We start from the raw sequence: 54981 nt of genomic DNA, 5'->3' as shown, positions 1-54981 counted from the left end.
GGTGTCCCCATCACCCCGTAACCCCCCCTGGGCACCGCTGGCTTGTGTGCTCATTGTGCTTGGTCTGCACACTTCGCGCACATGCTATGCCGGTACCGGTTCGCGGTATCGCCCTTTGCGGGAAAGAGCCGAAAACCGATGGGAAGTCCCGGGACGGGACGCAGTTGCCGCGGCGCCGAGGCCCGCCGTCACCCGAACGGGTTCACCTGCCCCGCGTGGTCAGCCGTGGGAGTGATGATCGTCCGATGGCCCGTGCGGCGTATGGAATCTTGGCCCCCGGCGGGGCGCCGGACGGCGTCCGCCGAGCGACCGGACCGAGGAGAACCATGTACGAGTGGCTGCGGGAAACACTGGTGGAACGCCTGAGGCTGCCGGCCGACGCCGTCCGGCCCGACGCCTCGGCCGACGAGGCGGGACTGGACTCCCTCGCGGTCACGGAACTGGTCATGATCGCGCAGGAGGAACTGGGCCTCGGCGTCGACGAGGACGAACTGGCGGGCCTCGGCACCGTCGGCGAGGTCGCCGCGTACCTGGAGTCGCGCCGGCAGCCCGCCGCCCGATGACGGCACGCACGAGCGGCGGCGTCCCCGCGGCGGTGCTGTGCGGGCTCGGCTCCTGGCTGCCCCCGGCGGTCGTGCCCAACGGCGAACTGGCCGAGCGGCTCGGGGTCACCGACGCCTGGATTCACCAGCGTTCCGGCGTGCGCAGCCGGCGCCGCGCGGACGACGGGACGGCCACCGTCGCCATGGCCGCGGAGGCGGGCGCGCGGGCCCTGAAGTCGCAGGGGCACGGGCAGGTGGACGCCGTGCTGCTGGCCACCGCCACCCCCGACCGGGTGACCCCGCCCTGCGCCCCCGAGGTGGCGGCGCGGCTGGGACTGACCGGGGCGGCGGCGGTCGACCTGTCGGCGGCCTGCTCGGGCTTCGTGTACGGCCTGTCGATCGCGGCCGGCTGCATCGCGGCCCGCACCTTCGAACGCGTCCTGGTGATCGGCGCCGAGACGATGTCCGCGGTGGTGGACCCCGAGGACGCCGTGACCGCGCCGATCTTCGGGGACGGTGCCGCCGCCGCGGTCGTCCGGGCCGGGGACCCCGGCGAACCCGGCGCACTCGGCCCGTTCGTGCTGGGCAGCGACGGGGGCGGCGCCGAACTCATCCACATTCCGCGCGGCGGCTCCCGTACCCGCTACCGGTACACGGCCGAGGAACCCCACGCCCATGTGCGCATGGACGGCCGCGAGGTGTTCCGGCGGGCCCTGGAACACCTGGACGGGGCGCTGACCCGGGCCGTGGAGAAGGCCGGGTGGACACCGGCGGAGGTGGATCGTTTCGCCGTCCACCAGGCCAACGCCCGGATCTCCCGTTCGCTGGCCGTCCGGATGAACGTGCCCGAGGAGCGGTGGCTGTCCAACATCGCGCACGTCGGCAACACCAGCGCGGCCTCGGTGCCGATACTGCTGGACCACGCGGTCCGCGACGGCGCCCTGGCCGCGGGGGAGCGGGTGGCGGTCGCGGCCTTCGGGGCCGGCCTCACCTGGGGCGCGACCACCCTGGTCTGGCCCGAGCTGAGCGTCGACGCGTGACGGAAGGGACGGCGGTTCCCGTGACGGACGCCGAGACGCCGTATCCGGCGGTCGACCAGGTCATCGGCGAGATGGAGGGCGGCGCCCACTACCTGCACATCGGCGCGGCCCTGGAGATGGACGGCGCGGCCCCGGCCCGGCAGGAGGTGCGCGAGCACCTGCGCGCACGGCTGCCCCTGCTGCCGCCCCTGTCCGGCTGCGAGGACCATCTAGACGACCATGTACGGGAGTTGACGGTGCCGACCGGGACGGCGTCCAACTGGTCGGCGGCGTACGACGCCCTGGTCAACCAACCCGCCCCGTGCGCCCGACGCCCCTGGGGCGTATGGCTGGTGACCGGCGCCGGAACCGACGGCTACCTGCTGTGCTACCGGGGGCATCACGCCCTGCACGACGGCACCGGCGTGCTGCGGCTGGTCCGCCTGCTGTTCTCCCGGCCCGAACCCGTCGCCGCGGCGATGCCCGCCCGCGCCCCGGCCCGTCCGCCCGCCGCGGCGCGCGCCGGCGGGTACGCGCGCAACCTGGGCGCCTCGGCCCGGCTGCTGCTGCCCGCGCCCCGGCGGCCCCTGCTCCCCGCGGCGCCGGCCGGGCGGCGCGTGGTCTCCCGGGCCGTCGTGCCCGTGGCGGCGCTGCGCGCGGCGGCGCGTGCGCTGGACTGCTCGGTGCTCGACGTGTACCTGGGCGCCCTGTCCGCGGCGGCCGAGGCGGCCGATCCGACGGGGTGGACCGCCGAGCGGTGGCGGGCGCGCGGGATCGGGGTGCCCGTCTCGCTGGAGCGGGCCGGTCCGACGCCGTACCGGGGCAACCGGTTCGCCGTCGCGCTGCTGGACATCCCCTGGCGGGAGAAGGACCTCGCCGAGCGGGTCCGGATCATCTCCCGCCGGACCGCGCCGCTGCGCGACCCGGGCGTCCGCTGGGCCCTGGGCCACGCCCTCGGACGGCTGAGCGTGGCGGGCACCCGCGGCTTCTCGGCACGCCTCTTCGCGCGCTGCGGGGCGCAGACCACCCTCCTCAGCTCCGCCGCCGACCTCGGGTTCGCCGGCCGCCGGGCCCGCCGCTTCACCGGCTTGAACTGCCTGCCCGCCGACTTCCCCTACCAGCCGGTGCTGACCCTCTGGCGGGACGAGGCCGTCTGCGCCTTCACCGCGGACGCCGCGCTGCCGGCGGCCGGGGACCTCGCCGAGACCTGGCACCGGGCCCTCCTCCGGCTGGCCCCGGACGCCCGCGCCCTGGACCGAGAGGACGGCACGTGCACACCTACCGCGGCACCCGCGCGCTGATGAAGCTGGCCGGGGCCGCCTGGTGCCCGACGACCGTGGAGGGCGCCGAACACGTCCCGGCCGGCGGACCCGTGCTGCTGGTCGGCAACCATCTGGCCGCCTGCGACACCTTCTTCCTGATGGCGGCGGTGCACCGGCGGCTGGTCTTCCTGAGCAAACGGGAGTACTTCACCGGCACCGGCCCCCGGGGGCGGGCCCTCGCGGGCTTCTGCCGCCGGCTCGGCTTCCTGCCGGTCGACCGGGGCGCCGGCCCGGCCGCGGCACGCGAGGCGCTCGACCGCGGCCGGCGCGTGCTCGACGGCGGCGGGGCCCTCGCCCTCTACCCCGAGGGCACCCGGTCACCCGACGGACGGCTCTACCGGGGCCGCCCCGGCGCGGCGGCCCTCGCCCTCACCTGCGGCGTACCCCTGGTGCCGTTCGGGATCAGCGGCACCGACCGGGTGCAGCCCGTCGGCGCGTCCGGGCTGCGCCGGCACCCCGTCCGCATCCGGTTCGGCCGCCCGCTCGGCGCGCTGCCGGACGAGCGGCGCCCCGACGGGTTCCCCACCACGGCCGCGCTGCGCGAGACGACGTCGCGGACGATGCACGCCATCGCCGACCTCTCCGGCCAGCCGTACGTCGACCGGCCCGCCCCCGCCCCACGCGCCGGGCGCGGATGACGACACCGGCGGCCCCCCCGCCCGCCGGGCGCCGCCCGGCCCCCCTCCCGGCGGGAGTTCACCGCCGGGAGGGGGGCCGGTCAGCGGCCGATGGCACAGGCGTCACCGTTCAGCGTGAACCGAGGTGGCGCCGAGGCGTCGCCGGTATGGCTGGCGAGGTAGCCGAGGGTCACGCCGGCACCCGGCGCGATGGTCGCGTTGTGGGCGGCGTTGGTCGCCGTGATGGTGTTGCTGAGCTGGGTGAGGTCCGTGTTCCAGTCGGAGATCACGGTCTGCCCGAGGGCCAGCGGGAACTTCAGCGACCAGCCGTTCACCGGGGTGCTCCCGGTGTTGGTGACGGTGAGGTCGACCGTGGTGCCGGTACCCCACGACCGCACGGTGCGGTCGACGCGGCAGGTGGGCTCCTCCCGCGTGAACGACACCCGGTGCAGCCCGCCGGGCAGGTCGTTCACCACGTAGAACTCCCCCTCGGCCGTGGTGCCGATCGTCGTCACCTGGGTGGGCATCTCCCCGATCTCGGCCTGCTCGTAGCCGCCCCGGCCGTCGGGCCGCAGCGCCCAGACGGTGGACGAGCAGTAGTCGGTGGCGATGTACGTGCCGCCCACCAGGTCGGCGTACCGCGAGCCCCGGTAGACATGGCCGCCGATCACCGAACAGCCGCCCGTGTAGGGGGAGTAGGTGAAGACCGGCCGGGTGTACTGCTCACCGGGCGGGCAGTTCCCGCCCTCGAACCGCTCCTGGCCCTCGTAGCAGGACCAGCCGAGGTTCGCCCCGCCTTGGCCGGGCGCGAGGTGGTCGATCTCCTCCCAGCGGCCCTGGCCGACGTCGCCGATCCACAGCGAGCCGTCGGCGGCGTCGAAGGAGAACCGCCACGGGTTGCGCAGCCCGTACAGCCAGATCTCCGGGCGGGCGCCGGGGGTGTCGGCGAAGGGGTTGTCCTCGGGGACGCAGTACGCGAGCGGGGCGCAGGCCCGGTCGACGTCGATACGGAGGATCTTGCCGAGCAGGGTGTCCAGCCGCTGCCCGGCGCGCAGCGGGTCGGCGGAGCCGCCGCCGTCGCCGATGCTCCAGTACAGGTTGCCGTCGGGGCCGAAGGCGAGCTGGCCGCCGTTGTGATTGCTGTACTCGGCGTGCGGCTGGGCGAGCAGGGGCTCCAGCCGCTTCTCGTCGAGGCGGTAGCGGCCGAGGGTGACCGCGGCGTCGGGTTTGGCCGTGTACGCCAGGTAGAGGCTGTGGCTCTCGGCGAAGTCGGCGGGCAGGGCGATGCCGAGCAGGCCGCGCTCGTTGCCCGATTCGTCGATGGCCGAGGTGATGTCGATCAGCGGGGTCGCGGCGAGGCCGGTGTCCGGGTGGTAGACGCGGACGGTGCCGGCCTTCTCGGTGATGAACAGGCGGCCGGTGCCGTCGTCGGGGGCGGCGATCGCGGTGGGGCGCCGCAGCCCGGAGGCGACCTGGGTGGTGGTCGCCTTCAGCGACGGCAGGGGGACCGCGGACGCGGCGTCGGCCTTGTCCGGCGAGGCGGCGGCGGGGGGTGAGGTCAGCACGGTCAGCAGCAGGAGGAGGAGCAGCAGGGGACCGGTCCAGCGGCGTCGTAACATGTCGGCTCCAGGAGCGAGGACGCTTGCACGGCGGTGGCGTTCCTTGGCAACACGGCGACAACGCAGCGCGATCGGCCGCGGCTCCGACCGGCCCGTCACGGGCGGCCCTGGGGGAGGAAGGCGGTGCGGAGCCGGACGGTCCTGCCCTGCGATGCGCTGCCCGCGACGGTATCCGCTTTCCCTGCCGCCACACCAGGCCCGTACGGCGACTTCCGGCCGCCCCGGCGGGGTGGGTCTCCGGCAACCGCCGCCGGGCATCGAGATCGTCGCCGAGCTGCCGGAGACGACCGGCGGCGCCCCGCGCGGACTCGCGGCCACCGTGGGCCTGCCGCGCCCGGACACCGGCCCGGAGGCCGGGAGCACCCGGCCGATGACCCGGGCGTCACGGCCGGGGCCGGGCGGCGTCCGCGTACCGGGCGGCGTCCGCGTACCGGGCGGCGAGTTTCGCGAAGGCGGCGCGCAGCTCGGGCGGGCCGACGACCTCGATGCCGGTGTCGAAGCGGCCGAGGGCGGCGGCCAGCCCCGTCCATGACCAGGAGCCGAGGGTGAGCCGGCAGCGGCCGGGGCCCAGTTCCTCGACGATCCCGTCCGGGGCGAACGGGGCGACCTCGGCGGCCGGCAGACCGAGGTCGACCACCCCCTGGCAGGCCCAGTCCGTCGTGGTGCCGTCGCCGCCGCGCAGCCGGCCGGTGACGAAGTCGCCGACACCGCCGCCGGGCAGCGGGCGCGGCGTGAAGCGGGGGCCGGTGGGCGTACGGGGCCGGGTCCGGTCGGCGCGGAAGATCCGCCAGTCCTCGCGGTCGAGGTCCCAGGCGAGGAGGTACCAGCGGCCGTGCCGGGTGACCAGGTGGTGCGGCTGCACCCGGCGGAGCCGCTCGGCGCGGGCGCCGCGGTGGTCGAAGCGCAGCTCCTCACGGGCGCGGACGGCCCGGCTCAGCTCCATCAGCACCTCGGTGTCGACCCGCCCGGCGTCCCGGTCCCCGGGCGGGTCGACGGCGGTGACGCTCAGCAGGTCCAAACGGTGGCGCAGTCGGGGCGGGAGGACCTGGCGCAGGGTGGTCAGCGCGCGGGCGGCGTCCTCGGCGACCTGGGTGCCGGCGGCCGCCGTCCGCAGGGCGACGGCCAGGGCGACGGCCTGACCGTCGTCGAACAGCAGCGGAGGAAGCCGCGTACCCGCGTCGAGACGGTAACCCCCGGCGGGGCCCTTGACGGACGTGACCGGGTAGCCGAGGTCGCGGAGCCGGTCGATGTCGCGGCGGACCGTGCGCGAGGTGACGCCCAGCCTCTCGGCGAGGGAGTCGCCGGACCAGTCGCGGCGCGTCTGGAGCAGCGAGAGCAGGGTGAGCAGCCGCGCGGACGTCTTCTGCATGCCGCCCATTGTGCGCACCGGTACCGGACACGACCTGTCCGGTACCCCTGTGAAGGTGGTCCCCGAGCCGCCGGTGACACCGCACCGCCGCGGCGCCCATCCGCCGAACCGAGGACAGGGAACAGCCATGTCTGTCACGACCACCACCCATCTGAACTTCCGGGGCAGCGCCCGCGAGGCACTGGACTTCTACCGGGGCGTCTTCGGCGGCCGCCTCACCGCCGTCACCTACAAGGACACCGGCAGCGTGGCGGACGCGAGCGAGGCGGACTGGCTGATGTGGGGCGAGGTGGTCGCGGACAACGGCTTCCGCGTCATGGCCTACGACGTGCCCTCGACGCTGCCCCACGACCGGGGCGAGAACCCGTTCTTCGTCTCCGTGCGCGGTGACGACACCGACGAGATCCGTGCCCTGTGGGCGGCTCTCGCCGAGGGTTCGACGGTCGTCCGGGAACTGACGGCCGCGCAGTGGTCGCCGCTGTACGGCATGCTCACCGACCGCTTCGGCGTGACCTGGGTGCTGGACGTGGCCGCCCCGTACCACGGCTGACCCTCCCGCGGCCCCGCGGCCCCGCTCCGGCCGCGGTGCCGCCCGCCCGGTCATGACGGCGCCCGTGCGGGGCACCCGCACGGGCATGACGTCGAAGTGCCTGCTGCGCCTGACCGTTGCCCTGGCCGTGCTCCCGGCCGCCGTGTCGTGCGGGGGCGGAGGCGGGGGAGGCGCCGGCTCCGGCGGGGCGGTGGCGCACCCGGTCTCCATGACCTCGGGAACGGCCCTGGTCATCACCACCGACAACGGGCTGCGGCTGCGCCCCGCCGACGGCCGTGACATCACGGTGGACGACCGGGCCGACCCCCGCTGGTCCCACGACGACGGCACCTGGACCCTGGACCTGTCCTGCGCCGACCGGGACCGCGACGACGACCCGTGCCCCCGTACGCCCACGGTGGGCGTCCCCGACGGGGTGCGGGTCACCGCGACCGCCCGCGACGCCGGTATCGACGTGGCGGGGGTCGCCGCCGCACTGGACCTGACCACCGTCAACGGCGATGTGACGGTGGCCCGTTCCGGCCTGGACGACGCCGCCGTACGGCTGGTCACCCGCAACGGCTCGGTACGGACGGCCGCCCTCGACGCGGGCCGGCTGACCGCCCGGACCACCAACGGCGACGTGATCCTGGGCTGCGCCACCGCCCCGTCGGCCGTCACCGGGACGACCGCCAACGGCTCGGTCGACGTGACCGTCCCCCACGACAGCCCCGCCTACCGGGTCACCGCCCGCACCGACAACGGCCGTACCGGCGTCGGCCTTCCGGTGCGGAACACCGCCGGTCACGGTCCCGTCATGACGCTGACCACCGTCAACGGTGACGTCGGGGCACGCCGGGACTGAACCGGCGGCCGGGTCCGTCCACCACGGCACCGTCCGCCGCCTGCCGGCCTCAACTCGTCGAGGGCCAGGCCCTGAGCTTGTCGGGATTGAGCACGGCCCAGATCCGCTCGATCCGGTCGCCCGTGACATCGAAGGCCAGCACGGCGACCGTGGCGCCGTCGAGCCGGGCGACCAGGCCGGGCCCGCCGTTGACGGTGGACTCCAGGATCGTCACGCCCGGTAGCGCGAGGGCCCGTCCGGTGAGGAACCGCGCGATCTCCTCTGCGCCCCGGACCGGGCGGGGTGCCGCCCGCGCGACCCCGCCGCCGTCACCGGTCGCGACGGCGTCGGGCGCCAGCAGGCCGATCAGGGCGTCGATGTCCTTGGCCTCCCAGGCCCGTTTGAACGCCCGTACCAGCTCCGCGCGTCGGCCGACCGGGGCCGGCACGGGCCGGGCCGCGCGCAGGCGGCGGCGGGCGGAGACGGCCAGTTGGCGGCAGGCCCCGGGCGTCCGGCCGACGATCTCGGCCACCTCGGCGAAGGTGTAGCGGAAGACGTCGTGCAGGACGAACGCCACCCGCTCGGCCGGGGTCATGGACTCCAGGACGACGAGGAACGCCATGTCCACCGACTCGTCGAGGGTGACCCGGTCGGCCGGGTCGTCCGCCGTGCCGCCCCACCGCCCGCTGATCCACTCCGTGCCGTCGGGCACCGGCTCCGGAATCCACTCGCCGACGTAACGCTCGCGGCGGGCGCGGGCCGAGCCGAGCAGGTCGAGGCAGATCCGGCTGGCGACGGTCGTCAGCCAGCCGCCGGGGGAGGCGATGCCGTCCCGCTGCTCCGGGGGCATGGCGTACCAGCGGGCGTACGTCTCCTGTACGACGTCCTCGGCCTCGGCCAGCGAGCCGAGGAACCGGTAGGCGAGGTTGATCAGATGGTGCCGCTCGCCGGTGATCGCGCTCAGGCCCGGATCGGACCGGCCGTCTCCCGGCCCGGACGGGGTGGTCATGGTGTCGGACAGCTCCCTCGGTCGCGTGTGCTCTCATCCCTTCGACGGAGCGGCGCCCCGAAGTGTGAGGCCGGCCGGTCGCGCCGCGCATCCCGCCCTGCCGTTCGCCGTGACCCCTGAACCCGGAATACCAGCCTGCCGCTTCCCGCCCGGGAGCGGGCGACCATGACGACCACGGCCCAGCCCGGCGAAGTCACTTCGACGGTCACCGGCGGGCACATCGTCCACCGCGGCACCTGACCCGCCCCGCCGGCCGCCCTGTCCGCCCCCGCTCGCCGGGGAGTCGAGCAACCCGCGCGAACGGGGACATGGCCCCGGCGGCCCGACCGCCCGCCGGGCCGGCCGCGGACCACTCGCCCGCGGCCGGTGGGGACGCGGCCGGATATCCTCCCGGGATGACGCAGCACCCCCTGTCCGAGGAGCGGCGGCCCGCCAGCGGCGGTCCCCGGGCCGCCGCCCGCAACCGGGCCGCGCTGATCGCCGCCGCCCGGGAGATCTACGCGGAACACGGGCTGGACGCGCCGCTGTCCGCGATCGCCCGCCGGGCCGGCGTCGGCCAGGGCGTGCTGTACCGGCACTTCCCCGACCGGTCCGCCGTGGCGCTGGCCGTCCTGGAGGAGAACGTCCGGCGGATCGAGCAGGCGGCGGCATCGGACGGCGCCGACCTCGCCGGGGTGCTCGGCGTACTGACCTGGCACCAGACGGAGTCGGCCGCGTTCGTCAGTGTCCTGCTCGCCGACGGGGCGGCCCGGCGCGAGGGCGCCCCCGCCTACGCCGTGGCCCTGTCCCGGCGGGTGGAACGCGCCCTGCGCGGGCACCTGCCCGACGGCCACCCGCTCGCCGGGGAGCCCGAGGACCTGATGATCGCCGTCGGCATGGTCTCCGGTGCCGTCACCGGCCCCACCCGCGAGGAGCGGGAGCGCCGGGCGCGGGCGGCCTGGCGGCTGCTCGGCGTCGAGGTGGGCCCGGTGCGGCCCGGCCGCCCGCCGGTGGATCAGCCGCCGTTGGACTGACGGATGCCCTCCGCCAGCGCGTCGAAGCGGTAGAGATAGCCGCCGGCGGGCCCGCTGACCGTCAGGTAGGCCGCTGTCCCGCCGGGCGTGATCGCCACATTGGTCGCCGACTCCAGTCCGTCGGCGGCGCGGCCCGGCACCTCGACGGTGGCCAGCCGCTCGCCGTTCCGGCTGAACACGGCCATCGCGGGCCGCCCGTGCAGCCCCTGGTACAGGTTGCCGTCCGCGTCCACCGCGATCGAGTCGGTCTGCGCTATCCCGCCGTCGACCCGGATGGCGGTGTGCCGCGAGGACACGCGGCCCTCGCCGTCCAGCCGGAGGTAGGAGATGCGGTTGCGCGTCAACTCGCTGAACCACAGCCCCCGGTACCGCGCGTCGAAGGAGATGCCGTTCGGCGCCGCCAGCCCGTCCGCCAGCACGGTGGCGTCCTCGCCGTCGCGGCCGATGCGCACCACGCGGCCCGTCGGCTCGCCCTCGGACAGCCCGCGCGAGTCACTGACGTAGAGGTTCCCGTCCCGGTCGAAGGCGAGGTCGTCCGGGTTCATCGGCGCGCCGTCGACCTCCCCGGAGAAGAAGGTCCGCGGATCGCCGCCGTCCGGGGCCAGGCTCACGATCTCGCCGTGGGCGAAGTCGGTCAGGTAGATCCGTCCGTCGTACGGGCTGAACTGCGCCGAGGTGTACGCGCCCCGCCCGTCGGTGTGGACCGGGCGAGAGGTCTTCTTCCGGACATCGACGCGCAGCACCTTCGGCGCGCCCGCGGGCGCGGTGACGTCGACGACGAGCAGGCTGCCGTCCGCGTCGAACACCGGCCCCTCCAGCAGCGTCATCCCGGTCTGTTCGTGGACGGACGTCAGCCGCATGACCTGCTGCGCGCGGATGGTCCGGTCCGCTCCGGTGGCGCCCGGGGCCGCCGGGGCCCCGGCCCGCTGCGCACCGCATCCGGTGAGGACCAGCACACCGAGGGCGGCGAGCCCGGCGAGCGGCCGGGTCGAAAGTCGTCGCATGCGCATCACTCTTCCTGTGTCCGAAAGTATGCGGAAGCAATCCGCACCCCAACCGGACAACGCTGTCCGGTGCTTGTTACGGTAGTGCACGGCTGCTCAAGTCCCGTGGTGTTCCGCACAGTTCACGGACGAGGTGGCCTTCTGGCAGCGAACCGGAAGGAACGAGGTCCCCCCACATGGCACCTTCGCGGACGGTCACCCCCGAGGAACTGGCCCGGCTCAGGGAGCGCTACCGCGCCGAACGGGAGCGGCGCGTGCGCCCCGACGGCGTCCGCCAGTACCTGGGCGCCGACGCCGAATTCGGCTACTACGCGGCCGACCCGTACGCGCGGGAGACGGCCGGGCGGGAGCCGGTGCGGGACCGGGTGGACGTCGCGGTCGTCGGCGGCGGCTTCGGCGGCGTCCTCGCGGGGGCGCGGTTGCGCCGGCAGGGCATCGGACGGGTCCGGATCGTGGAGCGGGGCGGCGACTTCGGCGGCACCTGGTACTGGAACCGGTACCCCGGCATCCACTGCGACGTCGAGTCCCACGTGTATCTGCCGATGCTCGACGAGACCGGCTACGTACCGGAGTGGAAGTACGCGCCCGGGGAGGAGATCCGCCGGCACGCGGTGCGCATCGCCGAGAAGTCCGACCTCTACGCCGACGCCCTGTTCTCCACCTCGGTCACCGCGCTGACCTGGGACGAGACCGCCGAGGCGTGGATCGTCGGCACCGACCGGGGGGACCGGTTCCGGGCCACGTACGTCATCACGGCCACCGGCACCCTGTCCGAGCTGAAACTGCCCGGCATCCCCGGCATCGAGACGTTCCGCGGCCACACCTTCCACACCTCACGCTGGGACTACGGCTACACCGGCGGTACCCCGGACGGCGGGCTGACCGGCCTCGCGGACAAGCGGGTGGGCGTGGTCGGCACCGGCGCCACCGGCGTCCAGGTCGTCCCGAAGCTGGCCGAGGACGCCGGGCACCTCTACGTCTTCCAGCGCACGCCCTCCAGCGTCGACGTGCGCGCCAACCGCCGCACCACCGCCCGGGACGTCGGCGCCGACCGGCCCGGCTGGGCGAGCGGACGCCGGGACAACTTCCTGCGCCTCACCTCCGGCGAACCCGTCGCACAGGACCTCGTCGACGACCAGTGGACCCGCTCGGCCGTCCTGCTGGAGAAACTCCTGCCGAGCTTTCGCCGCCGGGGCGACCGCGCGGCCTTCGAGGCGGCCTACGAGGCGGCCGACGCCGCCAAGATGAACGAGATCCGCGCCCGCGTCGAACGGATCGTCACCGACCCGGAGACCGCCGAGAGGCTCAAGCCCTGGTACCGGTACGCGTGCAAGCGCCCGACCTTCTCCGACCAGTACCTCCAGGCGTTCAACCGGGACAACGTCACCCTGGTCGACACCGCCGACACGCACGGCATCGAGCGGATGACCGAACGCGGTGTCGTGGTCGGCGGCACCGAGTACGCCCTCGACTGCCTGATCTTCGCCACCGGCTTCTCCGTCGGCGTCTCCGGCGTCCACTCCGGCAGGCTCCCCGTGCGCGGCCGGGGCGGGGTCCTCCTCCAGGACGCCTGGCGCGAACGGGGCCCCCGCACCCTGCACGGCTTCACCAGCAACGGCTTCCCCAACCTCCTCCAGATGGGCGGCACGCAGAGCGCCGCCAGCGTCAACTACACCCACGTGCTGGACGAGCACGCCGTGCACGCCGCCGCCCTCGTCGCGGCCGCCGAGGCCCAGGGCGCCCTGATCGAGCCGTCCACCGAGGCCGAGGACGCCTGGATCGCCGTCCTGGCGCGGGACGCCCCCGAACACGCCTGGTTCCACGCCGAATGCACCCCCGGCTACTACAACGCCGAGGGCCGCGGCCGGCCCGACGCCCCGATCTCCTACCCGCACGGCGCCCCCGCCTTCCACGCCCTGCTGAAGCGCTGGCGCGAGCGGTCCATGACCGACGTCCTGCGCCCCCGTACCGCCACCCGGTCCTAGCCTGTCGTGTGGATCAGCCCGCAGACGCGGGGCCTGGCACGCACCAGGTCCCGCTCGCCGGCATGACGAGGCGCGGCAGATTCCCTGCGGCCCGATCCGAACGACAGGCCCCGGAGGGCTCAGGCCGCCGCGTGGAAGCGGGCCGCCGCCTCGCCCCGGGTCGCCACGCCGAGCTTGGCCAGGATGTTGGCCACGTGGAACTTCACCGTCGACTCGCTGATGTGCAGCTCCCGCGCGATGGTGCGGTTGCGGTGGCCGCGCGCCAGATGCGCCAGCACCTCCACCTCCCGCTCGCCCAGCGGGCCCAGCGGGTCCGGCCGCGCGACCCGCGGCGGCGCCAGCGGGATCGACGCGGTGACGGTCGTCCCCCAGCCCGGGACCGCGTCGACGTCGAGGCGGCCGCCCAGCACGTCGAGGCGCTCCCCGACCCGGCGGGCCGCCAGGGCGGCGGCCGTCAGGTCGCCGGGGCCGTCGTCGCGCACCCTCGCCCGCAGCTCGGCGGCGCTCACCTGCCAGCTCACGTGCACCCGGTGGACCGGGTCCTGCTCCAGGACCGCGAGGACGGTGGCGCGGACCACGGCACGCGCGGCGTGCGCCACCCCGGCGGCCAGCGCCCGCTCGCGCCGGGCCGGCTCCGGCGGCGCCAGTTCCAGGCGTACCGGACCGTGCCCGAGGAGCGGCCGCAAGGTGGCGGCGAGCCGCTCGAACGCCTCCCCGGCCGGTTCCTCCGCCGCCGCGCTGTCCCGGGCCGCCGCCGCACGCTGCTCGGCCAGGGCCGTCACCGCGAGGTCGATCGCCCGGCCGCGGGCCGCCGCGTCGTCCAGGTCCCGGGCCCGCAGCACCGACAGCAGCCCCGTCAGCGCGGCGGTGTGGGCGTCGCCCAACTCGGCGATCACCCGGGCCCGCTCGCCCGCCATGGCCCGCGACCGGGCCAGCGGACCCGGCGTGGCCTCGGCGGAGAGCCGCTCCCGGTGCGCGGTCACCAGGTCCCACAGCGCCTGTACGGTCCCGGCCGCCTCCTCGGGCAGCGGGGCCGCGTCGTCCCGTACCAGCACCAGGAGCGCCTTGCGCGGGGTCACGTCGCTCATCACCGCCAGCACCGGACGCCCTGCGCCGCCGACGGCGGCCGTGCCCTGCCAGGGCCGGCCGGCGGGGACGGAGGCGAACAGCGGAGCCAGCTCGGCGCTGGTGATCCGCGCGGCCAGGTCCTCCCGGCCGGCCGTCCGGAACGGCGAGAACGCGCAGTTGGTGGCCAGCTCGGCCACGGCCGGATGCGGTACGACGGCGTCCAGGACGGCGGAGAGCCGGCTCAGGATGCCGCCCAGCGGGGCCCGCAGCACCTCGCTCACGAGCAGCAGCGCGGGAACCGCACCGACGAGGGGCGAGGCGGGGGAGCGGTCTGCGACGGCCATGCCCCGAGCCTACGGCGGACGGGTAGGGGCCCGCCCCGCCGTTCGGCCGGTCCCGCCCCGCCGTTCGGCCGGGCGGAACCGGCCGAACGGACGGGCCGCCCGGCCCGGCCGCGGACCGACCCTGGACTCCGGCCCCCGCCGGCACCCGCCGGGCTCGGGGCACGGAGCACGCACCAAGAACGCGCGGAGAACGCGCGGGGAGCAGGGAGCACGATCATGTCCATGCTGGCGATCGTCTACGAGCGGTTCGGCGGCCCGGAGGTCCTCGGACTCGGTGAGGTCGCGCAGCCGCGCGCCGGGGCCGGGGAGGTCCGGGTGCGGATCGCCGCCGCCGCGGTCAACCCGATCGACTGGAGAATCCGCAGCGGCTCGATGCGGGAACGGTTCCCGACCGTCCTGCCGGCCACGCCGGGCAACGAGTTCGCGGGCGTCGTCGACCAGGTGGGGGAGGGCGTCACCGGTGTCCGGCCCGGCGACGAGGTGTTCGGCTGGACCCGGACCGGCGCCTACGCGCAGTACGCCATCGCCCGCGACTACGCCGCCAAGCCCGCGGAACTGGGCTGGGCGCAGGCGGCCGCGCTGCCCGTCGCCGGGGGAACGTCCGAGAGGGTCCTCGCCCAACTGGGCCTGCGCGCGGGGGAGACGCTGCTGCTGCACGGGGCCGCCGGGGCGGTCGGCTCCGCGGCGGTGCAGTTGGCCGTGGCCCTCGGCGCCACCGTCGTGGGCACCGCCTCCCCGGCCAACCACGACTACCTGCGCTCCCTCGGCGCGGTCCCGGTCGCCTACGGGGACGGACTGGTCGAACGGGTACGCGAGGCGGCGCCCCAGGGCATCGACGCGGTGTTCGACGCGGCGGGACGCGGCGGGCTGCCGGAGTCCATCGCCCTGCGCGGCGGTACGCCGGACCGCGTGATCACCATCGCCGACCCGGACGCGCCCCGCCGCCACGGGGTGCGGATGTCGGCCGGCGGCACCCCGTCGGACCGGGCGCGCGCCCACCTGGCCCGGCACGCCCGCCTCGCCGCGCAGGGACGCCTGCGCATGCCGGTGACGACGTACCCGCTCGCGGAGGCCGCGAAGGCGCAGGCACTCAGCGAGGAGGGCCATGTGCGGGGCAAGCTGGTGCTGCTGACGCCCTGACGGCGGCGGGAGGGGTCAGCGGGCCTCCGGTCCCAGATGGACCGGCAGCGACACATGACCGTTGCTGATCAGTGTGGGCAGGGGCCGCAACTCCTCGGCCGGCACGGCGAGCCGGATGGCGGGGAAGCGCTCGAACAGCATGCGCAGGGCGGTGGCGACCTCCAGCCGGGCCAGCGGGGCACCGAGGCAGAAGTGCACCCCGTGGCCGAAGGCGAGGTGCTCCTTGGAGACGCGGGTGAGGTCGAAGCGGTCGGCGCTCTCACCGTGCCAGTCGGGGTGCCGGTTGGCGGCGGCGTAGGACGCGAGGATCGCCTCGCCCTTGGCGATCGTCCGCCCGTCGGGCAGCGGGATGTCCGCCAGTGCGTAGCGCAGCGGCAGGTGCTTCACCGACGGTTCGTGCCGCAGGGTCTCCTCGACGACGTCGCCCCAGCCCGCGCGGCCCGCGCGCAGGTGGCCGAGCTGCTCGGGGTCGGTCAGCAGGGCGGTGACCGCCTGGTCGATGACGTTGACGGTGGTCTCGTAACCGGCGCTGATCATCAGCAGCAGGGTGTCGCGCAGTTCGCCGTCCGTGAAGCCGCCGCCGTCGCCCTCGTCGTCGCGGGCGGCGATCAGCAGGGACGTCATGTCCTCGCCGGGATCAGCGCGTCTGGCCGCGATCAGATGGTCCAGGGCCTCGTACAGGGCGGCGGTGTTCGCCGCGCTCTCCTCGGCGGTGAGGGTGGTGGAGAAGACCCGGTCGACGATGGCCCGGAAGCCCTCGCGGCGGCTCTCGGGCACGCCCATGAGCCGGCCGATCACCGCGATGGGCAGCGGATAGGCGAGGTGTTCGCGCAGGTCGACCGCCTCCCCGGACGGCCGGGCGGCGAGCCCGTCCAGCAGCTCGGTGACCATGGCCTCCACCACCGGTGCCATGGCGCCGACGCGGCGGGAGCCGAAGGCCGGCGCGACCATCCTGCGCAGCCTGCGGTGGTCGTCGCCGTACGCGGTGAACATGCTGTCCACCGCGATCCACAGGGCCAGCGGCCAGGTGGAGACGGTGGCGGCGAAGTCGGGCCAGTGGGCCCGCGCGTCCTTGGACACCCGCGGACTGGTCAGGAGCTGTTTGAGCAGCCGGGGGTCGGACACGGACCAGGCGGTGACCCCGAGGAGGTCCACCCGGGTGGCCGGCCCGCGGGCGCGCAGTGCCTGGTGTTCGGCATGGTGGTCGGAGCCGGCGGGGTCGAGGACGAGGATCGGCTGCTGCTCGGGCACGGGAACTCCTTCAGCGGTCACGGGACGTGTCCGGGTCGAGCGCGGGGGCCTGACGGGGTTCAGCTTCCCCGTTCGCCGGGGCACGGGGGAAGACGCCGACGCCCCGACGCTCCGCGAACCGGCCACCTCACCGGCCCCGCCGACGCCCGCTCACCGCCCCGCCGGCACCGGGTGGTCCGGGAACAGCCGGTGCAGTTCGGCGTGGAACCCGGGGAAGGTCTTGCTCACGCACCCGGGATCGTCCAGTTCCAGCGGGACACCGGAGCCGAGCGCCAGCACCGAGAAGGACATCGCGATCCGGTGGTCCCGCCGGCAGGCGATCCGGGCCGGGACCGGTGTGCCGGGATGCACGGTGAGCCGGTCGCCGCCCTCCTGCACCCGGATGCCGCAGGCCCGCAGGTTCGCCGCGACCGCCGCGACGCGGTCCGACTCCTTCAGCCGGGCGTGCCCGATGCCGTGCACGGTCACCGGGGCGTCGGCGAGCGGGACGATCGCGGCGAGGGTCATGAAGGTGTCGGAGACGTCCCCCATGTCCACGTCGAAGCCGCCGCGCAGCGCACCGGACCCGGTCACGGTGGTGGCCTTGGCGCCGACCGTCACCCGGGCCCCGCAGCGCTCCAGGACGCGGACGAAACCGAGGTCGCCCTGCGCACTGCCCGCCCCGAGCCCCGGCACGGTCACCGTCCGCCCGGTGACCGCTGCGGCGGCGAAGACGTACGAGGCCGTGGACGCGTCCGGTTCGACGGTCACGTCGGCCGCCCGGTAGCCGCCCGGCAGCACCCGTACGGTGCCGGTGGCCTCGTCCGTCTCGCAGCGGGCGCCGAAGTGCCGCATCAGGGTCAGCGTCATGTCCAGGTAGGGGCGGCTCACCGGCGAACGGACGTCGAGCGTCAGGCCGCGCCGGGTCAGCGGGGCCGCCATCAGCAGTCCGGAGACGTACTGGCTGCTCATCGACGCGTCCACGGTGAGGGGGCCGCCGTCCAGTCCCGCCGCCTCCAGGCGCAGCGGCAGGCGTCCCCCTTCGTGGGTCCGCACCCGGGCGCCGAGGCGGGTCAGCGCGCCGGCCAGCGGGGCCTGGGGGCGGGCCCGCAGTTGCTCCGACCCGTCGAAGACGAACGTCCCCCGGCCCGTCGCCGCGAACGGCGGCAGGAACCGGGCGGCGGTCCCGGCGTCCGCGCACCACACCCGCGCCGACCCGACCGGGCCGCGGCCCGTCCCGGTCACCTCCCAGCAGTCGTCCGCGTCGTCGGCGGCCACCCGCGCGCCCAGCTCCGTCAGGGCGGTACGGAAGGCCAGCGTGTCGTCGCTCGCCAGCGGGGACCGCAGCCTGCTGGTGCCGGGCGCGGCGGCGGCCAGCAGCAGCGCCCGGTTGGTCAGGCTCTTGGAGCCGGGGATGCGGGCGACGAGTTCCGTGCCGGGCACGGGCCGGGGCCCTGCCGTGTCCATGAATGGCGCTCCTGTCCGTCATGCCGTGCCGGATCATCGGGGGAGTGTCGTCAGACACCGTGCTGCGAACCGCCGTTGACCTGGAGGATCTGCGAGGTGATGTAGGCGCCTTCCGGCGCGCAGAGGAAGTGGGCGAGCCCGGCCACGTCGTCGGGGGTACCGGCCCGCCCCAGCGCCGTCTGCCGGACCAGCAGCGCCTCGCGGGCCGCCGTCATCCGGTCGCCGAAGAACTCGGTGTCCGCCACATAGCCGGGCGCGATGGCGTTCACCCGGACACCGCGCGGCCCGAGCCGGGCGGCCAGGTGATGGGTGTACGCGTGCAGGGCGGCCTTCGCGGCCCCGTAGGCGCCGGTGCCCGCCGAGCCTCGGTAGGCGGCGATCGAGCTGAACAGCACGACGCTCGCCCCGTCGGCCAGCAGCGGCGCCAGGGCCTCCACGGTGAGGACCGCGGTCAGCACATTGCCGGCGTACGTGTCCTGCCACTCGGCGGCGACGGTCTTCAGCCCGCCCTCACCGGCCGCCGGGGCCGCCGACCCCGCGCAGCACAGGACCGCGTCCACGGGCCGGCCGAGCGCCTCGGCCCGCTCCCGCAGGCGCAGCGGACCGGCCTCGTCGGACAGGTCCGCCTCGACGCAGCGCACCTCGGGACCGGCCGGCGCGGCCCGCAGTTCCCCGGCCGTGGCCCGCAGCTTCTCGGGCCGGCGGCCGACCAGCAGCACGGTGTCGCCGTGCTCGGCGAAACGCCTCGCGGTCGCCCTGCCGATCCCCGAGCCCGCGCCCGTGACGACGATCAGTCTTGGCATGGCATCCCCTTTCCGCGGCCACGGCCGCAGTCCTCTCGTCGGTCGGTGTCGGCGGGCAGGCCCGCCGCGCGGGTGACGGCGCCGGACCTGATGAGGCCGAGCACCCTCCCGATCGCGCCGTCCAGGCGCCGGTCGCGGTCCGTGAACGGCACCACCGCGCGGACCGCCCGGTGCACGGCGCGGGTGCGCGGCGCCGCCCCTCGCGGCCCGCGCAGGTCCAGTGCCTGGCAGGCGGCCAGCAGGTGGATCGCCGCGACCTCCTCGGCCAGCTCCACCACCGAGCGGGCCTGACGGGCGGCGACGGGCGCCAGGCTGACCTTGTCCTGGTTGTGCGCCTCGGTGGACCGGGAGTGGACGCTCGCCGGTGAACTCCCGCTCAGCGCCTCGGCGGTGAGGGCCGACGCGGCGATCTGCATGCCCTTGAAGCCGTGGTGCAGGCCCGCCTCCCACGCGTCCTCGTCGAACCGGGGGATCAGGTTCGGGGTCAGCCCGTTGTTGAACTTCTCGTCGACCAGCAGCGCCAGTTGCCGGTCCAGCAGGTCGGCGACGTTGGACACGGCGGTCTTCAGCGCGTCCATGCCCTGTGCCACGTGGCCGGCGTAGAAGTTGCCGCCGCTGTGCACCGTCGCGCCCGCCGCGTCGAACAGGGGGTTGTCCGTCGAGGCGTTGACCTCCGTCACCAGCCAGTCCTCGACCCAGTCCAGGGTGTCCCGCAGCACCCCGACGACGTGCGGCGCGCAGCGCAGGGAGTACCGGTCCTGGATGCTGCGGCGCAGCACCGCGTACCCCCGGCCGCCCAAGGAGCCCGCCGCGTCGACGATCTGGCGGTGCGGCCGGGACAGTTCCGACCCCTCCAGCAGGGCGTCCACGCGGCGGGCGCTGGTCCGCTGGCCCGGGTGCGGCCGCTGGTCGTGGAGGAACGCCGCGTAGTGCCCCCGGTTGCCCAGCAGGGCCTCCGAGGCCAGGGCGGTGCAGATGTCGGCCAGCGCGGCGAGCCGGCGGGCGTCGCGCGCCGCGAGGACGGCGTAGGCGGCGCTGAAGGAGGTGCCGTTGATGAGCGCCAGGCCGTCCTTGGCCTCCAGGTCGACGGCCGTCAGGCCCAGGCCGCGGAAGACGTCACCGGTGGGGCGCACCACTCCCCGGTGGCGGACCTCTCCCTCGCCGATGAGCGCCGCGGCGACGTAGCAGAGCGGGACCAGGTCCCCGCTGGCGCCCACCGAGCCGCGTTCCGGGACGACGGGCAGGACGTCGTGCCGCAGCAGCTCCAGCAGTCCCCCCGCGATCCGGGGCCGTACCCCGGAGTGCCCTCGGGCCAGGCAGTTGGCCCGGATCAGGAGGGTGGCCCGCACCACCTCGTCGGGGGCGGGCGGGCCCGTCCCGTTGAGGTGGTACAGGATCATGTTCCGTTGCAGGGCGGCGGCCTTGTCCGCGGAGATCTGCCGGTGGGCGCTGTCCCCGAAGCCGGTGGTGACGCCGTAGACCGGGTCGCCGGCGGCGATGAGCCGGAGCTTCAGCTCGCGGGAGGCGTTCATCGCCGCCGTCGCCTCGGCCGTGCACTCGACCTGGGCGCCGCCCGTGTCCCGGGCCACCGCGTGGATGTCGTCGAGGGTGAGCGACCTGCCGTCGATCTTCACCACGGTCACGTCGCCGGTCCCGTGCCGTCCGGGCCCAGCAGCGACAGCCCGCGTACGCCGGGCAGGGTCAGGCGGACGACGACGGCGGGACCCGGGTCGCTCAGCGAGGTGCCCAGGTGTCCGGTGACGTAAAGCTGGTCCAGGTCGGGGCCGCCGAAGACGAGGTTGGTGACGCAGGGGCAGCGGGAGTCCAGCGAGCCGAGGTCGCGTCCCCGCGCGTCGTGCACCCGTATCAGACCGGTGCCGAAGTGCGCGACGTACAGCCGGCCGTCCGCGTCGAAGGCCAGGCCGTCCGGCTGGGCCTCGCCCTCGGTCCAGGTGTTGGGCTGGGAGGGCAGCGAGGCGAAGAACCGCCGCTCGCCCAGAGTGCCGTCGCGGCGCACGGGGAACCGCATCACCCGGTTGCGGCCCCCCTCGGAGACCATCAGGAACCGCCGGTCCGGGGTGAGCGCGAGGCCGTTGGGGAACCGGAGGACCCCCTCGTCCACCACGGTCCGCAACCGACCGCCGGGATGGTCGAGGCGGTACACGCGGCCGGGCTCCGCCGTGGCGAAGCGGCCGGGGTCGGACACGTAACAGGCGCCGGTGCGCGGGTCCACCGTGACGTCGTTGGGGGCGCGCAGCGGGCGGCCCCGGTCGTCCTCGGTGAGGGTGCGCAGGACGTTGCCGTCGGCGTCGAGCCACAGGACGGCGGCGGGCGGGCCCATCTGGGCCACCAGGTGGGTGCCGTCCGGCAGCACCTTGTGCCCGTTGGGGGCCCCGGTCAGCCCCCGCGACCAGGGCTCGGCCGATCCGTCGGGGCGGATGGAGAGGATCTCGGTGCCCAGGGTGTCCGACATGAACAGCCGGCCGGAGTGGTCGAAGACGATGCCCTCGCAGCCGATCGGGCCCATGCGGGCGATCTCGGTGACCCGGGGCACGGGCAGGGCGGGCCCGCTCCCGCCGCCTCGCGGGGCCGCCGCCGCGGGTGGCGCGAGGGACACCGAACCGGCGGCGACCGCCATTCCGGCGCCGAGGAGACGGCGGCGCCCCAGCCCCCGGTCCGGTGCCCCGGCCGGCCGCTCGTGGGGCCGGCGGGTCACGCGGCACCCCCCACGGCCAGCGACGCGGCGAGCCGGACGACTTCCTCGGCCTGGGCCGGGTTGAGCCGGGGGTCGCACCCGGACTCGTACCGGGGCAGCGGCGTGCCGACGGCGAGATCCGCGGCCCGCGCCACGCATTCGGTGACGTCGTCCGGCGCCGACTCCAGGTGCAGTCCGCCCGCGTGCAGGCCGTGCGCGCGCATCACGGAGAAGAACGTCTCGACCTCCGCGAGGATCTCGGTGAGCACCCGGGACTTCTGGCCGGCCGCGGTGACCCTGGTGTTGCCGTGCATGGGGTCGGTCATCCAGATCGCCTCGGCGGCCCGGGGGCCGAGTCCGCCGAGCAGCGCGGGCAGGGCGGTGCCGATCCGCTCGGCGCCCATCCGCACGATCAGGGTGAGCCGGCCCGGCTCGTTGCCGGGGTTGAGCCGGTCCAGCAGGGCGGTCACCTCGGCCGGGGACGCGTCGGGCCCCACCTTGACGCCGACCGGGTTGCTCACGGTGGCGGCCAGGTCGACATGGGCGTGGTCCGGCTGCCGGGTCCGCTCGCCGATCCACAGGAACGGCGCGGAGGAGGCGTACCGGCCGCCCCGGGTGTCGTCGCGCAGCAGGGCGTGCTCGTACTCCAGCAGCAGCGCCTCGTGGCTGGTGTACGTGGGGGCGAGGACGGCCGTGACGCTGCCGGAGTCCGGCGGGGCGGTCCGCAGTTCGGCGAGGGCCTGCCGGGCCAGTTCGTAGGCGGTCAGCAGCCGGTGGGGGTCCGGCTGCCGGGCCGACGCGGTCGCCTCGGCCCCGTTGACCGCGTCGCCCCGGTAGACGGGGACCCGGGTGCCGTCCGGCAGCGGCTCCCAGGGCTGGGAGCGGGGCTTGGCGTACTGGCCCGCGAGGCGGCCGACCCGGACCACGGGGATCTTGGTGAGCGACTCGAAGAGGTCACCGAGGGCGTGCAGTGCCGTCGCCTTGGCCCGGACGCGCTCCGGCGTGCTGTCCGAGAAGAGTTCGGCGCAGTCTCCCGACTGGATGACGAAGGCCGTGCCGCGCGCCACGAAGGCGAGTTCCTCGCGCAGCGCGGCGGTCGTCTCCTCGCTCACGAGAGCGGGCCGCCCGGCCAGCTCGCCGAGAACGCGGTCCAGGTCGTTCCAGCGGGTCCAGTCGGGCTGCTGGGCAGCGCGCGACTGGATGAGCAGACGAGTGTGGGACATGACTCCTCAACTTGGGTCTCCGGCGGGTGTGGTCGCGGCGACGGGACCACGGGGGGAAGGTGTGCTCGCCGTGGTGCCTAGGCGGTCCTGCCGAATGCGGTGGGGCGCAGCTCGGGGACGCGTACCTTGCCGAGCGCCGAGCGGGGGATACGGTCGACCGGGTGCACGGCCCGCGGACCGGGCACGCCGGGCAGCAGCCGGGCCAGCGCCCGGCGGACAAGCGGGGGTTCGACGGCCGGGGCGCCGGGCCCGCCGGGAGCGCAGTACAGCTCGTAGTGCTCGCCCCGCACCCCGTCGGCCACCGGGACACAGGCCACGTCCAGGCCGGGAAGGGCACCGGCCAGCGCGGCCTCCACCTCGTCCAGCCAGACCCGCACGCCGTTGGCCTTCACCAGCCGGGACGCGCGGCCCAGGTGGTCGAACTCGCGCGGGCCGCGGCGGCGGACGAGGTCCGTGGTCCGCCAGGACACGGGGGGTTCGGACATGTCGTGCCGCCGCCCGATGCGCGGGCTGATGACGTGCAGGAGCCGCGGCGTGCCCGCCGCCGCCCGGGTGCCCGGCTCCGGAACCAGGGCGACGTCGGGCAGCAGCCGCCAGGGGCCGTCGTCCGTGCCGGCCGGTGCGACGGGGCGGTGCGCGACGGCCCCGGTCTCCGTGGCCCCCAGCAGGGTCTGGGCCGTGAACCCGGTGCCGTGCAGGGCGCGTACGACGTCCTTGGCCGCCTCGGGCACGGCGGCCGTGCTGTGCAGGGCGACCACGCGGGGCAGCGCGCCGAGCGCGGGCAGCAGGCGGCGCAGCAGCGGCCACGCCGAGGGCAGGCACACCAGGAGCGTGCGCGCTCCCGGCCGCAGCGGCGGAACGTCGGTCACCGGGTGCCGCCACGCCTGGTGCACGTCGATGCCGCGCGCCCGGGGCAGCACCTCGCCGAAGAGGCTGCCGAAGAGATGCCGGGTCGGCGCGAAGTTGATCACATGGTCGACCTCGCCGACCAGCAGATCGGCCACCAGGCCGGCCTCGTAGGTCAGTTGGTCCGTGCTGTGCCACCACGACACGGGGGCGCCGGTGTGACCGGAGGTGGCGAACTCGACCTCGGTGCGGGTCGCGGACCGGGGGCGGTCCGTCGGGGCTGCCTCAGGCATCGGGAAGCGCTCCCAGGGCCGCGCGGTCCTCCAGCTTCTCCCGCACGAACGCGGTGATGCGGGAGAGCGTGGCGAAGATGTGGCGTACGTCGTCGGCGACGAAGTCGACCTCGATGCCGAACCGGGTCTCCACGGTGGTGACGCACTCCATGGCGGCGAGGCTGTCGTAGCGCTCGCCCAGCGCCTCGGCGAGGTCGGCGTCGGCGTCGGCGTCCCGCACCGCCTCGCCGAGCGGCTCGGCCAGCGCGGTCCGCAGTCGGCTGAGGATCTCTGCGTTGTCCGGGATCACGGGGGACGTGGGGGGAGTGCTCATGCCGCGGGCTCCTTGATCGGTTCGGGGGCGCCGCCCAGGCGGTCGGCGCGGCACAGCTCGCCGTCGACGGCCACGTACACGTCGCCGCGGGCCGCGGGCTGCATGTCGAGGTGGAAGAAGGCGGTACCGGGTCCGACCTTCAGGGCGGCGCCGATCTCGGCGGCCAGCGCGTCGCGGAAGGCGGCGTCGCGGTCCGCGCCGATCTGGCAGACGACACCGGCGTGGTGCAGGGACCCGTCCCCGCCCGCGGACGGCAGGGCCTCCACCGGCAGGGCGCCGGTGTAGAGGCTGCCGGGCGGCTCGGTGACGAACCGGACCACCACGTGCGAGGGCACGACACCGCGGGCGGTCAGCCAGCGGGTGAGCCGGACCGCGACGGCGCGGCGGGCGGGCGCGGGCAGTTCGGGCGAGGTGATGGTGATGGTGGGCATGGGGTCACCGGCCTCAGGAGATGGTCAGGGCGGGCAGCGCGGCGTGGTCGTCGGCGACCCGGCGCCGCAGCAGGTCGCCGACGCACTCGGCGAGCAGGTCGCGGCCGTCGGCGGGGGCCAGGGGCGTCCAGGCCGTGCCGCCCTCCTGGGTCACCCGGTCGCAGAACCGGCGGACGTGCTCGCGGTCGACGCCGATGCCGTGCCGGCTCGCGGTGAGCACCGCCTCGTACGTACTGAGCAGGTCGGGGACCCGGTTGCCGGTGTTGGCGTAGCCGCCGCCCGGCACCCGGTGGCGTTCGAGGGCTGCCGCGACCGCCACCGGGTCGGCGTCGCCGAGCAGGTGCCGGGCGCGCAGTGCCTGGAGGGTGGGGCGCAGGGCGGGCTCGCCGGCCGGGACGTTGCCGGCCCGCCACCGCGCGCCGGGCGCCCGGCAGGACTCCAGGAACCGCAGGAGTGCCGCGGGCTCCAGCGGGCTGCCGTGGCGGTCGCCGAGGAGCCGGCCGATCTCGGCCGCGGCCACCGTAGAGACCACGTCGGAGCCGCGGCCCTCCCAGTACCCGAAGCCTCCGTCGGGGTTCTGCAGGCCCCGCAGCCAGGGGACGATCCGCTCGGCCAGGTGCTCGGCGCCGTGCAGCGCGCCGGCCTCCAGCGCCCAGAGGGTGCAGCGCACCTCACTGCCCCGGGCGGGCATGTACATCACACCGCCCTCGTTGGGCAGCAGGCAGGTGCGCAGCCAGCGGCGGCGGGTCTCGACGCCGGGGCCGGCCGGGTCCGCGCCGCGCGCCAGGTCGGACAGCAGGGTCGCCGAGGTGGACAGGGCGTCGGCGGCGAGGGCCGGCTCGCGGTAGGTGTAACCGCCGTCGGCGCAGGCCAGTTGCCGCATCCTGGCCACCACCGGGTCCGCGTGCGCCCCGGTCGGCGCGCGCAGCGCGCGCAGTGAGCCGATGGCGCAGAAGGACGCCCACACGTCCTCGACCGGATAGCCCTCCCACCGGACGAACGCGCCGGTGCCGCCGCGCATCCGCTCGATCCAGGCCACGCACGCCCCGGGGTCGGCCGGGCCGGTGCCGAGCGCGTCCAGGGCGACCGTCGCCCGGTAGGTCGCCCACATGCAGGGCACCTCGGCGTCGGGGGAGAACCGGAAGCCGCCCCCCGGCGTCTGCTGGGCGCGCAGCCAGCCCACCAGCCGGTCGGTGTCCCAGGGCGCCGGGTGGCCGGCGGTGCGGGTGAGCGCGCGCCAGGCCAGCACCCCGTAGAAGCAGGCGCGGGCGTCGGCCTCGCCGCGTACCGCGTGCTCCGGGCTCCAGGCGAGGCCGCCGTCGGCGGTCTGCAGGCCCGAGAGCCACTTCAGCAGCCGCTCGCCGTCGATCGCGTCACCGTCGGCGCAGGTCTCCACGGCCGTGCGGGTGGAGAAGAAGGTGGCCCAGACGTCCGGGGCCTGTCCGGGCAGCATGGCGAAGGCGTCGCCCGACCAGGTGGTGCGCAGCCACCGCGTGGTCCGCTCGACCCCGCTGGGCGCGGCCCCGTCGACACCGAAGCGCCGCAGGTCGGCCAGTCCTTGGGTGCAGTAGTACGTGGCCCAGGCGTCGGACGCCATGCCGCGGCTCCAGGCGTAGCCGCCGTCGCCGTTGCGGCGGGAGGAGAGGTACCGCGCGGTCCGCTCGGCGTGCACGAACCCGTCGGGCCGGCCGAGCCAGGCGAGGGTGCGGACGGCGGCGTACGTGCACCACAGATCGGGCTGGCCGCTCGACGTGCCGGTGGCCGAGGAATCGATGGAAAGGTCTGCCGAGACCATCACGAAGCCTTTTCCACGACACGGATGTTGGTGCGTTTCCAGCTTTTCTGTGAACCGCCGCTCTTTGTTGTGGCGGGCAGTGTGTTGACGAAGGCGACGGTGTTCCAGGAAAGCCGGAGAGAATCCTGTGAGGCGGCCCGGACGGCTTCCGCCATTTCCTGTTCCCGATTCCGGTCGGAATCGCTGTCGCGTTCCAGCAGCAGACGCAGCGGTGTGCCTTCGGGGTCGATTTCCATGAGGTAGCCGGTGGCGCCGGTCACCCCGTAGACGATCTCCTCCAGGTCCCGGACGGTGACCTTGGCGCCACCGAGGTCCAGCGCGTCGCTGCTGCGTCCGTGCACGACGAGCGACGGCGCGGGGGAGCCGCAGGCGCAGCCCTCGGTGACGGTGACCTCGTCGCCGGTGTCCAGCCTCAGCAGGGGCCGGGCGTGCAGGTGGAGCGGGGTGACGACCAGGCGGCCGCGGGCGCCGGCGCGCAGGGGGACGACACCGTCGTCGGTGGCCAGCTCGAAGCAGTGGGCGGCCGGCAGCAGGTGGTGGCGGCCGCTGCGGCAGGAGGTGGCGAGCGTCCCGGTCTCGGTGCTGCCGTAGCTGGCGTCGTACACGGCGGCGCCCCACCAGGAGCCGAGCCGGACCCGGAAGGGCTCGGTGTTGACCTCGCCGAGGAGCATGATCCGGGCGACGCTCCCGCCGAGCGTGTCGAGGTCGCCCCGGCGCTTGAGCAGCCGGGTCAACTGCTGGGCGACGCCCGGCGCGACGAACAGCGTGGTGGGGCGCAGGGTCCGCCAGATGCCGGTCAGCCGGTCCCAGTCGCAGATGCCGGTGGCGAAGGGATAGGCCCGGGTGTGGACCAGGCCGAGGTATTCGCAGACCTGCGCGATGAGGTCGCCGACCGGGACGACGTCCGAGGGCAGCAGGCTGAGCACCCGGTCGTCGGGGGAGAGCAGGGGGCGCCATGCCTCGGCGACGGAGACCGCGTTGCGGATGACGTCCGTCGCCAGGCGCGGGGTGGGGGTGGCGCGCCCGGTGGTGCCCGTCGTCTCGTAGTACTTGTCGGCGGTGCCGGGGGTGACGGCGCAGAACTCCAGCGGGCGCTTCTTCAGCTCGTCCTTGGACGTCACCTCCAGGCGGCGGAAGGCCGCCATGGAGAAGGGGCCGAGCGGGCCGTAGGCGGGCACACCCGAGGCTCTCTCCCAGACGTGCCGCAGGCTTTCTTCGTAGAACGCTTCGGAAGGTACCCTGTCGAGATGTCTCGTGGCGTCAGCCCGAGCCTCGAGAAGCTCCTGGAGCCGGTCCTGGCTGTTGATTAACAAAGCTCCTCCGGTTTCCGTGTACATCCGGCCACTCGCCAGTCACGGTAGTCCGCGGGGAGTCAACACTTCAACAGGTAAAGAGACATTAATGGCGGGCTTTTATTTCGCCATGGCGGTGTAATCTCCGAAGGTGTCCAGCGGAATTAACAATACCGTCATTGAGAACTCGTAATTCTCAGATGGTGAGATAGGAGTGCGCTGTGCGCGGGCCCGCACACAGGTGAAGCCCTCCCCGGGCGGGGAGGGCTTCACCTGTCGCGGACTTCTAGGTGTAGGCGAGCAGGCGGCCGGCGGCGATCACTCCGCACCACGCGAGGATCGAGACGGTGGCCGCGACCCGCGCGCTCACCGGCGTCGGGACGTCGGTGTCCCAGGACCGCACACCGCGGTAGGCGCCCCGGTGGAAGACCGCGATGTTGATGCCCGCCACGATCAGCAGGCCGAGCTTCCAGGGCGCCGCGCCGCTGTTGCCGACGGCGACGGCGCCGGCGACGAACATCACCACCCCGGTCGTGGCGGCGAGCGCGAAACCGAAGCGGGACAGCGGCAGCAGATGCCGGGCGGCCGCGGTGACGGGCAGCATCTGCCGGCCGACGCCGAGCAGCCGCAGGTCGAAGGCGAGGGCGGGCCCGACCAGCAGCGCGAGACCGAGGATGTGCACGCTCTCCAGCGAGGAGTACACCATCGGCGTGGTGCGGACGGCCTCGCCCAGGCCGGACCGTTCGAGCCAGGAGAAGAAGTCGTCCACGGATCAGGCCCGGTTGCCGCGACGCACCACGTAGTACCCGCCGCCGGCGAACAGGAGCAGCACGGCACCGCCGGTCACCAGCCAGACGGTGGTGTCGGAGGAGTCGTCCCCCGATCCGGACCCGGAGGCCGAGGTGCGGGCCGCGTCGTCGCCGCCGGCCTCGGTGCCGGAGCCCGGGTCGGAGCCGGAACCGGTCGCGGACCCCTCCGGCTCCGCCCGGTCGCCGTCCCCGGCCGCCTCGGGCGCCACCGGCAGCGGCACGGACCGCTGGCGCACCGTCTGCCCGTCCTCCAGGACGATCAGCTCGGGGCGCAGCTCGTCGTCGTGCTCCCGGTCCAGGTACCCGACGACCTCCAGCTTCTCGCCCTCCTCCACCTCGCCCTCCATGCCCCAGGCCGAGAGCCGCTCGATGGGGGCGAGGAACAGGGTCAGCTCGTCGCTGGACCCGGAGTACGAGCGGGTCGCCTCCATGACCTGCCGCCCGCCGATGTCCTCCAGGTCGGAGGGGATCTCCCGGTCGGCCCAGTCGTCCGGCACCTGCGTCTCCTCGACGCTCAAGGTCACCTCGGGGTGCGGGTTGCCCCACCGCACGCCCGTCACGGTGCCGGAGACGTAGTAGGCCGCGGTCGTGTCGTAGTGCTCCCAGCCGTGGTGCGCGGCTGCCGGGGCGGCGGTGGACAGGGCGAGACCGAGTGCGGCGACGGTCGTGGCCAGAGCGGAAGCGGAGGATCGAAGTCGCATACGCAGCAGTCTCGTTGGCGGATGCGGACGTTATAGTGATTGTTCATCGGATTCATCGTCTGTGATTGCATGAGAGCATGAATCTCGAACAGATGCGCTACATCGTGGTGCTGGCGGAGGAGCTTCACTTCGGCCGCACCGCCCGCCGTCTGGGACTCCAGCAGCCGACTCTCAGCCAGCAGGTCAGGAAGCTGGAGGACGAGTTAGGTGTCTCACTGTTCGACCGGACCACCCGTGAGGTCAGCATCACGGCGGCGGGCGAGAGCTTCGTCGCGGAGGCCCGCCGCGCCCTGCACCACGTCGAGCGGGCGCAACTGACCGCCCGGCAGACCGGCCGGGGCGATGTGGGCGAGCTGTCCCTGGGCTTCGTCGGCTCGGCGGTGCCCGAGCTGATCCCCCGCGTCCTGCGCCGCTTCCGGCGCGTCTACCCGGGCGTCGAACTCCAGGTACGGGAGCTGCCCAGCGCCCGGCAGGTCGACGAACTGCTGGCCGGCCGCATCGACGTCGGCATCCTGCACGCCCTGCACGAGAAGGAGATCCCCGAGGGCCTGACCACCCAGGAGATCTACCGCGACCTCCTCGTCGCGGCCCTGCCCCGCCGGCACCCCCTGGCGTCCACCTCCCCCCTGCCCACGGCCAAGCTCGCCGGTGAGCCGTTCATCATGTTCCCCCGCCGCATGGGACCGGCCCTGCACGACCGGATCACCAGCCTGACCCGGGCCGCCGGCTTCGAGGTCCGGGTCTCGCAGGAAGCGGACCACATGCAGACCATCATCGGACTGGTCGCCGCCGAGGTGGGCGTCTCCGTCGTCCCGCGCACCATGGCGGCGCTGCGCCAGCCCGGCGTCGAGTTCCGTCCGCTCTCTCCCACCCCCGAGGCGCTGCCCATCCAGCTCGTGTGGCGGCGCGGTGAGACCAGCCCCGTGGTGCGCAACTTCCGTACGGTGCTCACCACCGACGCCCCCGCGCGCCGCACCCGCCCCGACAACTGAACCACCGGCCGCGACCCGGCACCCGCGGTCTCAATCGGGGGCGTCCAGCAGCGCCCGCGCGTGGTCGAGGAACCGGTGCAGCGTGGGCAGCGTGCTGTCGCTCCGCCAGGCCAGGCCGAGCGCGAGCGTGGGGACCGGCTCGGCGAACGGCCTGACGACCACGCCGGGCACCGACAGCCGGCCCGCCCGCCCCTCCCCGAGGACGGTGATCCCGTGCCCGTGGGCCACGGCGTGCAGCATGCGCTCCTCCTCGGGCTCCCACCGGGCGACCGGAGGGCGCTCGCCCGGACCGAAGACCTGGTCCAGGATGCGGTCCCACATCCCCGGCCCGTTCTCCCGGGGCCACCACACGAACGGCTCCCCGGCCAGCTCCCCCGCCGCCACCGCGCGCCGCGCGGCCAGCTTGTGCCCCGCGGGCAGGGCGACGACCAGCGCCTCCTGCGCCACCTCCCGGCAGACCAGCTCCCCGGCGTCCTCCAGGGGCGGCCGGACGAACGCCACGTCGATCGCGCCCGCGCTCAGCTCCCGTTCATGGGCGGCGGTGTGCCCGCTGGAGAGCCGCACCTCCACCTGCGGCGAGTCGGCCATGAAGCTCTCCACCAGCACATCGGTGATGCCGCCGGCGGCGGACCGCGCGATCCCGATCCGGAGCCGCCCGACCTCCCCGGTGCCGTACGTGCGGACGACCTCCTGGAGATTGCGGCACCTGCTCAGCACGTCCCGCGCCAGGGGGAGCAGCGCACGCCCCGCCTCGGTCAGCTCCACCCCGCGCCGGTCGCGGGCGAACAGCTCGGCGCACAGCAGCCGTTCGAGCGCCTTGATCTGCTGGCTCAGGCCCGGCTGCGCGATGCCCAGGCGCTGCGCCGCCCGGCCGAAGTGCAGCTCCTCCGCGACCGCGACGAAGTACTGAAGGTGCCGTAACTCCACGGTCCCGGATTCTATGGGGTACGTCTCCTCGGGCCCGAGGCGTCGGCCGGCTCACGGCCCGCCGCCCCGTGCCCCGGGCGCTCGCTCGGGTGGCGGCCCCTGGACCGGCGCGCCGTCCGGGCCGCCGGAGAACAGCCGGTGGACCAGGAGACCCGCCAGCGCGCACACCGCGAGCACCACCAGGGTGGTCGAGGCGGCGGCCCGCGCGTGGTCGGCCAGGGAATGCGTGCCGTCGCCGGGGTCGCCGCCGAGGACCGTACCGAAGACGGTTCCGATGACGGCGACCGAGCAGGCGTGCGCGAGCTGGGTGACCGTCAGCAGCACGGCGCTGGCCGCACCGCTGTCCGCGAGCGGCGCGCTGCCCAGCACCAGGGAGATCAAGGGCCCCGCCACCAGCCCCTGCCCCAGCCCCAGCATCCCCAACGCACCCGGAAGGACGGCCAGTTGAAGGGAGACCGAGGCCCAGCACACCATCGCGGCGAAGACCACCAGACCGGCGGCCATCAGCGAAATGCCGCCCAGCGCCGTCCGGCGCTCGACATGGGCCGGGACACGCCCCCCGACCGCGCTGGCCAGCGCGAACCCGGCGGACAGCGGGGAGAACAGCAGGCTGGTCACGAGCGGACTGCGCTCCAGACCGTCCTGGACGTAATAGGCGAGCAGCGCGAGGAAACCCTGGTTGCCGGCGTAGAAGGCCAGGACCGCGGCCAGCCCCCGGCCGAAACGGCGCCGCCGCAGCAGGTCCGGGGGGACGATGGGGGACAGCGACCGCGCCTGGAGCCGGCACTCCCGCGCCCAGAACACCGCCAGCAGGGTCCCGGTCACGACCAGCGCGCCCGCCGTCCGGACCGGGGGCAGCGCGAGCGAGCCGCCCAGCACCGACAGCAGCAGGAAGAGGGCGGCGCCGAGCAGCACCGCGCCCGGCACGTCGAGCCGGGTGCGCGGACCGTGGCTCTCGGGCACCCGGCGCCGGGCAGCGGCGACGATCAGCACCCCGACCGGGATGTTGACCAGGAACAGCGCCCGCCAGCCGAGGCCGAACGGGCTCCACGCCATCAGGGCACCGCCGCACACCGGCCCGGCGACCCAGGCCAGCCCGATGGTGGCCCCGTACAGCCCCACCGCCCGGCGCCGGACCACCGGCGGCAGCGAGGCACGGATGATCGCCAGCACCTGGGGCAGCATCAGAGCGGCGGTCAGACCCTGCACCACCCGGGCCACGATGAGCAGCGCCGGCGTCGCCGCGAGCGCGCAGACGGCCGAGGCGAGCGTGAAGCCCGCGGCGCCCCACAGGAACACCCGTCTGCGGCCGAGGACGTCACCCAGCCTGCCCCCGGTCATCAGGGCGACCGCGTACGCCGTCGTGTACCCGACGACCACCATCTGGGTCTGGGCGAAGGACGCTCCGAGCGCGCTCTGCAGCGTGGGAGCCGCCAGCAGCATCATGCTGGAGTCGAAGCCGCCGATGAACGTGGCGGTCAGCAGGGCCGCGAGGGCCGTGCCGTGGCCCGTTCCCGTACCGTCCGCGGCTCCGCCGGACGCCGTTCGCCGAAGAGTTCGCATGCACTGATTGATCCACGGGTCTTCTCCTCCCGTCCAAGTCCGCTTGCTTTCCACCTGAGAAGCCGCAGTGCTCACACCGTCCCCGAGGGCCCGCCTCCTGCCAGTTCCCCGGGAGCAGCGGCCAGGTGGACGACCGGACCCGCGGCCGGGCGGTGCCGATAAGGTGGCAGCGGCAAGGGCGAACGGCTGATCGAGGGGGCGTGGCATGACGGTGGCCGACGGCGGGACGGGGCGGGCCGGGGACGTACGGCAGTGGCTGCGGGGGCTCGACGTGTTCGCGGGTCCGCTGGCCGACTTCGACCCGGGGGACGCCCCGGCCGACCCGGTCGGGCTGTTCCTGGACTGGCTGCGGGCGGCGGTCGACGCGGGCGTGCCCGACCCGCACGCGATGACGCTGTCGACCGTGGGGGAGGACGGCTGCCCCGACGCGCGGGTCCTCATCCTCAAGAACGTCGACAGCGGCGGCTGGCAGTTCGCCGCGCACGCCGGCAGCCCCAAGGGCCGCCAGCTCGCCGACCGCCCCCGCGCGGCCCTCACCTTCTACTGGCCCCTCCTGGGACGCCAGGTGCGGCTGCGCGGCGCCGTCGAGCCCGCCGCCCCCGAGGAGAGCGCCGCGGACCTGCTGGCCCGGTCGGTCCCGGCCCGCGCCGAGGTGCTGCTGGGCCGCCAGAGCCGCCGCCTCGACAGCGCCGGGGAACGCGACCGGGCCTTCCGGGAAGCGCTCGCCCGCGTCACGTCGGACCCCGGGGCCGTCAGCCCCGAGTGGACGCTCTACACCGTCGTCCCGGCGCACGTCGAGTTCTGGCAGGCCGACAAGGACCGCCTGCACAAGCGGCTGCGGTACGAACGCCCCGACCCCTCCGGCCGGTGGCAGCGCCACCTGCTGTGGCCGTAGCCGCGCGCCCTCGCCACCCGCGCGCCGGCACCCCGCCGGCCGGTGGACACGCAGCACAGGCTGGTCGTGGCGCGGCTCGCGCGGACCGTCAGGCGCGGCCCTCGCCGTAGAAGCGCACGTAGTCGACCGTCATCGTGGCGGGTGAGGGGGTGGAGGCGTCGGGCGGGCCGGGCCAGTCGCCGCCCACGGCCACGTTGAGCAGCAGGTGCATGTCCTGTTCGAAGACCCAGTCGCGGGCGGCGGGCAGCTTCGAGGGGGTCAGGGTGAAGTACGGCTTCCCGTCGACGGACCAGGAGATCCGGTGCGGCCGCTTGTCGACGGCGTAGGTGTGGAACGCCCGGGAGGCGTCGGCCGGGAGGCTCGTGGAGCCGCCGATCCCGTCCTCGTCGAAGTAGGTCGGCCCGTGCGCGGTGCCGTACACCGTGCGCGGCTCCCCGCCGACCACCTCGCAGATGTCGATCTCGCCCTGTCCGGGCCACTCCACGCCGTTGTCGCCCAGCATCCAGATCGCCGGCAGCAGCCCCGTGCCGGTGGGCAGCTTCGCGCGGACCTCCACCCGGCCGTGGGTGAGCGCGACCTTCCCCTCGGTGGTCAGACGTGCCGACGTCCAGGTGCAGAACTCCCGCGTGTAGCACGGCAGCTCGGCTCCGGCGGGGGCCGGTCGCGCCGAGATCAGCAGGTGTCCGTCGCCGTCCAGGGCGGAGTTGGCCGGGCCGTCCGTGTAGTACTGCACCTCGTTGTTGCCCCAGCCCTCCGCGTCCCGGTTCCCGGTCTCGGTGTTCCAGGACTTCGCCGACGGCCGGGTGGCCGCCGCCCCGCCGAACTCGGCCCGCCAGAACGGCTTCTTCCCGGCCGGGTCCGGGTCGGTGTCCGCGGCGGCACAGCCGCAGAGCAGTGCGCCCAGCGCCAGCACCATTGCCAGGCGGGTACGTAGGTTCATCGCGGTGCTCCTGCGGGGTCGTGCGGGCCGGGGCCGGGTGCCGCCGTACGCACTCTAAGCGGCCCCCGTCACCGGCCCCGTCACCGGCCCCGTCACCGGCCCCGTCACCGGTCCCGGCGCCGGGCCAGGTCCAGCAGGCTCAGGCCGAACATCAGCACCCCCAGCGGCAGATGCACCGACGGGACGTGCGCGATGCCCAGCACCACCTGGACCGAGGCGAGGACGAGGAACCCCGTCGCGTACAGCACCGGCCGGGGCGAGCTGCCGCCCGGCTTCCACGCCAGTACCGCCGCGAGCACGTACAGCATCGACGCGCCGTACATCACCCGGGCCCCGGCGCTGTGCAGCGTCTCCCCGTAGGACGAGGTCAGCAGCAGTCCGGCGGAGACCGCCTGGAGAAAGATGGTCAGCGTCTGCAAGGCGATCGCGACGCGCAGGAACGTGGAGCCGCGCCGCGTGTGCGCCGCCGCCGTCGTCCGCTGTGCCGCCGCCGCCGCCGTCGCCGTCGCCGTCGTCCGTGTGGACATGGGACAGTCCCCCTTTTCCGCCCGCGGGCAGTAGATCGGTAAAGTCTCGACAGCCTGACGACGCGGGCCCGCGAAAGGTAAGGCGAGGGGGGCGGCCGGAAACATGGGGACTGTCGGAACCGGGACGGACGGGACGGCCGGGACGGACGGCGAGCGGCGCCGGCTGATCAACGTGGCGTACCGGCTGCTCGGTTCGGTGACCGAGGCGGAGGACGCCGTACAGGACGCCTACGCGCGCTGGTACGGGCTGCCGCGCGGCCGGCGGGAGCAGATCCTGTCGCCGGGCGCCTGGCTGACGACGGTGACCGGCCGTATCTGCCTGGACCGCCTGGGTTCGGCGCGGGCCCGGCGGGAACGCTATGTCGGCGCGTGGCTGCCCGAGCCGCTGCCCGACCGCACCGAGTGGGGCAGCGCGGGCGGCGGCGCCGGTCCCGCCGGCTCCCCGGACCCCGCCGACCAGATCGTCCTGGACGAGTCGGTGAGCATGGCCTTCCTCGTCGTCCTGGAGTCGATGACGCCCGCCGAGCGGGTGGCGTTCGTCCTGCACGACGTCTTCGCCTACCCGTTCGCGGAGATCGCCGACGTGCTCGGCCGCACCCCCGGCGCCTGCAAGCAGTTGGCGTCCTCCGCGCGGCGGCGGATCGGCGCCGCGCGTCCCGCGGGGGCGGCGGCCGGCCGGTCCGATGTGGTGCGGCACGTCAAGGAGGCGTGGGAGAGCAAGGACATCGCGGCCCTCGTCGGCCTCCTCGACCCGGCCGCGGTGATGACCGCCGACGGCGGCGGTCTGGTCGGCGCCGTCCTGCGCCCCGTCGAGGGCGGCGCGCGCATCGCCCAGTACATGGTCGCCATCGCCGACCGGGCGCCCGGCCTCGAACTGCTGGAACGGTCGGTCAACGGCGCACCGGGCCTGGTGGCCCGGCGGGGCGGCGTCGTCATGACCGTGGCCGCGTTCGACGTCGGCGCCGGCCGCGTCAACCGGATCTGGGCGGTCCGCAACCCGGAGAAGCTCCGGCCGTGGGCGGCGGACGCCTGAGGGACCCCGCGCGGCTCCGACGGCGGGCGCCGGCCGGCGCCGGGCCGTGGCCGGTCACGCGGGGGAGCCGCCGGGGCCGCCGGTGTCGATGCGGTAGCCGACGCCGGGGACGGTGGCGATGATCCAGGGCTCGCCGAGCCGTTTGCGCAGCGCGGAGACGGTGATGCGCACGGCGTTGGTGAGCGGGTCGGCGTTCTCGTCCCAGGCCCGCTCCAGCAGTTCCTCGGCGCTGACGACACCGCCCTCGGCGGCGACGAGGACCTCCAGCACCGCGAACTGCTTGCGGGTGAGCGCCACATACCGCCCGTCGCGGAAGACCTCGCGGCGGAAGGGGTCGAGCCGCAGCCCCGCGATCTCGCGGACCGGGGGCCGGGCGCGGGCGCGTCGGCGGTCGAGCGCCCGCAGCCGCAGGACCAGTTCCCGCAGCTCGAACGGCTTGGTCAGGTAGTCGTCGGCGCCCAGCTCGAACCCGGACGCCTTGTCGTCGATCCGGTCGGCGGCGGTGAGCATGAGGATCGGGATGCCGCTGCCGGAGGCGACGATGTGCCGGGCGACCTCGTCGCCGGAGGGGCCGGGGATGTCGCGGTCCAGGACCGCGAGGTCGTAGGAGTGCACGCCGAGCAGCTCCAGGGCGGTGTCCCCGTCCGCGGCGAGGTCGGCGGCGATCGCCTCCAGCCGCAGACCGTCACGGACGGCTTCCGCCAGGTAGGGCTCGTCCTCCACGATCAGTACGCGCATGGAGGCAGCCTAGGCAGCGGGACATATCGCCACCGTATGCGAGGTCGCGTGCTCCTCGCGTACGCGGCTCAGCGGGCCCGGCGCGGACCGGGGCCGTGTGCCGCTCGCGTACGCGGCTCAGCGGGCTGCTGCCGGTGCGGGGCGCGGCCGGTCCGACGGCGCCGCCGCCCCGGTGCGCCACCAGCGGCGCGACGCCAGCCCGGCCAGCACCGCACCGGCGGCGTTGACCAGGACGTCGTCCACGGAGGACACCCGGTCCAGGCGCAGGACGTACTGCGCGGTCTCGACCAGCGCCGAGCAGCCCGCCCCGAGCGACAGGACCCGCGGCACGGACGCCAGGGCCGCGAACCGCATCGGGGCGAAGCAGCCCAGGGCCGCGAAGACCAGCAGATTGCCGGCGATGCCGAGCGGACCCATGGTGACCAGGTCCCGCAGCGGCACCAGGCTCACCCGGGCCGGGGCGACCCCCGGCTCGGCGCCCGGCATCAGGGTCAGCCAGAGGAACGGCACCGTCCCGTGGACCATGCCCACCTCGGCCAGCGACACCGGCCACGCCGACGCGACCCCGGCGGCACGCCGGCGGCGGGCGAGGGCCCACGCCACCAGCGCGGCCGCCGGCAGCGTGGCCAGCATGACGAACAGGACACCGTTGAACGTGCCGAAGCAGCCCTTCCACTGCCCGGACACGCACATCGGGGCGGACATCAGCAGCGGCCGCCGCAGGACGAACGCGGCGGCCACCAGGGTGAGGACCGCCAGGACGGGCAGCACGAGCCCGCGCGGGCGGCGGGGCGGTGCCGGCAGGGACACGTTGTGGTTCATGGCTCCCATTGCAGACGGCGGGCCGTCGCGACGCCGTATGCCGTTTCGCATACGCCCGCGATACGCGCCGGCGCAGCCGCTTCCCCGCGACCTGATCCGAACGGCAGGCCCTAGCCCAGCGTATGGCCGCCGTTGACCTTGATGCGTTCGCCGGTGACGAAGGCGGCCCCTGGTGAGGCGAGGAACGCGACGGCGGCGGCGACGTCCTCCGGCCGGCCCATCCGCCCCAGGGGTACGCCGGCGGCGTAGGAGGCCAGTGACTCGGGTGCCGCCGAGGCGTGCCGTTCGACCGGAATCCAGCCCGGAGCGACGGTGTTCACTGTGATGCCGTGCGGACCGAGCGCGCGGGCCCAGCACTCGGTCAGGCTGTGCTGGGCGGCCTTGGCGGCCACGTACGCCGACATGTCGGGGAGAACGCGCTCCAGTACGTCCGAGCCGATCTGGACGATCCGGCCGGCCCCGCGCTCCCGCATGGCCGGCAGCACCGCCCGCATCAGCAGGGTCGGGCTCTTGACGAAGAACGTGAGCTGGGCGAGGTGGTCGTCCCAGGTCACCGTCGTGGGGTCCTGTTCGGGCTGCGGGCCGGTGGCGTTGACGACCAGGGTGGCGACCGGGCCGAGGCGGGCGGTCACGTCCGCGACCAGTGCCGTGACGGCGGTCTCGTCCGTCACGTCGGCGGCGAACGCCTCCGCGTTGCCGCCCGCCGCGCGTATGTCCTCCACCACCTCCCGGGCCGCCTCGGTCCCGGACCGGTAGACGACGGCGACCGGATGCCCCTCGGCGGCGAGGCGTCGGGCGATCACGGCGCCGAGGCCGCGGGAGGCCCCGGTGACCAGGGCGGTGCCGGCAGTGTCAGGAGTGGCGCCAGTGGCTGCGGATGTCATGGCGGCAACGATAGGCGCCCGAGCGGGGGCGCGACGCGCTACCGGATCACCGTCTCACGACGGGGTGGAAGTGGCGGTGGGAGTGGGCGCGGTGAGCGTGAAGACGGCGCGCCGGGTCGTGAGGTCCCACAGCCGGGCGGTGCCGTCGAAGCCGACGGTGGCCAGGGTGCTCCCGTCCGGGGCGAACGCCAGGTCGGCTATCTCCCGGGTGTGGCCCTTCAGGGTGGCCGTGGTGCGGGTGGTGGCGACGTCCGACAGGGTGACCGTCCCGCCGTAGGAGCCGGTGGCCAGGGTCTTGCCGTCCGGGCTGAAGGCCACCGCCTCGGCTCCGTCGCCGCCGGGCGCCCCGAGGGAGGTGCTGCGCTCGGTGGCCACGTCCCACAGGGTCAGCGGCCCGCCGTGGGCGATCGCCAGGGTCTTGCCGTCCGGGCTGAACGCCACGGACAGGACCTCGCCGTCGAGGCCGGAGACCGTCGTGAGGGCACGGCCGTCGGACGCCTTCCACAGGCCGACGGTGCGGTCGTCACTGCCGCTGGCGACGGTCTTGCCGTCCGGGCTGAACGCCACCGAGCGGACGGCACCGGTGTGAGCGGTGATCACGGCGATCGCGCGCCCCGTGGCGCTGTCCCACAACCGGACCGTCCTGTCCACGCCCCCGCTGGCGAGGGTCTCGCCGTCCGGGCTGAACGCCACCGCCAGGGCCGCGCTGCCGCCGGTCCCGTCGGTGGCGAGGTTCTCGGTGTGGCCGGTGAGGGTCCTGACGACGCGCCGGGTACGCAGGTCGAGGAGCCGGATCGCGTTGTCCCCGTCGGCCTCGGCGAGGGTCTTGCCGTCCGGGCTGAGGGCCATCGAGTACACCCCGGTGGCGTCCTCGCCGACGGTGACGGTGCCGGTCCGCCGGCCCGTGGCCGGGTCCCACCGCGTGACGACCGGTTCGAGGTAGCCGGCCGTGAGCAGCTTCTCGCCGTCCGGGCTGAACAGCACCTCGGTGACCGGGTCGGGCGCCGCCGACGAGCCGGACGAGCCGGAGTCCTCGTCGGAGCCGTGCAGGGCGATCGCGGTGGGGACGGCGACGGCGACGGCCGCGGCGAGCCCGCCGAGCAGCACCGTCCGGCGCCGCACCCCGCGCCGCACCGGAGGCACGGCGGGAGACGCGGCCGGGGCGGCCGGGGCGGCCGGGGCGGCCGGGGTGCCGGTCGCCGCCCCGGTCTCCGGCGCGGGTACGCCGGCCGCGGGTGCGGAGACCTCACGCGCCGGCCCGCGGGGCGGCGACTGGGCGGGAGCCTCCTCCGGCTGGAGGGCCCGCAGCCGCGCGGTCGCCGCCGCCGACACCAGCCGGCTGTCGTCGTCGGCCAGCCGCCGCATCTCGTCACGGACCCGCCGCCGCACGGTGTCGTTGCCGATCCGGTGCAGATGGCCGAGCCCGTCCAGGGCCGCCAGCCGGTCGCCGGCGATCGGGCTGCGGAGGGCGTTGAGCAGGTAGGGCGGCAGCGTCCAGTTGACGTTCCGGGCGATGACGGTACGGCCCTCGACGTCGTCCTGCTTCTTGGGCCGCTGCTGCGGCATCTCCCGCACGACCCGTTCGTGCGCGTAGCTGTACAGCTCGTCCACGGTGATGTCGCCGTCGCCGTCCAGGTCCGCGCCGCCGTCGCGCAGGCCCGCCACCAGATGGCGGGTGAACACCGACCGGGCGGCCTCGCCGTGCACGCGGTCGCCCTCGAAGGAGTACTGGGTGGCGTCCGAGGCGGTCAGCACGGTACGGCCGCGCCCCTGGAAGCGCTCCAGCGTGTGCACGGCGGTGTCGGCCTTGGCGATCCGCCCGGCGGGGAACGCGCCGCTGTAGCAGCAGTCGAGGATCAGCACCTTCTGCCGGGACATCGAACCGGACATGGCCCGGTCGATCTGCTCCGCGGACAGCGCGGTGAACAGCAGGCTGTCCCGGCGGGTGTCGGTCATCGCCAGATACAACTGCCCGTCGTCGTCCTTCAGTCCGTGGCCGGTGAAGTACAGCAGGGTCAGGTCGTCGCGGCGCCGGTCGCGGTAGAAGTCGCCGATGGCCGCGCCGACCCGGTGATGCGGCTCGTTGACCAGCGTGGTGACCTCGAACCCCGCGATGCCGGGGTCCTTCAGAACGGCGGCGAGCGCCTCCGCGTCGTGCGCGGGCGCGGTCAACTGCCGCAGCGCGCTGTCCTGGTACCGGTAGGTGGCGATCAGCAGGGCGAGCCGGCGTCCCATGGCTAGCCGCCCGAGTGCCGGCGGACGTACGCGTCGATCAGGTGCCGCCGCTCGGTGTCGGAGGCGTGCTCCAGCTCGATGGTGTCGCCGTCGATGGTCACCGTGACGCGGTGCCGCGCGGCGGACCGGGCGAGCCAGTCCCGTACGGTGTCGACGAGCGCGGTGAGGACCCCGCCGGACGCCCCGAGCGCCACCACGATCGCCCCCGCCGTCACGGGATCGGCGCCCTTCGCACCGGCCGGCGCCGGACCGGTGGAGGCGGCGCGGACCGAGTCCACGTCGAGGGCGGCGATCTCGGACCGCAACCGCCGCACCGGGCGCTCGGCGGCCTCCGCGTCCAGCTCCGGGTCGGGCGCGACGACCAGCAGCACCTCCGTCGCGCCGTCCCCGGTACGGCCTCCGGCCGAAGCGTTGTCGCGCATACGTTCCCCGTCGCTGAAGTCGTCACAGCCGCACCCCACAGTGTGGCGGCCCCCGGCGGCCGACGGCAGCCCCCGCGCACGACTCGACCCGTCAGGCGTACGGGAGAGTACGCGGGTTGCCGGAGGGGGCCCGTCCACCCGGGGGCGACACCTCCCCGCCCCGCCCGGCAGCGCCATTACGGCAGTGTCATCACCCGTTTCACACCGGGCAATCCCCGTCCCGGCCACGTCGGACACTCCCTCCGCGCCGTTCCGGTCAACCCTCGGACCGGCCCGGACAGCCCGGCCGCTGTCCCGGACAGCGCCCGCCGTTGCCGGACACGGTCCCATGGCGCAGGCTCGGTCCAGGTCGCCGCGGGCCGGACCCAGGGGGAAGGACCGGCTCGCGGCGGCCTGGACCGGGGGGAGCCGGGGGAGGGGGAGGGCGCCGGCCGGGGGACCGGCGCCCTCCCCCGGTCATCGCGTCGCGGCCGTCGGCCGGACGGCCACCGGAAGCCGGCGGCGGGAGCGGGCGACTCCGAACGCGACGACGACGTCCGCCTGCTGCTGTGCCACACCGCGGCCGGGCCCCCGTAGACCCGGCCGCGTCCCTGACCGGGCGTCGAGGGCGGGGCGGCGGCGCCGTGCTCAGGGCTTGAGCGCGACCCCGCAGACCGAGACGTCGGCCGTGGACTCCTCGCCCTGACCGGCGTCCGGCCGCCAGGAGGCCGTGGCCACGACCCCCGGCTCCACCAGGTCGAGCCCGGTGAAGTAGGCGGCGATCTCCTCCGGCGACCGGAGGTGATAGGTGTTGGCCGACTGCCCGTTGTACGCCGCGACCGCCGTGTTGAGCGCCTCGTTGGTGTTCGTGCCGTCGCTCAGGGCGAGATAGCTGCCGGCGGGCAGGCCGTCCAGCAGCGCGGTCACCAGCTCCGCGGGGCGCTCGGCGTCGGAGACCTGCCCCACGATGCCCAGCATCGTCAGGGCGACCGGACGGCTGAGGTCCAGGGTCTGCGCGGCCTCGGCCAGAATCCGCTCCGGGTCCCTGACATCGGCGTCGACATAGGCGCAGGCGCCCTCCGGGCTGCTGGTGAGCAGCGCCTGGGCGTGCACCAGGACGAGGGGATCGTTGTCGACGTACACGATGCGGCTCTCCGGCGCGATGCGCTGAGCCAGTTCGTGCGTGTTGTCCGCGGTGGGCAGTCCGGTGCCGATGTCGAGGAACTGGCGGATGCCGGCCTCGCCCGCCAGGTAGCGCACGGCACGCGCGAGGAACCGCCGCTGCAGGCGGGCGACGGCCGCGAACTCCGGGAACGTCGACAGGATGACGTCACCGGCCTCGCTGTCCACGGGGTAGTTGTCCTTGCCGCCCAGCAGGTAGTTCCAGACCCGGGCGGAGTGCGGCCGGTCGGTCTGGAGCCTGTCCCGGACGTCGTCATGCGGTTGAGTCATGGGCAAAGCCTCACACAGAGCTGATCGTTCATGGGTCAATTACCGTGATCTTCCCACTCCTCGGTCCCCGCCCGCCGGGCGGCCGGGAATCAACGGGCGGGGCGGTCGACGCGGATGTCCTCGATGCCCTGGTCCAGGAAGGCGGCCAGGTCCTCGGCCTCGGTGAGGACGGCGTCGCGTTCCGGGGCGGTGAGGGGCCGCAGCGGGCTGATCTCCAGGTAGGGGCCGCGTACGGTCCAGGTGGCGCTGACCCGTCCGTCGACGAGGACGGTGCGGTGGCCCTGCACGGACAGACCGAGGTGGGCGGCGTCGATGACGCGGCCGCGGTCGTGGTAGCCGAGGATCGCGTTGTCGAAGGCCGGGAGGAACCGGACGGGGGCGGGGGTGCCGGGGTCGGGACGGGGCGCGTCGGGCAGGTCGAGCAGTCGGCGGCCGCGTTCGTCACGGAAGACGACCAGGTTGTCCCGGACGGCCTCGACGGCGGCGGGGAGCCCGGCCAGGCCGCACCAGGCGCGCAGGTCCGAGCTGGTGGCGGGCCCGTAGGCGGCGAGGTAGCGGCGCAGCATTCGCTGCCCGACGGGATCGTGGCCGGCGTCGGGCAGGGGCGCGACGTCCCGTCCCAGCCAGATGGCCAGCGGCAGGTTGCGTACCCCGGCGGTCCGCTGCCACAGGCCGCGCGGCGGGAGCTGGGCCATGGGGATGAGGGCCGCGACGAGCAGTTCGCCCAGGGCACGGCGCGGGGGACCGGGCCAGCGGTCTTCGAGGGCCTGGACGAGTTCGCCCATGGTGCGGGGCCGCCGGTCGGCCAGGACCGCCCGGCCGGCGGCGGCGACCTCGTCCAGGTCGAGTCCGGCCAGTTCCCGCCGGTAGGTCCCCAGGACCCGCTGGCGCAGCATGGTGTCGTGCCGGGCCCGCCAGGCGAGCGCGTCGTCGGCGGTGACCAGGTGGACGGTGCGGCGCATCAGATGGGTGCGGACCACCGTGCGGCCGGTCAGTGCGTCGTCCAGGTCCCCGGGCCGGAAGCCGGCCAGGCGGGACCACAGTCCGGTGAAGGGTTCCTGCGGCTCCTGCGCCTGCAGGCCGCACAGATGGGTCACCGCCTCGGGTACGGAGGCGGCGGCCCGGGTGAGCAGGTGCTGGCGGGCGAGGGTGGCGCGGTTGAGGGCGCGGCGGTCGAGGACGGTCATCGGCTGCCGGGGCCGTGGCTCGCGGGTGGGCCGGTGCGTTCCGGGAAGCTCATGTCCCCACCATGACGGGAGTCGAGGTCAGGTCGTGTCCTCTACCGGGGGCCCGGCGGCGGCGCGGCGGACCGGCGCAGGACCATGAGCGAGTCCTCCGGGGCCGCCACCATGGCGAAGGGGAACCGGTCGAGTTCCAGGCAGAGCGCGACATCGTCGGGATGGACTCCCTGACGTACCCCCTGCGCCAGTTCGGCGGCGGCGCGGGACCGGCCGGCCCGGCGCAGGAACTCCCTCGCGTCCGTCTCCGCCCCGGTGGCCCGGCGCGCGATGTACTGGGCGCACGCCAGATCCTCCTCGGCGTGCCCGTCCTCGCCGGTCACCCCGAACGTGACACCGCCGGGCGCGTGTGTCCGCAGCGACCGGGCCGTCGCCTCCGCCACCACGAAGCCCGCGCACAGCACCAGCGACGCCTCCTTGACCGCGAGGGCGCCGACCGTCCCGGCGGTGGTCTTCTGTACGACGGTCCGTCCGCCCAGGTCGAGGGAGCGCAGCAGGCCCGGCGAGTTGACGGCGTCGAACCCGGGCGCGGACGGCCCGTCCTTGAGCGTCACCCACCGCGGATGGCGGGCCTTCAGCGCCAGGGCCTCGTCCAGCGATCCGGCGAGTACGATCTTCTCCGCCCCCCGGGCGAAGGCCCAGGCGGCGACCGTGAAGGCGCGCATGACGTCGACCACGACGGCCACGGACGGGGTGCCGTCCAGATCACCGATGCCGAGGAAACGAGGGTCCATCCGGCCATGGTCGCATCCGGCCGTGGAGCGCCCCTACGGCGTGCCGGGCGGGTGCGCGGCCCCCAGGCGGGGAGCGGGCGGCAGCGGCGCGGGCGCTCCCGTCCCCGGCGCGGCGCGGAACGCCTCGATCACATAGGCGGCGAAGCGGCGCGAGGCCGTGAGCCGGTCCGCACGCGGTACGTCCTGGACGCCCCGGTGGGCCATGAGCATCAGGACCAGGTCGTCCACGACGAAGCCGCGCCGCAGTCGGCCGCTGTGCTGGGCCCGGCGGGCCAGCTCGGCGACCGCGCGCAGCGTCTGCTCCCGGTCGGCGGCGAAGTCGACGGCCTCGGGGAAGGCGGCCATGAAGGCGTCGGCGAACCCCCGGCTGTGCGCGTGCAGTTCGCAGATCCGCTCGACCAGTTCCCGGAACCCGCGCCAGGGGTCCGGGTCGGCGAGGGCGTCGCGGACGACGATGTGACAGGCGCGGCGCTGCTCGGCGAAGGTCTCCACGATCAGGTCCCGCTTGGTCGGGAAGTGCCGGTACAGCGTGGCGGGTCCGACCCCCGCGTGCCGGGCGATCTCGCGCACGGGCGCACCCAGGCCCTCCTCGCCGAACACCGTACGGGCGGCGGCCAGGACGCGGGCCCGGTTGTCGCGGGCGTCGGAGCGCGAGGGCTGAGGCAAACGGCCGGTCATCGCCTCTCACTTTAGCCGGGCGGACGGGGGCGGCCCCTACGGTCCGATGGCGGTGGCACCGCCCACCGCCCGCGTGCACCCTCCCGCCACCGACCCGAGGAGCAGAGATGAGAGCCGTCGTGATCAGGACGTTCGGGGACCCCGCCGGACTGGAGGTCGTCGATGTGCCGCCGCCCGTCCCCGCACCGGGGCAGGTGCGGGTCGCCACGGAGGCGATCGGGGTGGGCGGCGTGGACGCCGTGATCCGCCGGGGAACGCTCGCCGCCCACGGCTTCCGGGAGGGCCATCTCCTCGGCAGCGAGGTCGCCGGAAGCGTCACGGCGGTGGGAGACGGTGTCGACGCCGCGTGGCTCGGGCGGCGGGTGTGGGCGTTCACCGGCCTGTCCGGCGGCTACGCCGAGCAGGCCGTCGCCGCGGTCGAGGACGTCCTCCCGCTGCCCGAGGGCCTGACCGGTGCCGACGCGGTGACGCTCGGCGGCTCCGGCGTGGTCGCCCACTACGCCCTGGAGCGCGCCCGCCGCGCGCCCGGTGAGGCGGTGCTCGTGCGCGGCGCGGCGGGCAGTATCGGCATCACGGCGGTCCAGCTCGCGGCCCGGGGCGGCGCGGGCGCGGTGGCGGTCACCACCTCCTCGGCGGAGCGCGGCGCCCGGCTGCGGGGCCTGGGCGCGACCCACGTCCTCGACCGCTCCGGGAAGGGCGGCCCCGACGCGCCGTCGGGCTTCGATGTGGTGATCGACGTCGTGGGAGGCCCCCGACTGCCCGACTTCCTGGACCTGTTGCGCCCCGACGGGCGGTACGTGGCCGTCGGCGTGGTCGGCGGGCAGCCGCCGGCCGACTTCGGCACCCGGCTCATCGACGGCTTCCGCAGGTCCCTGTCGTTCGCCACCTTCAGCGCCGACACCGTGCCCGCCCCCGACCGGCAGGCCGTACGGGCCGCGCAGTTCGCCGCCGCCGCGCACGGGGACCTGCGCACGGTCGTGCACGAGGTGCTGCCCCTGGACCGGGCCGAACTGGCCCACCGCGAGATGGACGAGGGCCGGGTGTTCGGCAGGATCGTGCTGGTCCCCTGAACCCGCCGGACACCCCCGGGCACGGCACCGGTTCCGTCGCGGGCGTGTCACCGGTCCCTCGGCGTGATGCCCGGCTCGGCGAGTAAGCCTCCCGGACCGGTGCCCAGCGCGGCGACGGCCCCGCAGGGACAGGGGCCACACCAGGACGAGGGTGAGGAAGGCCGCAGGGGCGCCGATGCGTCGACCGGATTCCCAGGGCCCGGAGCCGGTGGCCGCCCGTCGGGTCCGGGGAGGCGCCGGGGCCGGATATCCAGGGGCGTGAGAGGCCGGTGGCGGGCTAGCATCCGCAGTCGCGTGTCTTCCGTCCCTCCGGCCAAGGAATCCCGCCATGCCGCATTCCCCGACCGTGTCCATCACGGAGTTCACCGTGGCCGACCGCGAGGCCGGCCCCTACGGGATCGCCGCCGGGCCGGACGGGGCGGTGTGGTTCACCATGGTCCATCACGGCCGGATCGGCCGGATCACGCCCGACGGTGACCACACCTCGTATCCGCTCGACCCGGATTCCGGCGGGCCGTCGATCATCGCGCCGGGGCCGGACGGCGCACTGTGGTTCACCGAGTTCCGGGGGCATCGCATCGGCCGCATCAGCACGGCCGGGGACGTCACCTCGTTCCCGCTGCCGACCCCGGAGGCCGGGCCGTTCGGCATCGCGGCGGGCCCCGACGGCGCGCTGTGGTTCACCGAGGCCGGCGCCGACCGCATCGGCCGGATCACGACGGACGGCCAGGTCACCGAGTTCCCCCTGCCGGCGACGGGAGCCTTCCCGTCCGCCGTCGTCGCCGGCCCGGACGACCGGCTGTGGTTCACGATGAACCAGGCGAACGCGATCGGCGCCATCACGGGCGACGGCGCCGTCACCGTCCACCCGCTGCCGACCCCGGAGGCCGGGCCGGTCGGCATCACCGCGGGCACCGACGGCGCGCTGTGGTTCGTCGAGATCGGGGCCGGCCGCATCGGACGGATCACCCCCGACGGGAAGATCACCGAGTTCCCCCTGCCCGACCCGGCGGCCCGCCCGCACGCCATCACCGGCGGCGCCGACGGGAACTGCTGGTTCACCGAGTGGGGCGCCAACCGCGTCGGACGGATCACCCCCGACGGCCGTATCGACGAACACGACCTCCCCAGCCCCGCGTCCGAACCCCACGGCATCACCCAGGGCCCGGACGGTGCCCTGTGGACCGCTCTTGAGATCGGCGCGATCGCCCGCCTCGCCGTGGAGTGAGGCACGCGGTGCCCGCGAGGAAGCCGCCGGCGGGGAGCGAGAGGTCAGGCGGCGCTCGCCGCGATCGCCCGGGTGACGGCCGTGATCGCGGGGGCGGGCGGGCCGGGCAGGCGGGCCACGAGAACCCGGCGGATCTCGGCGGGCGCGCCCTCGACGCGCAGCAGGCCCACCCCGGGCGGCAGCACCGGTGAGAGCCGGGAGGGCACCGTCGTCACGCCGAAACCGCCGGCGACCAGGTGCAGCTTCGTCAGCCAGTCGCGTGCGGAGTGCACCACGCGCGGCCGTCCGGGCAGGCCGGGCCAGACCCCCAGCAGCGGTTCGGCGCCCGAGGACGGGGTCGCGATCCACGGGGCGTCGGCCAGTTCGTCGACGTGCACCTCGGTGCGGCCGGCGAACTCCCCGGTGGCGGACGCCGCCACGACCAGTTCGGTGTCCGCGACGGTCTCGACGTGCAGGCGCGGCGACTCGCCGTCGGACGGACGATGGGGCGGGCGGGACGTCAGCACGGCCAGGTCGACCGAGCCCGCGCGCAGCGCCCGGACGAGGCCGGGTGTGGTGCCCTCGCGGGTCGTGACCGTGATCTCCGGGTCGGTCTCGGCCAGTCGGCGCAGCGCGGCGGGCAGCAGCGCCGCGCCCGCGCTCAGGAAGGCCCCGAGCCGCACCCGTTCGGTGCGCGGGACGGCGCCGGTGAGGTCGCGCTCGGCCGCCTCGACGGAAGCCAGGATCGTCCGGGCGTACCGCAGCAGGGTCAGGCCCGCCGGGGTGAGCCGCACCCCGTCGGGGCGGCGTTCGAACAAGGTGGCCCCCGCGCTGCGTTCGAGGGCGGCGGCCTGGCGGGAGACGGCCGACTGCGTGTAGTCGAGGCGGGCGGCGGCCGCCGTGAAGCTGCCGGACTCCGCGATCTGTTGCAGGACCCGGAGTCCAGCGGTGGAGATGTCCATGCGCAGTACGCATATCACGGATGCCGGATCGTCGCTTCCCGCATGCCCGTCGGGGCTTCTAGCGTCTGTCCCGTCGGACATCGCGAACCCGGTGAACACGTCCGACATCCCCAACACGACGACCGGAGGTCACAGGTGCGAGCAGCGGTCCTGACGGAGTTCGGCGCCCCGCTCACGGTGCGGGAGGTGCCCGACCCCGAGGCCGGCGGCGGTGAGGTGCTGGTCGAAGTCCTCGCCGCCTGCGTGGCGCCCTACGCGGCCGAGGTCTTCGGCGGCAGGCGGAACTACCCCCTCGTCCCTCCCGTCGTACCCGGTATCGGCGGCGTGGGGCGGATCGCCCGCCTCGGCCCGGACGCCACCCGGCTGCGCGTCGGCGACCTGGTGTGGTGCGACTCGACGGTGCGTTCGCGGGACGACGCGCTGACGCCCGACATCGCGTTGCAGGGCTGGAGTTCCCGGGGCGACGGCGGCGCGAAGCTGGCCGAACACCTGCGCGACGGGGCGTACGCCGAGCTGATGCGGGTCCCCACGGAGAACGTCTTCCCGCTGCCCGCCGCGGCGGGGGAGGACCCGGCCCGCTGGGCCGCGCTCAGCGTGCACGCCATCCCCTACGGCGGGTTGCTGGCCGGCGGGCTCCAGGCCGGGGAGACGCTGCTGGTCAGCGGGGCCACCGGGAACCTCGGCAGCAGCGCGGTCGCGGTCGCGCTGGCCATGGGAGCGGGCCGGGTGATCGCCCCGGGCCGCAACCGCGCCGCACTCGGCCTGCTCGCCGACCGGTTCGGCCCCCGGGTGCGCCCGGTCGCACTGACCGGGGACGAGACCGCCGACCGCGCGGCGATGTCGGCGGCGGCCGGCGGCCCGGTCGACATGGTGATCGACCTGCTCCCGCCCGCCGCGCCCAGTACGGTGGCCCGCGCGGCGGCCATGACCGTGCGTGAGCACGGCCGGGTCGTCCTGATGGGCGGCGTCGGCATGCTCGGCGGTGACGACCTCGCGCTCCCGTACCCGTGGATCATGCGCCACTCGATCACCGTGCGCGGCCGGTGGATGTACCCGCGCGAGGCGAACGTCGGCATCGTCCGGCTCCTCGCCTGCGGCGCGCTGGACCTCGCCCCCGAGCGCGTACGGTCCTTCCGCCTGGCGGACGCCAACGAGGCCGTCGCGTACGCCGCGGCGCACGGCGGACCGTTCGACCGCACCGTCCTCACGCCCCGGCAACGCTGACCACCGGGCGGCGTAGGCCCACTTCGCGCACGTCAGGGGCGCCGGCGCGGTCCTCGTCGATTTCGGTACAACCCTTTGCGTACCTCGCGGGTCACACCAAACAGGAGCAATGACCGGCTCCCGGACCGTAGTAGGGGGAAACATGGCATCAATCCGTTCCACGTTCGCCGCGGCTGTCGTGACGGCGGCGGCGATCGCCGGCACCACCGCCCTGGCGGTACCCGCCTCGGCCGCCGCGAGCGCCACCCCGCAGACCGTCTGCGGCAGCGGCTACAAGACGGTGAACTCCGCACCCATCGGCACCAAGGGCACCGTCTACCTGACCTACAACTCCGCCAACGGCAAGAACTGCGTCGTGACCATCCGCAAGACCACGGGCACGGCCGTCGACATGTCCACCTACCTCTACATTCCCGACACCGACCAGGGTGACAGCGACTACGGCAAGTACACGTCCTACGCGGGTCCCGCCTACGCCTACGGCAAGGGCCACTGCGTCGACTGGGGCGGCAGCATCGGCAACGTGTCCGTCGATGTGACCGGCTCCAACTGCGCCGCCCTGAAGGAACAGCGGACCACCTCCACCCGCTGATCCGCACAAGGGCGCCCGCCCCGGCCGGACGCGTCGGCGTCCGCGCCGGGGCGGGCGCCCCGACATCACCGCGTACGCCCGCGGGGCGGGCGACGGCCGCGGACGAACTGGCCGGTGAGGGCGGGCGACCGGAGGCCCGCGTCCAGCGAGCGGATCAACTCGCCGACCCGTCCGCCGCCGTCCGGCGCCACGGGAAAGCGACCCAGGACGTCCACGACGGCCGGCGCCGCCCGCGCCACCGCCCGCTCGACGTGACCGGCACCGACGCTCCGTCGACCACGCGGACGAGATCCAGGAACACCAGGGGGAGTACGACCGGCGCACCGACCGGCCCGCGCCCTGAGCCGACGCGCCCCGGGCGCTACCCGGACGTCACGCGAACGCGTTCCGCTCGACCCCCGGACGCGGCTAGAGTGCGCTTCCGACGCGGTGAGGGGGCACGGTGGCCAAGGTCGATATCAGTCTCGACGCCGAACTCGTGGTGGAGGTGATGGTCCTGGCCGGGATCGGCTCCCCCCAGGACGCGATCGAGGCGGTCGTACGGGACTACGTCGCACGCGGCCACCGCACGGAGGCCCGCACCGAACCCAGGGACCGGAGTCTGCGCGAGATCGACGGCAGGCCGCAGGAACCGCAGGGCTGAGCCCCGGGCGGCCGGGTGTCCGTCCGCCCGGGGCGGGCGCCGTCAGGAGAAGTCCAGGACCAGCCGGCCGCGCAGACCGCCCGCTTCCAGGAGGCGGTGGGCCTTGGCCGCCTCGTCGGCGGGCAGCACCTCGGCGACGTGCAGGCCGAGAGTGCCGTCCTCGGCCTGGCGGCGGAGGGCGTCGAGCCGCGCGGTGTCGGTGATGCCGTCCGTCACCATCACCGGGCACACCCGGATGCCCCGCTCGGCCGGTCCCGACCAGCCCCGCAGCTCGGCCAGTGTCCCGCCGTCGGCGAGGGCGGGCAGGATCTCGGTGGTCTGCGCCGAACCGTCCACGAGACCGGGCACACCGTCGGGTACCAGCGCCCGTATCCGGGCGGCGACCCGCGGGCCGCGCTCGACGAGGTGATCGGCGCCGAATCCGCGCACCCGGTCGGTGTCGTGCGGGCCGGCGTCCGCGACGACGGTCAGCCCGTCCGCCTTGGCCAGTTCCACCGCGTACCCGCCGACGGCGCCGGCCGCACCGGTCACGGCGACGGTCGCGCCGTCGGGCAGCGCCAGGGCGTCCAGGGCGATGCGCGCGGTCATGGCGTTCATCAGCAAGGTGGACGCGGCGGGGAAGTCCACCCCCTGCGGTGCCGGCACCACCGAGGCGGCGGGCACCACCACCTGCTCGGCGTAGGCACCGCCGTGCGGACCGGTGAACAGCACCAGCGCGATGACCCGTTGACCCACGGCGAGCCGCTCATCGGCGCCGGGGCCGAGCTGGTCGATCACGCCGGCCGCGTCCATGCCCGGCACGAACGGCGGCCGGCGGCCGGGCATCCGTACGGCGTGACCGCCGGTCCGCAGCAGGACGTCGGTCGGGTTCACCGCGGCCGCGTGCACCCGGATGCGGACCTCGCCGGGGCCCGCCTGCGGTTCGGGCAGTTCCAGGGGCCGCAGTACCTCTGGACCACCGAATTCATGGACGCCAATAGCTCTCATGCCGAGGTGCAACCCGCCCCACCGCCACCGAATTCCCGCCCTGCGAAGCCGAGTTGGAAGAGTTCGGTGAGCACGTCGGCCGACGACCGATGGCCCGCGCCCCCCGGGCGGGTCTTCCGCGGGGCGGACGGGTCAGCGGCGCCGCAGCTCCGCGACCATCAGGTTCGGGTCGTTCCCGGACAGGTTGGCACCGTTGGTGACGTAGACCCGGTTGCCGTGGACGGCGACGGCCGTGGTGCCCTGCATGCCGTCCTCGGCGTCCAGCAGGGTCTCCTGGCCGCCGTCGGCGTCGACGCGGACGAGCCGGCCGGCCTGGTTGATCGCGGCGAGGATCTCGGTGCCCCGGCCGGTGAAGTCGAAGTCGTCGATGCCCGCCAGCCCCGTGGCCCGGACCTCGGCGCGGCCGGAACCGCCGTCCCGGGTCACCGGGATACGGACGAGGGTGCCCTCGTCGGAGTTGCTCGCCCACACGGCGCCGTCGTGGACCTTCATGCCGTTGGCGCCGAAGAAGCCATGGGGCGACAGGGCCGGGTCCGCCGACCACACGGAGGGCGTGCCGCCGCGCAGCGGGGCCTGCCAGATGCGCCCGCCGGTGGAGTCGGTGACCAGGAAGCGGTTCCGCTCGCGGTCGATGACCAGGGCGTTGGGCATGGTGTCGGCGGGCAGCGGTACGACGAGCCGGGGTTCGCCGGAGGGGCGGAGGCGCCAGATCCCGGTCAGCCCGCCCCGCCCGGCGGAGTAGAGGAAGTACACGGCACCGCCGTCCGAGCGGGCGACCCCGGTGACCACCGGTGCGCCGATGACCGGGGTGGTGCCGCCGCCGTCCGGGGGCAGCGGCATGGTGGCGAGGACCCGGACGGCCCCGTCGGGCGCGACCCGTGTCACCTGACGGGCGGGGATCATGCCGATGACCGCGCCGCCGCCGGGCACCAGGGCGATGCTCTCGGCGACCTGGCCGGCGGCCCGGTCGAAGTGGGCGAGGACGCGTACGTCACCCAGTCGGGTGCCGGCGGGGTGGCCGGGGTGCGTCGGGGCCCCGGCGGCCACCGCCAGCAGGGCGGCGAGGCCGAGTACGGCGGCGCACCGCCGCGATCCGCCGGGCCGGTGAGCGGGCATGACGTTCCTTCCGGTCGGGCGCGGCGGCGCGGTGCGGCACCGGCCGCACCGCAGCGGACTGTATCGCTCGGTACAGTGAAGCGTGTGCCAGGCTGTATCAGCAAGTACAGAAGGTCTGTACCGTGAGGTACGGGGCACGGAGAAGGCCGCATGGGACACACACCGACCACCGCGCGGGGCCGCGCGACCCGGGAGCGCATCCTCACCGCGGCGGCGGACCTCATCCAGCAACGCGGCGTCGCGGCGGTGACGCTGGACGACGTGGAACGCGCGGCGGGGGTCGGCCGCAGCCAGCTCTACCACTACTTCGACGACCGGGACGACCTGATCCGCTCCGTGGTGCACTCCACCGTCGACATGGTGCTGGCCGCCCAGGAACCCCTGCTCCTGGAGACCGACTCGCTGGCCGGCATCGACCGCTGGTTCGACGCGATCGTGGCCAACGGGACCCGGCGGAACGCGGTCGGCGGCTGCGCGATCGGCTCACTGGCCAGCCAGCTCAGCGGCCGGGACGACCTCACCCGACAGGCGTTCGTCGACGCCTTCGCCCGCTGGGAGGCGCCCCTCATCGAGGGCCTGCGCCGCATGCGGGACTCCGGTGAACTCCGCCCGGACGTGGACGTGACGGAGCTGGCCGACCTCACGATGGCCGCCATCCAGGGCGGCCTCCTGCTGGCCCAGGTGCGCCGCACACCGGACCAGCTCCGCCTCGCCCTGCGCGGCGCCCGTGCCGCACTGGAGGACGCGCTCACCTCGCGGTCCTGAGCCGAACGCCGATGCCGGGGTGGCGAGCCGTCGGGGTGATGTCCGTATTCGTGGGGGACATGGCTCGACGGACGTGGCGGGCGTGCCACCCGGCGAAGAAGACTGGAGTGGTGCCGGCGTCGGCACCCCGTCCGAGAAGCAACGAGCAGGAAAAGGTGACAAGCCATGGCCACGGACACGTCCCTCGCGGCCGGAATCCCGGTGCCCGACACCAAGCTGGCCCGCGAGGCCACGGAACTCGTCCGTGAGACCACCAGCGAGCTGATCTACCACCACTCCCGCCGGGTGTACTTCTTCGGCAGCCTCCAGGGCCGTAACCGCGACCTCGGCTACGACCCGGAACTGCTGTACATCGGGGCCATGTTCCACGACCTCGGCCTCAACGAGGAGTTCCGGACCAGCGGACGCCGCTTCGAGGTCGACAGCGCCGACGAGGCCCGGCATTTCCTGCGGGCGCACGAGGTGCCCGAGGACAGCGTGCGGCGAGTGTGGACGGCGATCGCCCTGCACACCACCCCCGGCATCCCCGAGTTCATGGAGCCGGAGGTCGCGCTCGTCACCGCGGGCGTCGAGTACGACGTCCTCGGCATCGGGTACGCGGACGTCTCCGAAGCGGACCGCCGGGACATCGTCGCCCTGCACCCCCGGCCCGACTTCAAGCGGCGCATCCTCGCCGCCTTCACCGACGGCGTCCGCCCGAGGCCGGAGACCACCTTCGGCAACGTCAAGGCCGATGTGCTGGAGCACTATGTGCCCGGTTTCCAGCGGGGGGACTTCGTGCGCACCATTCTCGACTCGCCGTGGGCGGAGTGACGCGGCCGGAGCCGGAGGACGGGCCCGCCCCCCCCAAGCATCGGGGCGGCCTCAGCTTGTTCTTTTTCTTCCGGCCTCGAACGGTGTCTCGTACTGGGTCGCTCACCTGGGGGTTCGCCGGATATGGGGCGGCCTTCGTCTGATCATGTGCTCCGACCAAGGTGCACGTGACCACGACGAAGGCCGTGAGGGTGAGTCTGCTGCCTGATGCTGTCCGGAGG

53 protein-coding genes are annotated in these 54981 nt (G+C 74.8%); 19 read left to right on the top strand and 34 right to left on the bottom strand.

Features of this window, described 5'->3' with window-relative positions:
- Nucleotides 1-326 precede the first annotated feature (326 nt).
- From ACFY32_RS30345 to ACFY32_RS30330, 4 genes are read left to right on the top strand one after another with little or no spacing between them, the layout of a single operon-like run.
- Complete coding sequence (locus ACFY32_RS30345) at nt 327-563, top strand: phosphopantetheine-binding protein (RefSeq protein ID WP_359201192.1); 237 nt, start codon at nt 327-329, stop codon at nt 561-563.
- A complete protein-coding gene (locus ACFY32_RS30340) occupies nt 560-1582 on the top strand; it encodes a beta-ketoacyl-ACP synthase 3 (RefSeq protein WP_390675968.1) in 1023 nt (340 codons plus the stop codon). Before ACFY32_RS30345 ends, ACFY32_RS30340 begins: the two co-directional genes overlap by 4 nt.
- A gap of 20 nt (nt 1583-1602) precedes the next feature.
- Nucleotides 1603-2862, top strand: coding sequence for a wax ester/triacylglycerol synthase domain-containing protein (locus ACFY32_RS30335; protein WP_390675967.1), 1260 nt, complete (start codon nt 1603-1605; stop codon nt 2860-2862).
- A complete protein-coding gene (locus ACFY32_RS30330; protein WP_390675966.1) occupies nt 2832-3521 on the top strand; it encodes a lysophospholipid acyltransferase family protein in 690 nt (229 codons plus the stop codon). Before ACFY32_RS30335 ends, ACFY32_RS30330 begins: the two co-directional genes overlap by 31 nt.
- An 80-nt stretch (nt 3522-3601) precedes the next feature.
- Here the strand turns inward: ACFY32_RS30330 and ACFY32_RS30325 are convergent, their stop codons facing one another.
- Together ACFY32_RS30325 and ACFY32_RS30320 are read right to left on the bottom strand one after the other, a co-directional pair.
- Nucleotides 3602-5119 carry a PQQ-dependent sugar dehydrogenase gene (locus tag ACFY32_RS30325; protein ID WP_390675965.1) on the bottom strand — a complete coding sequence of 506 codons (1518 nt, stop codon included), beginning with the start codon at nt 5117-5119 and terminating at the stop codon, nt 3602-3604.
- A gap of 382 nt (nt 5120-5501) precedes the next feature.
- Entirely contained in the window at nt 5502-6488 is a 987-nt protein-coding gene (locus tag ACFY32_RS30320) for a WYL domain-containing protein (RefSeq protein ID WP_359201181.1), read from the bottom strand.
- A gap of 127 nt (nt 6489-6615) precedes the next feature.
- Between ACFY32_RS30320 and ACFY32_RS30315 the strand changes: the two genes are divergently transcribed.
- Nucleotides 6616-7038, top strand: coding sequence for a VOC family protein (locus ACFY32_RS30315; protein WP_390675964.1), 423 nt, complete (start codon nt 6616-6618; stop codon nt 7036-7038).
- 85 nt (nt 7039-7123) lie between these two features.
- Entirely contained in the window at nt 7124-7882 is a 759-nt protein-coding gene (locus tag ACFY32_RS30310; RefSeq protein WP_359201177.1) for a DUF4097 family beta strand repeat-containing protein, read from the top strand.
- A 49-nt stretch (nt 7883-7931) separates the two neighbouring features.
- Here ACFY32_RS30310 and sigJ (ACFY32_RS30305) read toward each other — a convergent pair whose 3' ends face one another.
- Nucleotides 7932-8870, bottom strand: coding sequence for an RNA polymerase sigma factor SigJ (sigJ, locus tag ACFY32_RS30305; protein ID WP_359201175.1), 939 nt, complete (start codon nt 8868-8870; stop codon nt 7932-7934).
- Nucleotides 8871-9265: 395 nt separating this feature from the next.
- Between sigJ (ACFY32_RS30305) and ACFY32_RS30300 the strand changes: the two genes are divergently transcribed.
- Complete coding sequence (locus ACFY32_RS30300) at nt 9266-9883, top strand: helix-turn-helix domain-containing protein (protein WP_359201173.1); 618 nt, start codon at nt 9266-9268, stop codon at nt 9881-9883.
- Here ACFY32_RS30300 and ACFY32_RS30295 read toward each other — a convergent pair.
- The gene (locus ACFY32_RS30295; protein ID WP_359201171.1) at nt 9865-10887 is read right to left on the bottom strand and encodes an SMP-30/gluconolactonase/LRE family protein; all 1023 of its coding nucleotides are present in this window, start codon (nt 10885-10887) and stop codon (nt 9865-9867) included. The two genes, ACFY32_RS30300 and ACFY32_RS30295, sit on opposite strands and share 19 nt — an antisense overlap.
- Before the next feature lie 176 nt (nt 10888-11063).
- Here ACFY32_RS30295 and ACFY32_RS30290 point away from each other — a divergent pair, with 176 nt between their 5' ends.
- Nucleotides 11064-12872: an NAD(P)/FAD-dependent oxidoreductase gene (locus tag ACFY32_RS30290; protein WP_359201169.1), complete on the top strand. Its 1809-nt coding sequence runs from the start codon at nt 11064-11066 to the stop codon at nt 12870-12872.
- 119 nt (nt 12873-12991) lie between these two features.
- On the opposite strand, the gene ACFY32_RS30285 is transcribed toward ACFY32_RS30290, so the two are convergent.
- Nucleotides 12992-14284 carry a LuxR C-terminal-related transcriptional regulator gene (locus ACFY32_RS30285; protein WP_390675963.1) on the bottom strand — a complete coding sequence of 431 codons (1293 nt, stop codon included), beginning with the start codon at nt 14282-14284 and terminating at the stop codon, nt 12992-12994.
- A gap of 222 nt (nt 14285-14506) precedes the next feature.
- On the opposite strand from ACFY32_RS30285, the gene ACFY32_RS30280 reads away from it, so the two are divergent.
- Nucleotides 14507-15424 (top strand): NADP-dependent oxidoreductase, encoded by a 918-nt coding sequence (locus ACFY32_RS30280; RefSeq protein ID WP_359201256.1) that lies wholly within the window; start codon nt 14507-14509, stop codon nt 15422-15424.
- Nucleotides 15425-15439: 15 nt separating this feature from the next.
- Here ACFY32_RS30280 and ACFY32_RS30275 read toward each other — a convergent pair whose 3' ends face one another.
- The 13 genes from ACFY32_RS30275 to ACFY32_RS30215 form a co-directional block, all read right to left on the bottom strand.
- Nucleotides 15440-16675, bottom strand: coding sequence for a cytochrome P450 (locus ACFY32_RS30275; RefSeq protein ID WP_390675962.1), 1236 nt, complete (start codon nt 16673-16675; stop codon nt 15440-15442).
- A gap of 150 nt (nt 16676-16825) precedes the next feature.
- Entirely contained in the window at nt 16826-18121 is a 1296-nt protein-coding gene (gene aroA, locus ACFY32_RS30270) for a 3-phosphoshikimate 1-carboxyvinyltransferase (protein WP_359201163.1), read from the bottom strand.
- Between the two features lie 50 nt (nt 18122-18171).
- A complete protein-coding gene (locus ACFY32_RS30265) occupies nt 18172-18924 on the bottom strand; it encodes an SDR family oxidoreductase (RefSeq protein ID WP_359201161.1) in 753 nt (250 codons plus the stop codon).
- Entirely contained in the window at nt 18912-20567 is a 1656-nt protein-coding gene (locus tag ACFY32_RS30260) for an aromatic amino acid lyase (RefSeq protein WP_390675961.1), read from the bottom strand. The genes ACFY32_RS30265 and ACFY32_RS30260 overlap by 13 nt, the downstream gene beginning before the upstream one ends.
- Complete coding sequence (locus ACFY32_RS30255) at nt 20564-21640, bottom strand: SMP-30/gluconolactonase/LRE family protein (RefSeq protein WP_390675960.1); 1077 nt, start codon at nt 21638-21640, stop codon at nt 20564-20566. Before ACFY32_RS30255 ends, ACFY32_RS30260 begins: the two co-directional genes overlap by 4 nt.
- Complete coding sequence (locus ACFY32_RS30250; RefSeq protein WP_390675959.1) at nt 21637-22842, bottom strand: 3-deoxy-7-phosphoheptulonate synthase; 1206 nt, start codon at nt 22840-22842, stop codon at nt 21637-21639. Before ACFY32_RS30250 ends, ACFY32_RS30255 begins: the two co-directional genes overlap by 4 nt.
- Nucleotides 22843-22919: 77 nt before the next feature.
- On the bottom strand, nt 22920-23981 hold the full coding sequence (locus ACFY32_RS30245) for an acyl-CoA synthetase (RefSeq protein ID WP_390675958.1): 1062 nt from the start codon (nt 23979-23981) through the stop codon (nt 22920-22922).
- The gene (locus ACFY32_RS30240; protein WP_359201151.1) at nt 23974-24294 is read right to left on the bottom strand and encodes a phosphopantetheine-binding protein; all 321 of its coding nucleotides are present in this window, start codon (nt 24292-24294) and stop codon (nt 23974-23976) included. Before ACFY32_RS30240 ends, ACFY32_RS30245 begins: the two co-directional genes overlap by 8 nt.
- Nucleotides 24291-24725, bottom strand: a complete 435-nt coding sequence (locus ACFY32_RS30235; protein WP_390675957.1) for a hypothetical protein — start codon at nt 24723-24725, stop codon at nt 24291-24293. The genes ACFY32_RS30240 and ACFY32_RS30235 overlap by 4 nt, the downstream gene beginning before the upstream one ends.
- Before the next feature lie 13 nt (nt 24726-24738).
- Entirely contained in the window at nt 24739-26520 is a 1782-nt protein-coding gene (locus ACFY32_RS30230) for a prenyltransferase/squalene oxidase repeat-containing protein (protein WP_390675956.1), read from the bottom strand.
- Nucleotides 26520-27698, bottom strand: a complete 1179-nt coding sequence (locus ACFY32_RS30225) for a phenylacetate--CoA ligase family protein (RefSeq protein WP_359201145.1) — start codon at nt 27696-27698, stop codon at nt 26520-26522. Before ACFY32_RS30225 ends, ACFY32_RS30230 begins: the two co-directional genes overlap by 1 nt.
- Nucleotides 27699-28098: 400 nt before the next feature.
- Entirely contained in the window at nt 28099-28581 is a 483-nt protein-coding gene (locus tag ACFY32_RS30220; RefSeq protein ID WP_359201143.1) for a DUF6644 family protein, read from the bottom strand.
- A 3-nt stretch (nt 28582-28584) separates the two neighbouring features.
- Complete coding sequence (locus ACFY32_RS30215) at nt 28585-29322, bottom strand: DUF6152 family protein (protein ID WP_390675955.1); 738 nt, start codon at nt 29320-29322, stop codon at nt 28585-28587.
- 77 nt (nt 29323-29399) lie between these two features.
- On the opposite strand from ACFY32_RS30215, the gene ACFY32_RS30210 reads away from it, so the two are divergent.
- The gene (locus ACFY32_RS30210; RefSeq protein WP_359201139.1) at nt 29400-30314 is read left to right on the top strand and encodes a LysR family transcriptional regulator; all 915 of its coding nucleotides are present in this window, start codon (nt 29400-29402) and stop codon (nt 30312-30314) included.
- Between the two features lie 30 nt (nt 30315-30344).
- Here ACFY32_RS30210 and ACFY32_RS30205 read toward each other — a convergent pair whose 3' ends face one another.
- Together ACFY32_RS30205 and ACFY32_RS30200 are read right to left on the bottom strand one after the other, a co-directional pair.
- Nucleotides 30345-31241: a LysR family transcriptional regulator gene (locus ACFY32_RS30205; protein ID WP_390675954.1), complete on the bottom strand. Its 897-nt coding sequence runs from the start codon at nt 31239-31241 to the stop codon at nt 30345-30347.
- A gap of 51 nt (nt 31242-31292) precedes the next feature.
- Nucleotides 31293-32804 carry an MFS transporter gene (locus tag ACFY32_RS30200; RefSeq protein ID WP_390675953.1) on the bottom strand — a complete coding sequence of 504 codons (1512 nt, stop codon included), beginning with the start codon at nt 32802-32804 and terminating at the stop codon, nt 31293-31295.
- Nucleotides 32805-33009: 205 nt separating this feature from the next.
- On the opposite strand from ACFY32_RS30200, the gene ACFY32_RS30195 reads away from it, so the two are divergent.
- Nucleotides 33010-33699: a pyridoxal 5'-phosphate synthase gene (locus tag ACFY32_RS30195; protein WP_390675952.1), complete on the top strand. Its 690-nt coding sequence runs from the start codon at nt 33010-33012 to the stop codon at nt 33697-33699.
- 88 nt (nt 33700-33787) lie between these two features.
- On the opposite strand, the gene ACFY32_RS30190 is transcribed toward ACFY32_RS30195, so the two are convergent.
- Together ACFY32_RS30190 and ACFY32_RS30185 are read right to left on the bottom strand one after the other, a co-directional pair.
- The gene (locus ACFY32_RS30190; protein ID WP_390675951.1) at nt 33788-34639 is read right to left on the bottom strand and encodes a family 16 glycosylhydrolase; all 852 of its coding nucleotides are present in this window, start codon (nt 34637-34639) and stop codon (nt 33788-33790) included.
- Between the two features lie 104 nt (nt 34640-34743).
- Nucleotides 34744-35166, bottom strand: coding sequence for a hypothetical protein (locus tag ACFY32_RS30185; protein WP_390675950.1), 423 nt, complete (start codon nt 35164-35166; stop codon nt 34744-34746).
- A gap of 103 nt (nt 35167-35269) precedes the next feature.
- On the opposite strand from ACFY32_RS30185, the gene sigJ (ACFY32_RS30180) reads away from it, so the two are divergent.
- A complete protein-coding gene (gene sigJ / locus ACFY32_RS30180) occupies nt 35270-36199 on the top strand; it encodes an RNA polymerase sigma factor SigJ (protein WP_390675949.1) in 930 nt (309 codons plus the stop codon).
- Nucleotides 36200-36253: 54 nt separating this feature from the next.
- On the opposite strand, the gene ACFY32_RS30175 is transcribed toward sigJ (ACFY32_RS30180), so the two are convergent.
- The 9 genes from ACFY32_RS30175 to ACFY32_RS30135 all read right to left on the bottom strand — a co-directional run bounded on the left by ACFY32_RS30175 (nt 36254) and on the right by ACFY32_RS30135 (nt 45381).
- Nucleotides 36254-36937 carry a response regulator transcription factor gene (locus tag ACFY32_RS30175; RefSeq protein WP_359201125.1) on the bottom strand — a complete coding sequence of 228 codons (684 nt, stop codon included), beginning with the start codon at nt 36935-36937 and terminating at the stop codon, nt 36254-36256.
- Between the two features lie 117 nt (nt 36938-37054).
- Complete coding sequence (locus ACFY32_RS30170) at nt 37055-37759, bottom strand: VanZ family protein (protein ID WP_359201123.1); 705 nt, start codon at nt 37757-37759, stop codon at nt 37055-37057.
- Between the two features lie 110 nt (nt 37760-37869).
- Nucleotides 37870-38643 (bottom strand): SDR family oxidoreductase, encoded by a 774-nt coding sequence (locus ACFY32_RS30165; protein WP_359201121.1) that lies wholly within the window; start codon nt 38641-38643, stop codon nt 37870-37872.
- A gap of 54 nt (nt 38644-38697) precedes the next feature.
- Nucleotides 38698-40878, bottom strand: a complete 2181-nt coding sequence (locus tag ACFY32_RS30160) for a caspase family protein (protein WP_390675948.1) — start codon at nt 40876-40878, stop codon at nt 38698-38700.
- Nucleotides 40879-40880: 2 nt separating this feature from the next.
- Nucleotides 40881-41300, bottom strand: coding sequence for a hypothetical protein (locus tag ACFY32_RS30155; RefSeq protein ID WP_390675947.1), 420 nt, complete (start codon nt 41298-41300; stop codon nt 40881-40883).
- 627 nt (nt 41301-41927) lie between these two features.
- Nucleotides 41928-42731, bottom strand: coding sequence for an SAM-dependent methyltransferase (locus ACFY32_RS30150; protein WP_359201115.1), 804 nt, complete (start codon nt 42729-42731; stop codon nt 41928-41930).
- A gap of 89 nt (nt 42732-42820) precedes the next feature.
- Nucleotides 42821-43918, bottom strand: coding sequence for a winged helix DNA-binding domain-containing protein (locus ACFY32_RS30145; protein ID WP_390675946.1), 1098 nt, complete (start codon nt 43916-43918; stop codon nt 42821-42823).
- A 92-nt stretch (nt 43919-44010) separates the two neighbouring features.
- The gene (locus ACFY32_RS30140) at nt 44011-44703 is read right to left on the bottom strand and encodes a 2-phosphosulfolactate phosphatase (protein ID WP_390675945.1); all 693 of its coding nucleotides are present in this window, start codon (nt 44701-44703) and stop codon (nt 44011-44013) included.
- A 33-nt stretch (nt 44704-44736) separates the two neighbouring features.
- Nucleotides 44737-45381, bottom strand: a complete 645-nt coding sequence (locus tag ACFY32_RS30135) for a helix-turn-helix domain-containing protein (protein ID WP_359201109.1) — start codon at nt 45379-45381, stop codon at nt 44737-44739.
- Nucleotides 45382-45488: 107 nt separating this feature from the next.
- Here ACFY32_RS30135 and ACFY32_RS30130 point away from each other — a divergent pair, with 107 nt between their 5' ends.
- Both ACFY32_RS30130 and ACFY32_RS30125 read left to right on the top strand, forming a co-directional pair.
- On the top strand, nt 45489-46451 hold the full coding sequence (locus tag ACFY32_RS30130; RefSeq protein ID WP_359201107.1) for a zinc-binding dehydrogenase: 963 nt from the start codon (nt 45489-45491) through the stop codon (nt 46449-46451).
- Nucleotides 46452-46779: 328 nt separating this feature from the next.
- Nucleotides 46780-47679 (top strand): virginiamycin B lyase, encoded by a 900-nt coding sequence (locus ACFY32_RS30125; RefSeq protein ID WP_390675944.1) that lies wholly within the window; start codon nt 46780-46782, stop codon nt 47677-47679.
- A 44-nt stretch (nt 47680-47723) separates the two neighbouring features.
- Here ACFY32_RS30125 and ACFY32_RS30120 read toward each other — a convergent pair whose 3' ends face one another.
- Nucleotides 47724-48620, bottom strand: coding sequence for a LysR family transcriptional regulator (locus ACFY32_RS30120; protein ID WP_359201103.1), 897 nt, complete (start codon nt 48618-48620; stop codon nt 47724-47726).
- Nucleotides 48621-48755: 135 nt separating this feature from the next.
- Here ACFY32_RS30120 and ACFY32_RS30115 point away from each other — a divergent pair, with 135 nt between their 5' ends.
- The 3 genes from ACFY32_RS30115 (at nt 48756) to ACFY32_RS30105 (ending at nt 51079) form a co-directional block, all read left to right on the top strand.
- On the top strand, nt 48756-49844 hold the full coding sequence (locus ACFY32_RS30115; protein WP_390675943.1) for an alcohol dehydrogenase catalytic domain-containing protein: 1089 nt from the start codon (nt 48756-48758) through the stop codon (nt 49842-49844).
- A 142-nt stretch (nt 49845-49986) separates the two neighbouring features.
- Nucleotides 49987-50436: a spore-associated protein gene (locus ACFY32_RS30110; RefSeq protein ID WP_390675942.1), complete on the top strand. Its 450-nt coding sequence runs from the start codon at nt 49987-49989 to the stop codon at nt 50434-50436.
- 442 nt (nt 50437-50878) lie between these two features.
- Nucleotides 50879-51079: a DUF2191 domain-containing protein gene (locus tag ACFY32_RS30105; RefSeq protein ID WP_390675941.1), complete on the top strand. Its 201-nt coding sequence runs from the start codon at nt 50879-50881 to the stop codon at nt 51077-51079.
- A 42-nt stretch (nt 51080-51121) separates the two neighbouring features.
- Here ACFY32_RS30105 and ACFY32_RS30100 read toward each other — a convergent pair whose 3' ends face one another.
- Nucleotides 51122-52066 carry an NADP-dependent oxidoreductase gene (locus ACFY32_RS30100; protein WP_390675940.1) on the bottom strand — a complete coding sequence of 315 codons (945 nt, stop codon included), beginning with the start codon at nt 52064-52066 and terminating at the stop codon, nt 51122-51124.
- Nucleotides 52067-52198: 132 nt separating this feature from the next.
- Complete coding sequence (locus tag ACFY32_RS30095; protein ID WP_390675939.1) at nt 52199-53182, bottom strand: hypothetical protein; 984 nt, start codon at nt 53180-53182, stop codon at nt 52199-52201.
- A 150-nt stretch (nt 53183-53332) separates the two neighbouring features.
- Between ACFY32_RS30095 and ACFY32_RS30090 the strand changes: the two genes are divergently transcribed.
- Both ACFY32_RS30090 and ACFY32_RS30085 read left to right on the top strand, forming a co-directional pair.
- Entirely contained in the window at nt 53333-53947 is a 615-nt protein-coding gene (locus tag ACFY32_RS30090; RefSeq protein ID WP_359201091.1) for a TetR/AcrR family transcriptional regulator, read from the top strand.
- A gap of 165 nt (nt 53948-54112) precedes the next feature.
- The gene (locus ACFY32_RS30085) at nt 54113-54760 is read left to right on the top strand and encodes an HD domain-containing protein (RefSeq protein ID WP_359201089.1); all 648 of its coding nucleotides are present in this window, start codon (nt 54113-54115) and stop codon (nt 54758-54760) included.
- The last annotated feature ends 221 nt before the right edge of the window (nt 54761-54981 follow it).

The organism is Streptomyces sp. NPDC000134 (assembly GCF_042899225.1).
In the GTDB taxonomy this organism is placed as follows: Bacteria; Actinomycetota; Actinomycetes; order Streptomycetales; family Streptomycetaceae; genus Streptomyces.
The sequence above is the reverse complement of the archived record's forward strand: the minus strand, read 5'-3'. Positions and strand labels throughout refer to the sequence as shown.

Coding starts and splice junctions, on each gene's coding strand:
- ACFY32_RS30345 (WP_359201192.1), top strand. CDS start 327: ATGTACGAGTGGCTGCGGGAAACACTGGTGGAACGCCTGAGGCTGCCG.
- ACFY32_RS30340 (WP_390675968.1), top strand. CDS start 560: ATGACGGCACGCACGAGCGGCGGCGTCCCCGCGGCGGTGCTGTGCGGG.
- ACFY32_RS30325 (WP_390675965.1), bottom strand. CDS start 5,119: ATGTTACGACGCCGCTGGACCGGTCCCCTGCTGCTCCTCCTCCTGCTG.
- ACFY32_RS30320 (WP_359201181.1), bottom strand. CDS start 6,488: ATGCAGAAGACGTCCGCGCGGCTGCTCACCCTGCTCTCGCTGCTCCAG.
- ACFY32_RS30315 (WP_390675964.1), top strand. CDS start 6,616: ATGTCTGTCACGACCACCACCCATCTGAACTTCCGGGGCAGCGCCCGC.
- ACFY32_RS30310 (WP_359201177.1), top strand. CDS start 7,124: ATGACGTCGAAGTGCCTGCTGCGCCTGACCGTTGCCCTGGCCGTGCTC.
- sigJ (WP_359201175.1), bottom strand. CDS start 8,870: ATGACCACCCCGTCCGGGCCGGGAGACGGCCGGTCCGATCCGGGCCTG.
- ACFY32_RS30300 (WP_359201173.1), top strand. CDS start 9,266: ATGACGCAGCACCCCCTGTCCGAGGAGCGGCGGCCCGCCAGCGGCGGT.
- ACFY32_RS30295 (WP_359201171.1), bottom strand. CDS start 10,887: ATGCGACGACTTTCGACCCGGCCGCTCGCCGGGCTCGCCGCCCTCGGT.
- ACFY32_RS30290 (WP_359201169.1), top strand. CDS start 11,064: ATGGCACCTTCGCGGACGGTCACCCCCGAGGAACTGGCCCGGCTCAGG.
- ACFY32_RS30285 (WP_390675963.1), bottom strand. CDS start 14,284: ATGGCCGTCGCAGACCGCTCCCCCGCCTCGCCCCTCGTCGGTGCGGTT.
- ACFY32_RS30280 (WP_359201256.1), top strand. CDS start 14,507: ATGCTGGCGATCGTCTACGAGCGGTTCGGCGGCCCGGAGGTCCTCGGA.
- aroA (WP_359201163.1), bottom strand. CDS start 18,121: ATGGACACGGCAGGGCCCCGGCCCGTGCCCGGCACGGAACTCGTCGCC.
- ACFY32_RS30265 (WP_359201161.1), bottom strand. CDS start 18,924: ATGCCAAGACTGATCGTCGTCACGGGCGCGGGCTCGGGGATCGGCAGG.
- ACFY32_RS30250 (WP_390675959.1), bottom strand. CDS start 22,842: ATGTCCCACACTCGTCTGCTCATCCAGTCGCGCGCTGCCCAGCAGCCC.
- ACFY32_RS30245 (WP_390675958.1), bottom strand. CDS start 23,981: ATGCCTGAGGCAGCCCCGACGGACCGCCCCCGGTCCGCGACCCGCACC.
- ACFY32_RS30240 (WP_359201151.1), bottom strand. CDS start 24,294: ATGAGCACTCCCCCCACGTCCCCCGTGATCCCGGACAACGCAGAGATC.
- ACFY32_RS30235 (WP_390675957.1), bottom strand. CDS start 24,725: ATGCCCACCATCACCATCACCTCGCCCGAACTGCCCGCGCCCGCCCGC.
- ACFY32_RS30230 (WP_390675956.1), bottom strand. CDS start 26,520: ATGGTCTCGGCAGACCTTTCCATCGATTCCTCGGCCACCGGCACGTCG.
- ACFY32_RS30215 (WP_390675955.1), bottom strand. CDS start 29,322: ATGCGACTTCGATCCTCCGCTTCCGCTCTGGCCACGACCGTCGCCGCA.
- ACFY32_RS30210 (WP_359201139.1), top strand. CDS start 29,400: ATGAATCTCGAACAGATGCGCTACATCGTGGTGCTGGCGGAGGAGCTT.
- ACFY32_RS30200 (WP_390675953.1), bottom strand. CDS start 32,804: ATGCGAACTCTTCGGCGAACGGCGTCCGGCGGAGCCGCGGACGGTACG.
- ACFY32_RS30195 (WP_390675952.1), top strand. CDS start 33,010: ATGACGGTGGCCGACGGCGGGACGGGGCGGGCCGGGGACGTACGGCAG.
- ACFY32_RS30190 (WP_390675951.1), bottom strand. CDS start 34,639: ATGAACCTACGTACCCGCCTGGCAATGGTGCTGGCGCTGGGCGCACTG.
- ACFY32_RS30185 (WP_390675950.1), bottom strand. CDS start 35,166: ATGTCCACACGGACGACGGCGACGGCGACGGCGGCGGCGGCGGCACAG.
- sigJ (WP_390675949.1), top strand. CDS start 35,270: ATGGGGACTGTCGGAACCGGGACGGACGGGACGGCCGGGACGGACGGC.
- ACFY32_RS30175 (WP_359201125.1), bottom strand. CDS start 36,937: ATGCGCGTACTGATCGTGGAGGACGAGCCCTACCTGGCGGAAGCCGTC.
- ACFY32_RS30170 (WP_359201123.1), bottom strand. CDS start 37,759: ATGAACCACAACGTGTCCCTGCCGGCACCGCCCCGCCGCCCGCGCGGG.
- ACFY32_RS30165 (WP_359201121.1), bottom strand. CDS start 38,643: ATGACATCCGCAGCCACTGGCGCCACTCCTGACACTGCCGGCACCGCC.
- ACFY32_RS30160 (WP_390675948.1), bottom strand. CDS start 40,878: ATGGGACGCCGGCTCGCCCTGCTGATCGCCACCTACCGGTACCAGGAC.
- ACFY32_RS30155 (WP_390675947.1), bottom strand. CDS start 41,300: ATGCGCGACAACGCTTCGGCCGGAGGCCGTACCGGGGACGGCGCGACG.
- ACFY32_RS30150 (WP_359201115.1), bottom strand. CDS start 42,731: ATGACTCAACCGCATGACGACGTCCGGGACAGGCTCCAGACCGACCGG.
- ACFY32_RS30145 (WP_390675946.1), bottom strand. CDS start 43,918: ATGACCGTCCTCGACCGCCGCGCCCTCAACCGCGCCACCCTCGCCCGC.
- ACFY32_RS30140 (WP_390675945.1), bottom strand. CDS start 44,703: ATGGACCCTCGTTTCCTCGGCATCGGTGATCTGGACGGCACCCCGTCC.
- ACFY32_RS30135 (WP_359201109.1), bottom strand. CDS start 45,381: ATGACCGGCCGTTTGCCTCAGCCCTCGCGCTCCGACGCCCGCGACAAC.
- ACFY32_RS30130 (WP_359201107.1), top strand. CDS start 45,489: ATGAGAGCCGTCGTGATCAGGACGTTCGGGGACCCCGCCGGACTGGAG.
- ACFY32_RS30125 (WP_390675944.1), top strand. CDS start 46,780: ATGCCGCATTCCCCGACCGTGTCCATCACGGAGTTCACCGTGGCCGAC.
- ACFY32_RS30120 (WP_359201103.1), bottom strand. CDS start 48,620: ATGGACATCTCCACCGCTGGACTCCGGGTCCTGCAACAGATCGCGGAG.
- ACFY32_RS30110 (WP_390675942.1), top strand. CDS start 49,987: ATGGCATCAATCCGTTCCACGTTCGCCGCGGCTGTCGTGACGGCGGCG.
- ACFY32_RS30100 (WP_390675940.1), bottom strand. CDS start 52,066: ATGAGAGCTATTGGCGTCCATGAATTCGGTGGTCCAGAGGTACTGCGG.
- ACFY32_RS30095 (WP_390675939.1), bottom strand. CDS start 53,182: ATGCCCGCTCACCGGCCCGGCGGATCGCGGCGGTGCGCCGCCGTACTC.
- ACFY32_RS30090 (WP_359201091.1), top strand. CDS start 53,333: ATGGGACACACACCGACCACCGCGCGGGGCCGCGCGACCCGGGAGCGC.
- ACFY32_RS30085 (WP_359201089.1), top strand. CDS start 54,113: ATGGCCACGGACACGTCCCTCGCGGCCGGAATCCCGGTGCCCGACACC.